Annotated in this window: 49 protein-coding genes and 1 pseudogene (2 of these 50 only partly in view); 20 read left to right on the top strand and 30 right to left on the bottom strand. The window is 53.5% G+C overall.

Annotation, left to right across the window (positions count from 1 at the left end; translation table 11 throughout):
• Positions 1-397: the 3' portion of an inclusion body family protein gene (locus OGV52_RS22185; protein WP_233630046.1), read on the top strand. 164 nt of this gene lie to the left of the window's left edge; only the last 397 of its 561 coding nucleotides appear in the window; its start codon lies off the left edge, out of view; its stop codon occupies positions 395-397.
• Positions 398-913: 516 nt separating this feature from the next.
• Here the strand turns inward: OGV52_RS22185 and OGV52_RS22180 are convergent.
• Positions 914-1,222, bottom strand: a pseudogene (locus OGV52_RS22180) (transposase); the annotation flags it as partial.
• Positions 1,216-1,464 carry an SMODS domain-containing nucleotidyltransferase gene (locus OGV52_RS22175; RefSeq protein WP_233630047.1) on the bottom strand — a complete coding sequence of 83 codons (249 nt, stop codon included), beginning with the start codon at positions 1,462-1,464 and terminating at the stop codon, positions 1,216-1,218. The gene OGV52_RS22175 and the pseudogene OGV52_RS22180, both read right to left, overlap by 7 nt.
• A gap of 546 nt (positions 1,465-2,010) precedes the next feature.
• On the opposite strand from OGV52_RS22175, the gene narP reads away from it, so the two are divergent.
• On the top strand, positions 2,011-2,658 hold the full coding sequence (gene narP / locus OGV52_RS22170; RefSeq protein ID WP_016153764.1) for a nitrate/nitrite response regulator protein NarP: 648 nt from the start codon (positions 2,011-2,013) through the stop codon (positions 2,656-2,658).
• Positions 2,659-2,717: 59 nt separating this feature from the next.
• Here narP and OGV52_RS22165 read toward each other — a convergent pair whose 3' ends face one another.
• The 15 genes from OGV52_RS22165 to napF all read right to left on the bottom strand — a co-directional run bounded on the left by OGV52_RS22165 (position 2,718) and on the right by napF (position 14,903).
• Positions 2,718-3,767 carry a cytochrome c-type biogenesis protein CcmH gene (locus OGV52_RS22165; protein WP_049281462.1) on the bottom strand — a complete coding sequence of 350 codons (1,050 nt, stop codon included), beginning with the start codon at positions 3,765-3,767 and terminating at the stop codon, positions 2,718-2,720.
• Positions 3,764-4,321 (bottom strand): thiol:disulfide interchange protein DsbE, encoded by a 558-nt coding sequence (gene dsbE / locus OGV52_RS22160; RefSeq protein WP_003834613.1) that lies wholly within the window; start codon positions 4,319-4,321, stop codon positions 3,764-3,766. The genes OGV52_RS22165 and dsbE overlap by 4 nt, the downstream gene beginning before the upstream one ends.
• Complete coding sequence (locus OGV52_RS22155; protein ID WP_287109159.1) at positions 4,318-6,273, bottom strand: heme lyase CcmF/NrfE family subunit; 1,956 nt, start codon at positions 6,271-6,273, stop codon at positions 4,318-4,320. Before OGV52_RS22155 ends, dsbE begins: the two co-directional genes overlap by 4 nt.
• A complete protein-coding gene (ccmE, locus tag OGV52_RS22150) occupies positions 6,270-6,749 on the bottom strand; it encodes a cytochrome c maturation protein CcmE (RefSeq protein WP_287109157.1) in 480 nt (159 codons plus the stop codon). Before ccmE ends, OGV52_RS22155 begins: the two co-directional genes overlap by 4 nt.
• Entirely contained in the window at positions 6,746-6,958 is a 213-nt protein-coding gene (gene ccmD / locus OGV52_RS22145; protein ID WP_016157004.1) for a heme exporter protein CcmD, read from the bottom strand. The genes ccmE and ccmD overlap by 4 nt, the downstream gene beginning before the upstream one ends.
• The gene (locus tag OGV52_RS22140) at positions 6,955-7,692 is read right to left on the bottom strand and encodes a heme ABC transporter permease (protein ID WP_016153769.1); all 738 of its coding nucleotides are present in this window, start codon (positions 7,690-7,692) and stop codon (positions 6,955-6,957) included. Before OGV52_RS22140 ends, ccmD begins: the two co-directional genes overlap by 4 nt.
• Before the next feature lie 76 nt (positions 7,693-7,768).
• Positions 7,769-8,428 (bottom strand): heme exporter protein CcmB, encoded by a 660-nt coding sequence (ccmB, locus tag OGV52_RS22135; protein ID WP_003027542.1) that lies wholly within the window; start codon positions 8,426-8,428, stop codon positions 7,769-7,771.
• Positions 8,425-9,045 (bottom strand): cytochrome c biogenesis heme-transporting ATPase CcmA, encoded by a 621-nt coding sequence (ccmA, locus tag OGV52_RS22130; protein WP_016153771.1) that lies wholly within the window; start codon positions 9,043-9,045, stop codon positions 8,425-8,427. The genes ccmB and ccmA overlap by 4 nt, the downstream gene beginning before the upstream one ends.
• 20 nt (positions 9,046-9,065) lie before the next feature.
• Positions 9,066-9,668 carry a cytochrome c-type protein NapC gene (gene napC / locus OGV52_RS22125; protein ID WP_003027548.1) on the bottom strand — a complete coding sequence of 201 codons (603 nt, stop codon included), beginning with the start codon at positions 9,666-9,668 and terminating at the stop codon, positions 9,066-9,068.
• 9 nt (positions 9,669-9,677) lie between these two features.
• Positions 9,678-10,127 (bottom strand): nitrate reductase cytochrome c-type subunit, encoded by a 450-nt coding sequence (gene napB, locus OGV52_RS22120; protein WP_016153772.1) that lies wholly within the window; start codon positions 10,125-10,127, stop codon positions 9,678-9,680.
• On the bottom strand, positions 10,124-10,987 hold the full coding sequence (gene napH / locus OGV52_RS22115; RefSeq protein WP_049281464.1) for a quinol dehydrogenase ferredoxin subunit NapH: 864 nt from the start codon (positions 10,985-10,987) through the stop codon (positions 10,124-10,126). Before napH ends, napB begins: the two co-directional genes overlap by 4 nt.
• Complete coding sequence (gene napG / locus OGV52_RS22110; RefSeq protein ID WP_016153774.1) at positions 10,974-11,669, bottom strand: ferredoxin-type protein NapG; 696 nt, start codon at positions 11,667-11,669, stop codon at positions 10,974-10,976. The genes napH and napG overlap by 14 nt, the downstream gene beginning before the upstream one ends.
• A 6-nt stretch (positions 11,670-11,675) precedes the next feature.
• The gene (gene napA / locus OGV52_RS22105; RefSeq protein ID WP_016153775.1) at positions 11,676-14,162 is read right to left on the bottom strand and encodes a nitrate reductase catalytic subunit NapA; all 2,487 of its coding nucleotides are present in this window, start codon (positions 14,160-14,162) and stop codon (positions 11,676-11,678) included.
• Positions 14,159-14,422: a chaperone NapD gene (napD, locus tag OGV52_RS22100; protein ID WP_016153776.1), complete on the bottom strand. Its 264-nt coding sequence runs from the start codon at positions 14,420-14,422 to the stop codon at positions 14,159-14,161. The genes napA and napD overlap by 4 nt, the downstream gene beginning before the upstream one ends.
• On the bottom strand, positions 14,412-14,903 hold the full coding sequence (gene napF, locus OGV52_RS22095) for a ferredoxin-type protein NapF (protein WP_287109156.1): 492 nt from the start codon (positions 14,901-14,903) through the stop codon (positions 14,412-14,414). Before napF ends, napD begins: the two co-directional genes overlap by 11 nt.
• A gap of 413 nt (positions 14,904-15,316) precedes the next feature.
• Between napF and eco the strand changes: the two genes are divergently transcribed.
• On the top strand, positions 15,317-15,814 hold the full coding sequence (gene eco, locus OGV52_RS22090) for a serine protease inhibitor ecotin (RefSeq protein WP_029139607.1): 498 nt from the start codon (positions 15,317-15,319) through the stop codon (positions 15,812-15,814).
• A 47-nt stretch (positions 15,815-15,861) separates the two neighbouring features.
• Here eco and mqo read toward each other — a convergent pair whose 3' ends face one another.
• Positions 15,862-17,523, bottom strand: a complete 1,662-nt coding sequence (gene mqo, locus OGV52_RS22085; RefSeq protein ID WP_016153779.1) for a malate dehydrogenase (quinone) — start codon at positions 17,521-17,523, stop codon at positions 15,862-15,864.
• Positions 17,524-17,801: 278 nt separating this feature from the next.
• On the opposite strand from mqo, the gene OGV52_RS22080 reads away from it, so the two are divergent.
• Positions 17,802-19,049 (top strand): SulP family inorganic anion transporter, encoded by a 1,248-nt coding sequence (locus tag OGV52_RS22080; protein WP_287109155.1) that lies wholly within the window; start codon positions 17,802-17,804, stop codon positions 19,047-19,049.
• Here OGV52_RS22080 and mgtE read toward each other — a convergent pair.
• The 6 genes from mgtE to OGV52_RS22050 form a co-directional block, all read right to left on the bottom strand.
• Positions 19,012-20,448, bottom strand: a complete 1,437-nt coding sequence (mgtE, locus tag OGV52_RS22075; protein WP_016153782.1) for a magnesium transporter — start codon at positions 20,446-20,448, stop codon at positions 19,012-19,014. The genes OGV52_RS22080 and mgtE overlap by 38 nt on opposite strands.
• A gap of 105 nt (positions 20,449-20,553) precedes the next feature.
• Entirely contained in the window at positions 20,554-22,197 is a 1,644-nt protein-coding gene (locus tag OGV52_RS22070) for a multidrug ABC transporter permease/ATP-binding protein (protein ID WP_016157011.1), read from the bottom strand.
• A 75-nt stretch (positions 22,198-22,272) separates the two neighbouring features.
• Positions 22,273-22,923 (bottom strand): DNA oxidative demethylase AlkB, encoded by a 651-nt coding sequence (gene alkB / locus OGV52_RS22065; RefSeq protein ID WP_137367500.1) that lies wholly within the window; start codon positions 22,921-22,923, stop codon positions 22,273-22,275.
• A complete protein-coding gene (gene ada, locus OGV52_RS22060) occupies positions 22,923-23,987 on the bottom strand; it encodes a bifunctional DNA-binding transcriptional regulator/O6-methylguanine-DNA methyltransferase Ada (RefSeq protein ID WP_016153785.1) in 1,065 nt (354 codons plus the stop codon). Before ada ends, alkB begins: the two co-directional genes overlap by 1 nt.
• 79 nt (positions 23,988-24,066) lie before the next feature.
• Entirely contained in the window at positions 24,067-25,119 is a 1,053-nt protein-coding gene (gene apbE, locus OGV52_RS22055; RefSeq protein ID WP_287109154.1) for an FAD:protein FMN transferase ApbE, read from the bottom strand.
• A 115-nt stretch (positions 25,120-25,234) separates the two neighbouring features.
• A complete protein-coding gene (locus tag OGV52_RS22050; RefSeq protein ID WP_016153787.1) occupies positions 25,235-26,335 on the bottom strand; it encodes a porin OmpC in 1,101 nt (366 codons plus the stop codon).
• 738 nt (positions 26,336-27,073) lie between these two features.
• Between OGV52_RS22050 and rcsD the strand changes: the two genes are divergently transcribed.
• Both rcsD and rcsB read left to right on the top strand, forming a co-directional pair.
• Positions 27,074-29,743 (top strand): phosphotransferase RcsD, encoded by a 2,670-nt coding sequence (gene rcsD / locus OGV52_RS22045; RefSeq protein WP_016157016.1) that lies wholly within the window; start codon positions 27,074-27,076, stop codon positions 29,741-29,743.
• A 16-nt stretch (positions 29,744-29,759) separates the two neighbouring features.
• Positions 29,760-30,410 carry a response regulator transcription factor RcsB gene (rcsB, locus tag OGV52_RS22040; protein ID WP_003027592.1) on the top strand — a complete coding sequence of 217 codons (651 nt, stop codon included), beginning with the start codon at positions 29,760-29,762 and terminating at the stop codon, positions 30,408-30,410.
• Between the two features lie 112 nt (positions 30,411-30,522).
• On the opposite strand, the gene rcsC is transcribed toward rcsB, so the two are convergent.
• A complete protein-coding gene (gene rcsC, locus OGV52_RS22035) occupies positions 30,523-33,369 on the bottom strand; it encodes a two-component system sensor histidine kinase RcsC (RefSeq protein ID WP_019077260.1) in 2,847 nt (948 codons plus the stop codon).
• Between the two features lie 168 nt (positions 33,370-33,537).
• On the opposite strand from rcsC, the gene atoS reads away from it, so the two are divergent.
• The 6 genes from atoS to OGV52_RS22005 all read left to right on the top strand — a co-directional run bounded on the left by atoS (position 33,538) and on the right by OGV52_RS22005 (position 40,804).
• A complete protein-coding gene (gene atoS / locus OGV52_RS22030; RefSeq protein WP_287109152.1) occupies positions 33,538-35,376 on the top strand; it encodes a two-component system sensor histidine kinase AtoS in 1,839 nt (612 codons plus the stop codon).
• Positions 35,373-36,758, top strand: a complete 1,386-nt coding sequence (gene atoC / locus OGV52_RS22025) for an acetoacetate metabolism transcriptional regulator AtoC (protein WP_049268993.1) — start codon at positions 35,373-35,375, stop codon at positions 36,756-36,758. Before atoS ends, atoC begins: the two co-directional genes overlap by 4 nt.
• Positions 36,759-36,957: 199 nt before the next feature.
• Positions 36,958-37,617 (top strand): acetate CoA-transferase subunit alpha, encoded by a 660-nt coding sequence (gene atoD / locus OGV52_RS22020; RefSeq protein ID WP_016157020.1) that lies wholly within the window; start codon positions 36,958-36,960, stop codon positions 37,615-37,617.
• A gap of 2 nt (positions 37,618-37,619) precedes the next feature.
• Positions 37,620-38,270 (top strand): 3-oxoacid CoA-transferase subunit B, encoded by a 651-nt coding sequence (locus OGV52_RS22015; protein WP_016153793.1) that lies wholly within the window; start codon positions 37,620-37,622, stop codon positions 38,268-38,270.
• Entirely contained in the window at positions 38,267-39,589 is a 1,323-nt protein-coding gene (locus OGV52_RS22010; RefSeq protein ID WP_016153794.1) for a TIGR00366 family protein, read from the top strand. Before OGV52_RS22015 ends, OGV52_RS22010 begins: the two co-directional genes overlap by 4 nt.
• Before the next feature lie 30 nt (positions 39,590-39,619).
• Complete coding sequence (locus OGV52_RS22005; RefSeq protein ID WP_137351860.1) at positions 39,620-40,804, top strand: acetyl-CoA C-acetyltransferase; 1,185 nt, start codon at positions 39,620-39,622, stop codon at positions 40,802-40,804.
• Between the two features lie 43 nt (positions 40,805-40,847).
• Here OGV52_RS22005 and gyrA read toward each other — a convergent pair whose 3' ends face one another.
• Positions 40,848-43,484: a DNA topoisomerase (ATP-hydrolyzing) subunit A gene (gene gyrA, locus OGV52_RS22000; RefSeq protein WP_016153796.1), complete on the bottom strand. Its 2,637-nt coding sequence runs from the start codon at positions 43,482-43,484 to the stop codon at positions 40,848-40,850.
• A 158-nt stretch (positions 43,485-43,642) separates the two neighbouring features.
• On the opposite strand from gyrA, the gene ubiG reads away from it, so the two are divergent.
• The 4 genes from ubiG (at position 43,643) to yfaE (ending at position 48,597) form a co-directional block, all read left to right on the top strand.
• The gene (gene ubiG, locus OGV52_RS21995; protein ID WP_016157023.1) at positions 43,643-44,371 is read left to right on the top strand and encodes a bifunctional 2-polyprenyl-6-hydroxyphenol methylase/3-demethylubiquinol 3-O-methyltransferase UbiG; all 729 of its coding nucleotides are present in this window, start codon (positions 43,643-43,645) and stop codon (positions 44,369-44,371) included.
• Between the two features lie 443 nt (positions 44,372-44,814).
• A complete protein-coding gene (gene nrdA / locus OGV52_RS21990) occupies positions 44,815-47,100 on the top strand; it encodes a class 1a ribonucleoside-diphosphate reductase subunit alpha (protein WP_016153798.1) in 2,286 nt (761 codons plus the stop codon).
• Positions 47,101-47,212: 112 nt separating this feature from the next.
• On the top strand, positions 47,213-48,343 hold the full coding sequence (gene nrdB, locus OGV52_RS21985; RefSeq protein ID WP_016153799.1) for a class Ia ribonucleoside-diphosphate reductase subunit beta: 1,131 nt from the start codon (positions 47,213-47,215) through the stop codon (positions 48,341-48,343).
• Positions 48,343-48,597: a ferredoxin-like diferric-tyrosyl radical cofactor maintenance protein YfaE gene (yfaE, locus tag OGV52_RS21980; protein ID WP_016153800.1), complete on the top strand. Its 255-nt coding sequence runs from the start codon at positions 48,343-48,345 to the stop codon at positions 48,595-48,597. Before nrdB ends, yfaE begins: the two co-directional genes overlap by 1 nt.
• Before the next feature lie 172 nt (positions 48,598-48,769).
• Here the strand turns inward: yfaE and glpQ are convergent, their stop codons facing one another.
• A complete protein-coding gene (glpQ, locus tag OGV52_RS21975; protein ID WP_049281472.1) occupies positions 48,770-49,837 on the bottom strand; it encodes a glycerophosphodiester phosphodiesterase in 1,068 nt (355 codons plus the stop codon).
• A gap of 3 nt (positions 49,838-49,840) precedes the next feature.
• The gene (gene glpT / locus OGV52_RS21970; RefSeq protein WP_016153802.1) at positions 49,841-51,199 is read right to left on the bottom strand and encodes a glycerol-3-phosphate transporter; all 1,359 of its coding nucleotides are present in this window, start codon (positions 51,197-51,199) and stop codon (positions 49,841-49,843) included.
• 270 nt (positions 51,200-51,469) lie between these two features.
• Here glpT and glpA point away from each other — a divergent pair, with 270 nt between their 5' ends.
• From glpA to OGV52_RS21950, 4 genes are all read left to right on the top strand, one after another.
• Positions 51,470-53,098 (top strand): anaerobic glycerol-3-phosphate dehydrogenase subunit A, encoded by a 1,629-nt coding sequence (gene glpA, locus OGV52_RS21965; protein WP_016157025.1) that lies wholly within the window; start codon positions 51,470-51,472, stop codon positions 53,096-53,098.
• A complete protein-coding gene (gene glpB / locus OGV52_RS21960; protein WP_287109150.1) occupies positions 53,088-54,347 on the top strand; it encodes a glycerol-3-phosphate dehydrogenase subunit GlpB in 1,260 nt (419 codons plus the stop codon). Before glpA ends, glpB begins: the two co-directional genes overlap by 11 nt.
• On the top strand, positions 54,344-55,534 hold the full coding sequence (gene glpC, locus OGV52_RS21955) for an anaerobic glycerol-3-phosphate dehydrogenase subunit GlpC (RefSeq protein WP_016153805.1): 1,191 nt from the start codon (positions 54,344-54,346) through the stop codon (positions 55,532-55,534). Before glpB ends, glpC begins: the two co-directional genes overlap by 4 nt.
• 182 nt (positions 55,535-55,716) lie before the next feature.
• The gene (locus OGV52_RS21950; protein WP_287109149.1) at positions 55,717-56,631 is read left to right on the top strand and encodes an Rpn family recombination-promoting nuclease/putative transposase; all 915 of its coding nucleotides are present in this window, start codon (positions 55,717-55,719) and stop codon (positions 56,629-56,631) included.
• Positions 56,632-56,674: 43 nt separating this feature from the next.
• Here OGV52_RS21950 and yfaU read toward each other — a convergent pair whose 3' ends face one another.
• Together yfaU and OGV52_RS21940 are read right to left on the bottom strand one after the other, a co-directional pair.
• Positions 56,675-57,478 carry a 2-keto-3-deoxy-L-rhamnonate aldolase gene (yfaU, locus tag OGV52_RS21945; protein ID WP_016153807.1) on the bottom strand — a complete coding sequence of 268 codons (804 nt, stop codon included), beginning with the start codon at positions 57,476-57,478 and terminating at the stop codon, positions 56,675-56,677.
• Between the two features lie 25 nt (positions 57,479-57,503).
• Positions 57,504-57,671 carry the end of an MFS transporter gene (locus tag OGV52_RS21940; RefSeq protein ID WP_047359210.1) on the bottom strand. 1,122 nt of this gene lie beyond the right edge of the window, so the window shows 168 of its 1,290 coding nt (coding positions 1,123-1,290); its start codon lies beyond the right edge, outside the window; the stop codon is at positions 57,504-57,506.

The raw sequence follows: 57,671 nt of genomic DNA, 5'->3' as shown, positions 1-57,671 counted from the left end.
GGCATGCTCAGACCACACACTCTCCGGTGCGGGAACAGGTTCGTTGCATATTAAAGCAAATGTTGGAGATGTTATTCGCTGGAATGGTATATCAGAGAGTGCTAACTTCGATTCAAGTATTCTTATTTACACTTTAAAGCGACTAAGCGGACAAGAGGTTTTTGTTACGCCAGATTTTTATGCTTTCAATAAGCGAAGCATGAAGCCAACGCAAAAAAACGTATTCCCCGTTATTTTAAATAATCCTCAGGATTATTGGTTTAATCAGGCTCCAATAGTCGGCGTAGGAACTGAGTCTTATACACTTCATTTTGCTTTATATCATCGTCCTAATGGCGGTGATCCTGTTTTGTATGGATATTTCAAATATGATCCACAGATTACTGTTGCATCTTGAAATCAATTTTTCTAAATGTAAGTTATTTTAGGATATTTATGTTTGCTAGGTTTCTTTCATGCTTGAAGTAAGCTAGCGTAGGGGATTCGGTTATATCTTCCCTGATCCAAGCCTTGGCACTCGCCGAGGCTTTTTCAGTTTGATAATCAACAACGGTGTCATGGATATCTCGCGCGGATGAAACGACGGTTTTTAATGTCCCGCAGCAGTGATAACCGCATCTGATATTTTTCAGAAGCCCCATTCGCAGTCGTCAGGATAGCGTTAATGCGTTAAATTAAATCTAGTGGGCGCGCGACCAGCCAAAAGCAGGAACACCAGCTTCGACGCTGGTGCATGTCCTGTCAGATGCAGCGTTAGGATGGTTTTATTCGTTTGAACAATTCATAAATTTCGATACAGATGATAGCAATCGCATAAAAGGGCCATAAAAAAGAAGTAGTCAGCGTGTCTGCTAGGTCGAATTCAATTTCATGCACTCTATCCCCATGGGCTAAATAGCTGCGCCTAATACCGCTACACTTTTGCCAGGCCATGTTTTCCCCCAGGGAATGGGCTGACGGTTTTCATAAAATGGCGAACTTTTTTCAGCAACTGCCACATTGAACGACACTGATGATTGCGTGTTATCGTGTCGTGAAGTGTTTGCCATAGCCGCTCAACGTGGTTCACCCATGGCGAGTAAACCGGTTGATAAATTATCCTGAACTTCGGATTCTGTTTCAGCCAGCGCTGGGTTTCCCGGCTTTTATGGATAATGTAGTTGTCCACGATTAGCGTGATAGTTTTCGCCCGCCGGGACGTGGCTTTGAGGTGTTTTAGTAGCTATTGTATTTTTGATACTCGGAATATGGTAGCTGAAAAATCATATCCAGATCGCTCAAGCCTTGCGTGGCTGTGTTTCGACCATATGACCCAACGTAGAGACTATGAGAAGTATCAGAACTGCTATTCCAAAAATCCGTATTTAAACGCTTCGTAATATTCTTATATCGAGTTGAAATTGTTCCACCATCTTTTACAGTAAGGTTGGAGCAAAATCCGCAAAACCACTCAGCTACACCCATGCTCAATTCCTTTTTTAAAAGCTAATGAAAAATTCAAGGACGCATGTTTCATGCATCATTGATAACTTTTTCAGTAAGCTGAAGCACATAATTGATGCTAACTAGCTGTTTCTTCAAGTGAGCAACCTACTTTAGCATCAAGGTATTATACCTACCAAGCATGGGGAGAAACCACCACCTAAACCATTGAAGTATATAGAGCAGATGTTGCTAAAAAAGCACTGTTTGTTTATACATGCGAATAGTACCTACCACCAGCAACGGTGCGGCTTCCAGCGTTTTATAGTCGGTGTCATGGGGTGTCGGGGGTCGGAGGTTCAAATCCTCTCGTGCCGACCAAAAATCCCAGAAAAACCAACCTTCATGGTTGGTTTTTTTATGCCCGCGATTCCACGTTCCTTCTTATGACTCCGGCCTTAAGCACAGGTTTTACTACTTACCCATGCACAAATTGGGGTAAAATTTACCCTCTCATCAGCGCGATGAAACTAGACGAGTGATGCGCTGAAAACAATAATGATACTAATAAAAACTCAGGAGAATAGTATGCCTGAAGCAACGCCTTTTCGGGTGCTGATTGTCGACGACCACCCACTAATGCGGCGAGGAATTAGTCAATTATTGCAACTGGATCCCGCATTTAACGTAGTCGCTGAAGCAGGTGACGGCGCCAGCGCTATCGATCTGGCTAACCGTCTGGACCTGGATGTGATCCTGCTGGATCTCAATATGAAAGGCATGAGCGGACTGGACACCCTGAATGCGCTGCGCCGGGATGGCGTCACCGCGCAAATTATTATTCTTACCGTCTCGGATGCCGCCAGCGATGTGTACGCCTTAATTGATGCCGGCGCGGATGGTTATTTACTCAAAGACAGCGATCCTGAAGTCCTGCTGGAGGCCATTCGCAGCGGCGCCAAAGGCGGTAAAGCTTTTAGCACACGCGTCAGCGAATATCTGCGCGAACGCGATCTGTTCGGCGCACAAGAAGATCCCTTCAGCATTCTCACCGAACGTGAACTGGATGTATTGCATGAACTGGCTCAGGGGCTGTCGAACAAACAGATTGCGTCAGTGCTGAATATTTCCGAACAGACCGTGAAAGTGCATATTCGCAACCTGCTGCGCAAACTCAATGTGCGCTCTCGCGTTGCTGCCACCATCCTGTTTTTACAAACGCGCGGAATGCAGTAATCCATGAAGAGGCCGGATAGCCCCGATATGCTAAGCGCTATCGGGGCTATTCTGGATACTTATTTCTCCTGCGGCGTTAGCTGCTCCATCGCCTGCTTAATGCTCCGTTCTATTACCGCCCGACGGGTATCGTTGGCAGGTAATAGTTTCAGCATCATCTCCCACGCCGCAACCGCCTCGCCGAAGCGCTGCTGTTCAAAGGCGTTGAAAGCGTACATGCTGAGAACCCGCACATTGGCATGTTCGCCACGCACCAGTTGGCGTAACAGCTCCCCTCCCCGACGGTTATCATCAGGATCGGAAGAACGGGTCAGCGCTTCCGCATAGCCCAGCGCCGCATCGCTGTTTTTAGGATCCAGTCGATAGGCATTGGCATAGGCTTCAGTGGCCGTACTGGCGTTACCGAGAACCATGCCAATGCGTCCAAGCATGATCCAGCCTTCAACATTTGCGGGATCGGCTTGTAAACGCGTGCGCAGCCCCAGCGCCAGACGCGCCATATCTTCTTCATTGAGCGGTTCCGCTTTCGGATCCAACGCCCGCTCCAGCAGCGCCGGAGCCTGAGCAGTGGCCTGCTGCCAGACCTGAACCTGCTTATAGCTGCCGATTTGGTAATAGCTTACTGCGCCAACCACCAGCGCCACCACGATACCAGGCACAAACAACCCGAATCCACCGCGCTTGCCATTCGGAATAACATCGTCAGGAAACGCTTCCTGTTTCACCCGAACGCGTCGGCGAGTACGGGCGAAAATAATCCAGCCCCCCAGACCAATCGCTACCACCGGCATCACCCACAGCAGCACGGTGAGCGGCGTTAACGGCGGATCGTACGTGACGAAGTTGCCGTAGCGCGCCACCATGTAATCGACAATTTCTTTCTGGCTTTTTCCTTCCTGCATCAGTTCGTACACTTTCTGACGCAGGTCGGTGGCAATCATCGAGTTAGAATCGGCAATGCTGTTGTTCTGGCATTTAGGACAACGCAGTTGTTCAGTAAGCTGGCGGAACTGCTGCTCCTGCGCTTCGTCCTTAAACTGCATCACGTCGATAGTCGCAAGCGCGGATCCCGAGATAACCAGCATTAGCAGGCCCAGTAAAAATCTCATTGCGCAGCCTCCTTACTGTACTTGTCCCATAACGGTTTGATCTCGCTCTCCCACACCCGGGCGTTCAGATCGCCGGCATGGCGATAGCGAATAATGCCTTTGCCGTCGATCAGGAACGTCTCCGGAGCACCGTACACGCCAAGATCCAGACCGAGCATACCGTCGCCGTCAAACAGACTTAATGAGTAAGGATTACCCAGCTCTTTCAGCCAGACAATGGCTTTCTGACGATCATCTTTATAGTTCAGACCCACTACCCGCACGCCTTGCGCAGACAGCTGATTCAGATACTGATGCTCGGCGCGACAGGTTGGGCACCAGGTCGCCCAGACGTTCAGCAATACCGGTTTGCCCTGCGTCAGCACATCGGCCTGATAGTGCTGACCCGGATTTTCCAGTGACTCCAGGCGGAATGTCGGAACAGGTTTGCCGATCAGCGCCGATTCCAGATTAGTGGGATCGTCCCCCTGAGCGTTACGCGCGAGCTGCCACAACAGCGCCGCCGCAATGATGAGAAAAATAATAAACGGAATTAACAGTGCGTTGCGCTTCATACAGCCTCCGACGCATTTTTTTGCACCGCGGCGCGAGGACGCGTCCGCTGGCGATAGCGTGGATCAAACAGGCAGAACAACCCGCCCAGCGCCATCAGCAATCCTCCGGCCCAAATCCAGCGAATAAACGGTTTGTAGTACAGGCGTACAGCCCATGCGCCATTATCCAGTTCTTCACCCAGCGCAGCGTACAGATCGCGCGTGAATCCGCCGTCAATTGCCGCTTCGGTCATCATCGAACTGGTGCTGTTATAGAAGCGTTTTTCCGCATGCAGCGTGGCTTCCGGCTTACCATCTCGGGTAACGCCAATAATGGCAACGCCGCCCCGGTAGTTTGGCCCGGTAATATCTTTCACTTCGCGGAAAGTGAACTGATAGTTATGGATACTAACGCTATCACCCGCTTTCATGCGCACATCGCGTTCAACGCTGTAGTTCTGGCTAAAGGCAATACCAACAATGGTAATCGCCAGCCCGACGTGACCCGATACCATGCCCCAATAGCTTGGCGTTAGCTTTGTCCCACGGGAAATACGCAGGAACGCTTCGGACATCGCCAGTACGAATATCCAGCACGCCATCGCCAGCCCCACCACTGTCATGGCGGCAATGCGATCCTCAAGCAGCCACGGCAGCAGCAGCGACAGAACAAGGGTGGTGACAAACGCGATAAGCAATAGCGTTTTCAGTTTACGCGGTCGGTCACGGCCCCAGCGCACTAATGGCCCAATCCCCAGCAGCAGTGCGAACGGTGCCATCAGCCAGGTGAACATGGTGTTGAAAAACGGCTCGCCAATCGAAATGCTGCCCAGCCCCAGCTGTTTGTGCACCAGCGGCAGCAGCGTGCCCAGTAGCACCACCAGCATGGCGGCAATCAGCAGGACGTTATTCCCCAGCAGCATTGATTCACGCGACCACAGCGCGTTGTTCACCCGTGAGCGAACCTTGTGACCGCGCACCGCAAACAGCAGCAGGGAGCCGCCAATTACCAGCACCATAAAGGCCAGAATAAACATCCCGCGCGACGGATCGGAGGCGAAAGCATGCACCGACACCAGTACGCCGGAGCGCACCAGGAAAGTACCTAACAGACAAAGTGAGAATGCGCAGATTGACAGCAGCAGCGTCCAGGCTTTAAAGCTGGCGCGCTGTTCGGTTACCGACAACGAGTGCATCAGCGCCGTTCCCACCAGCCATGGCATAAACGAGGCGTTTTCAACCGGATCCCAGAACCACCAGCCGCCCCAGCCCAGCTCGTAATAGGCCCAGGCCGAACCGAGCACAATGCCCAGCGTCAGAAACACCCACGCCGCCAGCGTCCACGGACGCGAAAAACGGGCGAATGTGCTGTCCAGTCGTCCGCTCATCAGCGCAGCAATCGCAAACGCAAAGGCGACCGAGAAGCCGACATACCCCATGTACAGCAGCGGCGGATGGAAAATCAGCCCCGGATCCTGCAACAGCGGGTTCAGGTCACGTCCTTCAATCGGGAAGTTCGGCAACGTGCGGGCAAACGGGTTGGAGGTAAACAGAATAAACAGCAGGAAACCGACGCTGACCATTCCCATGACCGCAAGCACGCGGGCGACGATATCCAGCGGCATGCGCTGGCTGAACGCCGCAACGGCGAACGTCCAGCCGCTCATCAGCAGCACCCACAGCAGCAGCGAGCCTTCATGCGCCCCCCACGTCGCCGCCACCCGATACCAGACCGGAAGCTGGGTATTGGAGTTGCTGGCGACGTAGGTCACGGTAAAGTCATTAACCACGAAGGCGTTGACCAGAATCAGGAACGCCCCCATCACACAGATAAACAGTACCCAGGCAAAGGGACGCGCGGAGGCCATCATCCGCACGTCGCCGCGCGCTACGCCCCACAGCGGATAGACCGACAGCAGTAATGCAACGCCAAGCGCAAGGCACAACAGCGCATTGCCAATTTCAGGCATCATGACGTTTTATCCTTATAAACACTTTCCGGGCGACGGTGGTTTTCCTGCATCGCTTTTTCGACTTCCGGCGGGGTGTAATTTTCATCATGTTTAGCAAGCACTTCTTTGGCCTGCACATGATTTCCCCCGTCCAGTTCGCCCTGAACGACGACGCCCTGCCCTTCGCGGAACAGATCCGGCAGAATGCCTTCATAGGTGACATCCACCACACCTTCGGCGTCATAGATGCTGAAATTCACCTTCAGCGACTGCGGATCGCGCTTTACGCTGCCAGGCATAACCATACCGCCCACGCGCAGGCGCTGGCCGACTTCAGGCATTTGCTGCGTTTCGCGCTTCCCGTAGAGTATCTCTCCCGGCGTATAGAACAGATCGATATTGGAACGCAGCGCGTAGAGCACCAGCGAAATGGTCAAAGCCAGACCTGTCAGGACCGCGCAGGCTATCCATAACCGATTTTTACGTCGAATATTCACGCCGCCTCCCGTTGCACTTGCGCCGCGCGCATGCGCGCTTCTCTCGCCCGCTGCTGCGCGACACCGCGTAAGATTGCACGATGCTGTAACGCAGAATGCAGCACCAGCGCCACCAGCGGGATAACGCTCATCGCCACAGCCAGCCAGACATACAAGGCGTAACCGCCCATCGCGAAAAAATCACTCCATGATGCAAATGCAGGGGTCATTGGCGGCCTCTTTTTAAGATCAGTTCGCTCACCCACGGGCGGCGTTTTTCCATCATCAAAATCAGGTTACGCATGCGCATCAGCGCCAGCGTGACAAACAGTAACAGGTAGCCGACGATCGCCAGACGCAGCGGCGCGCGCATTGCCGGATCGATACTCTGCTGCATACGGGTCGACCCCTGATGCAGCGTATTCCACCACTCGACCGAGTAGTGAATAATCGGCAAGTTGACCACGCCAATCAGCACCAGAATGCCGGCAGCGCGACCAGCCAGACGGCGGTCGTCAAAGGCATGCCACAGCGCTATGGCGCCAACGTAGAGAAACAGCAGCACCAGTTCAGAGGTGAGTCGGGCATCCCAGACCCACCAGGTGCCCCACATCGGTTTGCCCCATGCAGAGCCCGTCACCAGCGCAATAAAGGTAAACACGGCACCAATGGGCGCCATCGCGGCCAGCGCCAGATTGGCCATTTTCATCTGCCAGACCAGGCCAATAAACGCGGCAACGGCCATCGATGCATAAATACCCATCGACCAGATTGCTGCCGGAACGTGCAGATAAATAATGCGATAGCTCTGCCCCTGCTGATAATCCGCAGGCGCGAAGCCAAAGCCCCAGATCAATCCGGTTATCAGTACCACCGCGCTGGCAATCGCCAGCCACGGGATAAACCAGCCACAGATCTGATAGAGCCGAGGAGGCATCGCCAATTGATGAAGTGTTTTCCACATAGTTCAGTCACCAGACTCCGTAAATTAATATCCATTGTGCCGGAGCGCCTTGCCCGGCCTGCATATCTCAACTGCGCTACTGCACGCTTATCCGTAACGCCGCAGCTGTGGCAAACGGGCTTAGCGTGGCGCTGCCGACCAGCAACGCGCCCAGAATCGCCATGTACCCTTCAACCGGTAAGTGCATGGAAGCCGCATCCATCGCCGCGGTCGCAAAAATCAGTAAGGGTATGGTGAGCGGGAGTACCAGCACGCTTAACAGCACGCCGCCGCGCTTTAAGCCCACCGTCAACCCCACGCCCGGCGCGCCGAGGAAGCCCAGCGTCGGCGTCCCGAGTAACAAGGTCAGCGCCATAATTTTCCAGCCGTACATGTCCATGCCGAGCAGCAACGCCACCAGCGGCGAGAGGATCAGCAGCGGCAGGCCGGTCACGACCCAGTGCGCCATCACTTTCGCCAGCACCACTGCCGGCAGCGGCAGCGGCAACAGCATCAGTTGCTCAAGGCTGCCGTCCTGCAGATCATCACGAAACAGGCGCTCCAGCGCCAGCAACGACGCCAGCAGCGCCGCAACCCAGATGATGCCCGGTGCAATACGCGCCAGCAGTTGCGGCTCCGGCCCAATGCTCAGCGGGAACAGCGTAATAACAATCAGGAAGAACCATAAAGGATTGGCGATTTCCGCACTATGACGAAACGCAACTCGTAGTTCTAAACGGAAGATTCGCCACATCATTGCGTTGCCCTCTCGCTGGTCAGCGCAATACGTCGCACTTTATCGGTCTCGACATTGAGCGGTTGGTGGGTGGTGAGAATAACAATACCGCCCTGCTCCGTATGCTGCGCCATACGCTGAGTCAGTCGCTCAACGCCGTTCACATCAATGGCGGTAAAGGGTTCGTCGAGGATCCACAGCCGGGCGCGGGTCAGCCACAAACGGGCCAGCGCCACGCGCCGCTGTTGTCCGGCGGAGAGTTGATTCACCGGGATATCTTCATATCCGGCAAGCCCCGCCTGCGCCAGCGCAGCCAGACACTGTGCGACGTCGCCGTCATGGTGAAAGAAACGCAGGTTTTCCAACGCCGAAAGCCGGGTTTTTATCCCCGGCTGATGTCCGATCCACAGCAGTTGTTGATGGTAGCTGTCCCGCACGTGATGCAGCGGTTGCTCTTGCCAGCAAACCTCCCCTGCGTCGGGACGCGCCAGCCCGGTAAGTAACCGCAGCAAAGTGGTTTTCCCTGCGCCGTTGCTGCCGGTAATTTGTACCCATTCCCCTGCGTTGACGCGAAATGACAAATCGCTGAACAGTATTCTGTCATCCCGCTCGCAAAGTAATTCTCTGGCTTCAAGCATACCTGGTTATCTACATCCTGTTAAAATCCCGGTTTGACTTCGCGCATATCAGGCAGTTTGTGCGCTATCCCTTTATGACAGTCAATACAGGTTTGCCCGTCTTTCACGGCCTGGTCGTGCATTTTGGCCGCAACGCCTTTCTGGGCGGTTAAATCCATAAACTCGAAGTTGTGACAGTTTCGACACTCTTGCGAATTGTTATCTTTCATACGCCGCCACTCATTTTGCGCCATCGTTAAACGATGGTCTTCAAATTTCTGCGGTGTATCTATCAGCCCCAGTGCTTTCGCGTACAGCTCTTTACTGGCCTTGATCTTACGAATCATTTTCGGACCCCACTCATGGGGGACGTGGCAATCAGGGCAAGTCGCTCGCACACCACTACGGTTGTTGTAGTGTACGGTTTCCATGTATTCCTGGTACACCGTATTGCGCATTTCGTGACAGCTAATGCAGAACTCTTCTGTATTGGCCTTTTCCATACCGGTGTTAAAGCCGCCCCAGAAAATAATGCCGCCCACAAAGCCGATTAACAACAGCGTGCCGAGCGCCAGACGGCTGGGGCGACGCCACCATTGCCAGACGCGCTTAATCCAGCCTGGTTTACGGTTAGAATTTTCCATAATGACCTCTTATTTCCCGTAACCTTTCGAGGGGGTGAAGGTATTTTCAACAATCGGCGCGGCGTCAGCCTGCGGCACGTGACATTGCAGGCAGAAATAACGACGCGGCGCGACTTCAGCCAATACCTTACCGTCGCTGTCCATAAAGTGCGTCGGACTGATGCGCGGCGCACCGGTGGTGCGATAGCTTTCCACACCGTGACATTGCAGGCAGCGGTTAGTGTTAGTCGTCACCTGATACCCTTCAACGCTGTGCGGAACCATCGGCGGCTGATTCACATAGTTCAGCGGCATACGCACTTGCTCTTTCGGCATGCGAATCGCCCCTTCTTGTGTCCCTGAGACTTCCGGTGACTGACTCAGATCCACTCCGTTTGCAGCCCAAACGGCCCCACTGACTACCAGGGCCAGCGCAGCCGTCCATTGACTCAGCGCTTTAATCAGGTCATGGCTTTTCATGATTTCGCTCCCGAACTCCATCGTGTTGTTATTGTAAAAACATCCTCAGAACAGACATCCACACAGCGACCGCAGGCCATGCAATCGCGGCTGGTTACCTGCACCGGACTTTGCTCATCCAGCACCGGCGCACGTAGCACATGCGGTTCCGGGCAAACATGAAAACAATCCATACAGCGGTTACATCTGTTACGTTCTTTTGCCGAAACGGTTAATGCACCTTTACTCCCCACCACGCTATACAGCGCACCCAGTGGGCAAAGATGCCCGCACCAGCCATGCTCAACGACCAGTAGATCAAATAAAAACAGCGCGAGGATCAGCAGCGCCCCGCTGCCAAATCCCATGACCAGGCTCCGTCCGAGCAGAGAGACTGGGTTTATCCACTCCCACAGCAGCGTACCGGTCACGGCGGAACCGACCAGGATAACCACCAGCAGGACGTACCGTATATGGCGCGGCAGGGTTGCAGACTGATTCAGGTCAAACCTTCTGCGCAACCAACTGGCTAAATCGGTGACAGGGTTCATGGGACAAACCCAACTGCAAAACAGTCGCTTACCCGCCAGGGCATACAGCACCGTGATGATGACCGCCCCCATTAACGCAACCGTCGCCGGCAGGTGTCCGCTGGCCAGGCTTTGCAGGGTAATCAGCGGATCGGTGAACGGGATGGAGTCCAGCAACAGGCTGCTACTGTAATTGCCATGCAGGATCCAGACGCCAAGCCACGGGCCGCTAAGGAACATCGCCAGTATCAGAAACTGGCTCAGACGACGCAGCACCAGCCAGCGATGACTCTTCCACCATCCTTTTTTTGCCTGCGCTTCACGCCCGGCGTCACGTTTACGATTTGCCATTGTTCCCCTCCAGCCAACCGAAGCGGTAATGGTGTCCTAACTCCCCTTTCGCCAGCGACAGGGGTAGCACTTTTATTGCTGGCTGCTCCAGGACGCAGACTTTTTCGCATTTCCCGCAGCCGGTACAGGCATCGCTGTGTACGGTCGGAATAAACCGCGCATGCTTGCCGGTACGCATGTTGCGGTCCAGCTCCAGGGTGATAGCCTCATCGATTTTCGGGCATTCGCGATAGCAAACGTCGCAGCGTAATCCCTGATAGTTGAGGCAGTTTTCGTGATCCAGCAGTACCGCCAGCCCCATGCGTGAATCGTCAATAGATTCAATGTCCCTGTCCAACGCGCCGCTGGGGCAAACTTTGGCGCACGGAATGTCTTCACACATTTCGCAGGGAATATCACGCGCGACAAAATACGGCGTACCGGCAGCCAACCCTGAGGCCAGCGTCGCCAGCTTCAGCGTGTCATACGGGCAGGCCTGAACGCACTGACCACAGCGCACGCAGGCACTGGCGAATGCCTCCTCGCTCAGTGCGCCTGGCGGGCGCAGCCGCACGCCGGTTGCACGTGCGGTTTGCTGTTGCAACCCCAGCGCCACGCCAACGACGGCCAGTCCGCCCGCTGCGCGAACCATATCGCGCAGAAAGCGGCGGCGGCCATTTTGGGGTTTTGCTGACCGGGACATAACGCGTTACACCTTCGCCAGTTTCACAGCGCACTTCTTGAAATCCGTCTCTTTGGAGAGCGGATCCGTCGCATCCAGCGTCAGGTTGTTCACCAGCTGTGCGGCGTCGAAGAACGGCATGTAGACCAGCCCCTGCGGTGGACGGTTACGCCCGCGCGTTTCAACTATCGAGATAACTTCACCACGACGGGAAACCACTTTGACTTTGTCGCCACGGCGCAGATCGCGTGCTTTTGCATCCAGCGGATGGATAAACAGCACAGCTTCCGGGAAAGCACGGTGCAGCTCAGGTACGCGACGCGTCATACTGCCGGTATGCCAGTGCTCCAGCACACGTCCGGTAGACAGCCACAGGTCGTACTCTTTATCCGGCGCTTCTGCGGCAGGTTCAAATGGCAGCGCGAAGATGACCGCTTTGCCGTCCGGCTTACCGTAGAACTTGTAGCTTTCACCCGCTTTCACGTAAGGGTCGTTGCCTTCGCTGTAGCGCCACTGGGTCTCTTTGCCCTCAACGACCGGCCAGCGTAAACCGCGCGCTTTGTGGTAATCGTCAAATGGCGCAAGGTCATGCCCGTGACCGCGACCAAACCAGGCGTACTCTTCGAACAGTCCTTTTTGCAGATAGAAGCCCAGCTCGCGGGATTCATCGTTCAGCTGATCTTCAGCCAGTTCAGCCACCGGGAATTTCGTCACTGCAGGCGTGGCAAACAGTACGTCATACAGCGTTTTGCCGCGCAGTTCCGGTTTCTGTGCCAACAGCGCTTCCGGCCACACTTCTTCTGTTTTGAAGCGACGAGAGAACTGCACCAGTTGCCACAGATCCGATTTCGATTCACCCGGCGCTTTAATCTGCTGACGCCAGAACTGTGTACGGCGTTCCGCGTTACCGTAAGCACCTTCTTTCTCTACCCACATCGCGGTCGGCAGGATCAGGTCGGCCGACAGAGCGCTGACCGTCGGGTACGGATCGGAGACGATGATGAAGTTGCGCGGATCGCGCCAGCCCGGCATACGCTCTTCGTTGATGTTCGGACCTGCCTGCATGTTGTTGGTACACATCGCCCAGTAGACATTGAGCTTGCCATCTTTCAGCGCACGGTCTTGCGCCACGGCATGCAGACCGATTTTTGCCGGAATGGTCCCCGCCGGAATATTCCAGTGCTTCTCACAGATATCGCGGTGTTTTTCGTTCGTAACCACCATGTCCGCAGGCAGACGGTGGGAGAACGTACCGACTTCACGCGCGGTACCGCAGGCGGAAGGCTGACCGGTCAAAGAGAACGGACCGCAGCCTGGCTGGGAGATTTTACCGGTCAACAGGTGCAGGTTATAGACCAGGTTGTTGGCCCACACGCCGCGGGTATGCTGGTTGAAGCCCATCGTCCAGTAGGAGATGACTTTTTTCTTCGGATCGGCATACAGCTGCGCCAGCTGTTCCAGCTGATCTTTCGGTACGCCGGTCATTTCGGCGGTTTTATCCAGCGTGTACTCGGCAACAAAGGCTTTGTAATCCTCAAAGCTCATCGGCTCAGAGGCATCGGATCCCGGGTTTTTCGCCGCTTTTTCCAGCGGATGGGTTGGACGCAGACCGTAGCCAATGTCCGTCACGCCTTTACGCAGATTAACGTGCTTGCTAAAGAAATCCTGGTTGATCGCATTGTTTTGAATGATGTAGTTAGCGATGTAGTTGAGGATCACCAGATCGGTTTGCGGCGTGAAGACCATGCCGTTATCCGCCAGCTCAAAGCTGCGGTGCTGGAAGGTGGAGAGCACCGCGACATTAACATTGGGATCGGACAGACGACGGTTGGTGATGCGCGACCACAGGATCGGGTGCATCTCCGCCATATTCGCGCCCCACAGGACGAAAGCATCTGCATGCTCGATATCGTCATAGCAGCCCATCGGTTCATCCATACCGAAGGTACGCATAAAGCCGACTACCGCTGACGCCATGCAGTGACGCGCGTTCGGGTCGATGTTATTCGAACGGAAACCCGCTTTAAACAATTTGGCAGCGGCATAACCTTCCCAAATCGTCCACTGACCCGAGCCGAACATACCGATAGACTCCGGGCCTTTCTCTTTCAGGGACGTTTTGAATTTCTCTTCCATCACGTCAAAGGCCTGGTCCCAGCTAATCGGGGTGAACTCGCCTTCTTTGTGATACTTACCGTCCTTCATGCGCAGCATCGGCTGCGTTAAACGGTCTTTTCCGTACATGATTTTCGGCAGGAAGTAACCTTTGATGCAGTTAAGCCCACGGTTAACCGGCGCATCCGGATCGCCCTGGCATGCCACAACACGCCCTTGCTGCGTCCCGACCAATACGCCACAGCCCGTCCCGCAAAAACGGCACGGGGCTTTGTCCCATTTGATGGCTTCTTGCTGACCGACTACCGCACGGGCTACGCCCGGCACGCTTAACCCGGCAGCCGCCGCAGCGGCCGCAACGGCGTTAGCTTTCATAAAGCTACGACGACTGAGTTTCATGGTGTTTCCTCACCTTGCTCATCCTGCTGGTGATAAACCAGCGACACCGCCAGCACGCCCGCAACGTTGCGCACTGACTCAATAGTTTTCATTAACGTTTCGCTGTGCTCAGCTTCCACCACCACGATCAGTTGACCGCTTTCCACATCGCTGAGTGCAACTTCGCAACCTGGGAATGAACGCAACTGCGTGGCGATATCATTGATATGCTGACTTTTGGCCTGAACGACCAGGCTGCAGACCTGCCAGTTATTGTCCATGGTTGTACTCCGCGTTAATGGCTGATACCGGGCAGATAGCGACACATGCGCCACATCCGTTACAGTCCTGATTGTCAAGCTGCGGCTGATAAATGCCGGACAGCGTGGGACGAAAGGTTATAGCCATGGGTTCACAGCTATCCTGACAGCGATGACATTCAACGGACTGATGTGCGAGACAGTTTTCCCCAATCGTAAAATTCAGATCCCATGCCCTGGTGTGGCGCGGAAGAAAAAGGGATTCAGAACAGGCCTCTGCGCAGGCATAGCAAAAGCTACACTCGCCGTGTTTGAAATTTACGCTAGGGTAACCGCCCTGGCCTCGCTGCAAGATGTCGGTTTCACACGCCTGGATGCAGGCGTCACAACGAAGGCAATGGGCCAGAAAGTGAGAGTTTTCCTTGCTCCAGGGCGGACGGATCCCTGAGTTGGCGTTTCGCCAACTGCCTGTCAACATGCCTCGACGGGATAAATCAACCATGACATTGTCCTTCCATAATGACGCCCTCCCCTGGTGGGTTGAACGACATAAAAAACTGCACTATTTATGAGTAGTTATTTTTAGTCGTAAGATATTTCAGGATGTGTTAGAGGTGCATACCCCAATCGGGGTAAATGCTGTTGCCGGATCAAAGGAGTGTTGAGTTGGCGGGAAAAAATGCGCTTTTGCTCACATTTCAATGAGTTATATAACACTGTATATAACGAACCACTCAAAAAGAGAATGATTTTATAATTAAGATTATTCTTAGAATATATCGCTAGTCTGAAAGCAGACCTCTACCAAATACACTAAAAATATAAGTAAATCCAGATTAATCGATTATGTAAATATGTTAACCTGCCCCAGACTCGTTCATAAGATAGAAGAAAGGAAACACTGTGAACAATAAGATGAAAACAATTGTCCCTGCCGTACTTTTCGCCGCCTTTGCCAGCGCCTCTGCATGGGCTGCCAGTAACGATGCCGGCGCTCAGCCGCTGGAAAAAGTCGCCCCTTATCCTAAGGCGGAAAAGGGTATGAAGCGCCAGGTTATCCAGCTTACTCCTGAGAAAGATGAATCTACTCTGAAAGTAGAACTGCTGATCGGACAAACGCTGGAAGTTGACTGCAACCAACACCGCCTGGGCGGAGAACTGGATAGCAAAACGCTGGAAGGTTGGGGATATGACTACTATGTCTTCGACAAAGTGACGTCTCCGGTTTCAACCATGATGGCCTGCCCGGACGGTAAGAAAGAGAAGAAATTTATTACCGCGTATCTGGGTGATGACGGCATGCTGCGCTACAACAGCAAGTTACCGATTGTGGTCTATACGCCGGAGAACGTGGAAGTGAAATACCGTATCTGGAAAGCGGAAGAGAAGATTCAGGACGCAGTCGCGCGATAAGTAAGAATGTGCCGGAGGGCGGCGTACCGCCTTATCCGGCATTTTATTTACAGTGCGATATCCGCTACAGCTTTCTGCTCAGGCTGCGGTTGCGCCTGAGGTTTCAGCTGAGGTTTCGGCGCTTCATCAGCAGCCTGCGGCTTGTCATATTTCAGCCCCAGAACATCACTGGTGTATTGCAGCTCTTGTTCCGTAGCTTCAACGTTACCGTTCAGCTTGGTACCATAAGACGGAATAATGGTTTTCAGTTTCGCCTGCCACTCAGGGCTGGCCACTTTATCTTTAAACACTTTTTCCATCAGATGCAGCATAATCGGCGCCGCGGTTGATGCACCCGGAGAAGCGCCCAGCAGCGCGGCAATGGTGCCCTCTTTATCGCTGACGACTTCGGTACCCAGACGCAGCACACCGCCCTTCTCCGCATCACTTTTAATGATCTGCACACGCTGGCCCGCCTGCCATAAACGCCAGTCTTCTTTTTTCGCCTGCGGATAGTACTCTTGCAGCGCGGCAAAACGGTCGTCATCGCTGAGCATCACCTGGCTTACCAGATATTTCACCAGATCGAAGTTATCCAGACCCACGTTGACCATCGGCATAAAGTTCGAGGTGGTGGTCGAGCTGAGCAGATCCCACAATGAACCGTTTTTCAGGAACTTGGTGGAGAATGTCGCGAATGGCCCAAACAGCACGACGCGCTTGCCATCAAGGATACGGGTATCGATGTGCGGCACGGACATCGGCGGCGCGCCAACGGAGGCCTGACCGTACACTTTCGCCAGGTGGCGATTCACCACGTCCGGATTATCCGCAACCAGGAACTGCCCGCCAACCGGGAATCCGGCATAACCTTTCGCTTCCGGAATGTCGGTTTCCTGCAACAGCTTCAGCGCAGCGCCACCGGCACCGATAAAGACAAACTTCGCCTTGATATCGTGTTCCGCTTCGTTATTTTTCAGATCGGCGACCGTGACGGTCCAGCTATTGTCGGCATTGCGTTTAAAGCCACGCACTTCGGTACTCAGTTGCAGCGCAAAGTTGGGCTTTTTCTGCAACGAGGCAATCAGCTGGCGCGTGATTTCGCCGTAGTTTACGTCAGTACCAATCTCGGTACGCGTTGCCGCGACTTTCTGCTTCGGATCGCGGCCTTCCATGACCAGCGGCGCCCACTCTTTAATCTGCGCGTGATCTTCGGAATAACGCATGCCACGGAATAACGTGCTCTGCTGCAGTGCGGTGTAACGGGCACGCAGGAAGTTCACGTTCTCGTCACCCCAGACAAAACTCATGTGCGGAACGGTGGTGATAAATGAGCGTGGTTCATGCATTACGCCATTATTGACCTGATAGGCCCAAAACTGGCGGGAGATCTGGAAGGCTTCGTTGATTTCGACTGCCTTTTCAATGCTGATGCTACCGTCGGCCTTTTTAGGCGTGTAGTTCAGCTCCATCAGTGCGGAGTGGCCTGTTCCGGCGTTATTCCAGCCGTTTGAGCTTTCCTGCGCTACACCATCCAGTCGCTCAACCATGGTCATTGACCATTGCGGTTCCAGCTCCTGTAAATAGGTTCCCAACGTGGCGCTCATGATGCCGCCGCCAATCAACAGTACATCCGTTTCCTGCTCTTCCGCCGCTTTCGCTTTTGCCGCCATCGAGACAACATTCAGCCCAACGGCCATGGTGAAGAGCATGGCAGTCACTTTTTTCATAATGTTAATGCCTTACTTTTAGTATCGCTTTTTTGCTTTTAATGCAGGTGAAAATCGAGCGGCATCAACGGTAACACTTAAGTAAAAATATTTAAATATTGTTTATAAATTATATTTAATTTTTAAAAATGTTATTAATACGTTGATAGTTTATACGGTTATTGACAATCATTTCTGGAAACCGGTCCGTCAGACAGGTACTATGCTGCGCTTTGCTATTCACCGCACGGATGCCTGTCGGTCTGCTGTATCGGGCCATTTTTGACCTAAGAGTAACGATGTCTGCCACTCAACCCTCCTCTGTCGCAGTAGCGGAGCACGCGACGCGCGCAGTGCTGCGCCAACCCCGTTTACTGGTTCGCGAAACGCTGGCCGGTGTGGTAACCGCCCTGGCGCTGATCCCGGAAGTGATCTCTTTTTCCGTTATCGCCGGCGTCGATCCTAAAGTCAGCCTGATAGCCTCAGTCGTACTGTGCCTGGCAATGTCATTTTTAGGTGGCCGTCCGGCAATGGTTACCGCAGCGGCAGGATCGGTCGCGCTGGTGATTGGCCCGATGGTGCATCAACACGGCGTCCAGTACATCCTGCCTGCGGTGGTGCTGGCCGGGATTATTCAGATCCTGTTTGGCATATTGGGGATGGCACGTCTGATGCGATTCATTCCTACAGCCGTCATGACCGGTTTTGTGAACGCGCTGGGTATTTTGATTTTCTTTGCCCAAGTCCCGCATTTCTGGGGTAAAAGCCCGCTAATCTGGGGGCTGTTTGTCCTGACCCTGTTGATTGTGCTGTGGGTTCCGCGGTTTATTAAAGCGATCCCCGCGCCGCTTATCGCCATTGTGCTGCTGACGGTGTTCACTGTCACCAACGGACAACTATTACCGACCGTCGGTGACGAAGGTTCAATGCGCGGCGGCCTGCCGGGATTCACGCAGTTATTGGTACCGCTCAACCTGCAAACGCTGGCGATTATCTGGCCCTGCGCGCTGAGCATCGCTTTTGTCGGATTAATGGAGTCGCTGTTAACCGCCCGTCTGGTGGATGACCTGACGGTTACGCCGTCGAATAAGAATCGCGAGAGCGCCGGGCTGGGGATAGCCAATATTCTGGCCGGTTTTTATGGCGGCATCGCTGGGTGTGCGATGATTGGTCAAACCATCGTTAACGTCGAGATGGGCAAAGGACGCAGCCGCATCTCGACGGTCGCCGCCGGGCTGGTGCTGTTGTTGCTGGTCACCGCCTTAAGCGAAGTAATGGCGAAAATCCCCATGTCGGTGCTGGCGGGAATTATGGTGATTGTGGCGGTGAAAACCTTCAGTTGGCACAGCATCCAGCCCGCTACGCTGCGGCAACTCCCCGTTACTGAAACGCTGGTGATGCTGATGACCGTCGCGGCAACGGTGTCAACCGGCAACCTGGCGCTTGGCGTGGTTGCCGGGGTGATGACGATGCTCATTCTGCCGCGTATCGTCAGAGGCAAACGTGCGGCTACATCAGAAACAGCGTTGCCAGACCGAGAAAAATAAAGAAACCACCGGTATCGGTGATTGCCGTAATCATGACGCTCGAGCCGACCGCCGGGTCGCGCCCGAGCTTCACCATCGTCATCGGAATAATAACGCCCATCAACGCCGCCATCAGCAAATTGAGCATCATCGCCAGGGTCATTACGCCGCCGAGCGCCATGTCATCGTACAGCCACCAGGTAATGCCGCCCATAATTCCGCCCCACACGAGGCCATTAATCAACGCCACGCCCATTTCGCGCAGGATCAAAAACGTCAGGTTTCCCGGCTGAATATTTTGTAGCGCCAGCGCGCGAACAATCATGGTGATGGTTTGATTCCCGGTGTTGCCGCCGATCCCCGCCACAATCGGCATCAGCGAGGCCAGCGCGACCAGTTGCGAAATTGTATGTTCAAAGCCGTCGATCACTCGCGAAGCGATAAAGGCGGTACAAAGGTTAACGGCCAACCACGCCCAGCGGGTTTTTACCGCTTTCGTGACGGGGGCAAACACATCCTCTCCGGCGCTTAAGCCGCCCATTCGACGCAGATCGGTATCAGTTTCTTCATAGACCACATCGACGATCTCATCGATGGTTAAACGGCCCATCAGTTTACCTGAAGAGTCAACAACCGCGGCACTGACCAGGTCGTCACGTTCAAAGGTTCGCGCGGCGTGTTCGGCGATATCTTCCGGAGAAAAGGTGAGCGGATCATCTTCCATCACCTCGCTGACTTTTCGCTGCACGTCATTGAGCAGAATACAGGTGAGCGTCAGTTCCCCGACCAGCACTTTATTGCGGTCGGTCACGAAGAGTTTATCGGTGTTCTCCGGCATTTTACCCAGCCGCCGCAGGTAGCGTTGTACCACTTCCAGCGTCACGTCCGGACGCACGGTGATAACTTCGAACTCCATAATCGCACCGACGCGATTCTTCTCGTAGTGCAGCACTTGGCGGACGCGCGCCCGCTCCTCGGCCGGTAACGTCGCCAGCAGTCGACCCGTGAGGTTACGAGGGAGGTGCTGAACCAGATAAATCTGTTCGTCGATATCAAGGTATTGCAACGCATCCAGCAGCTCACGGTCGCTCATCTCATCGATCAGGTCGTCCCAGACGTTTTCTGACGCCTCAAGCAGGACGTTACCGCGCTTTTCACTTTCGACCAGTCGCCACAGGGCGTGACGCTCTTCAGAAGGTAATGCTTCGAGGGTATCCGCCAAATCGGGCGGCGGCAGGTGGGCGACCAGCGCCCCTACCTCAGCAATATCGTCGGCTAACGTGCCGACGTCATATTGCTCAGCCAGGGTAAGCTTGCCCAATAGCGTTGAAACAACGGCTTTATCAGTGGTCAGCAGCCAGATAAGACGCGCACGCTCTTCATCACGCAGTCTGGCGCTGTTTTTGTTTGTTACAGGCATTAATCATAAATCCATGATATGAAATATCATTAATCATGATGCCGATTTATGTAAATAACAATAAACAGTGCCGCCGGGTGGATAAAAAACCGGCGGCATGTGGGATCATGCGGTGCGGGCCACCGCGTCACGCGAGGCGGCATCACGCTCATCGCCCAGCAGTTCACTCAACTGTCCGTTACGCATTTCCAGCAGACGATCGGCGTGAATAAAATAGTGATCGTCATGGCTAATGGCGAAGATAGTTTTACCCATTTCTTGCATCAGCGGTAACAGGACCTGATAGAACTCACGACGGAAATGGGGATCCTGATCGGCAGCCCATTCATCCAGCAGAATGATGTCGCGCTCCTCCGCCAGAGCCAGCAGCAGCGCCACGCGTTTCTTCTGCCCTTTCGACAGCTTAAGATTGAGGATGCGACCATCATTCATCTCCAGCTTGTGACCCATCTTCAGATGTTCCAGCCACTTCGCTACCAGCTGCGGATTGGCTTCTTTACCTTCCGGCCCCAGCAGTTTGTCGAACAGCCAGACGTCGGTAAACACAGCGGAGAACAGCTTGCGATAATCTTCCGGCTTTTCAACGGCCACGGCCTTACCATCAAGCAAAATTTCACCTGACTGCGGCTGGTATAGCCCGGTCAGTAACATCGCCAGCGTAGATTTCCCGCTGCCGTTGCCGCCAATCAGGAAGATCAGTTCACCGCGATGAATCGTCAGATTGACCGGCCCTACGGAAAAGGCATTATCCTGATAGTGGAAAACCACGTTACGCAGTTCCAGCGTTTGCCAGTTTGGAAAAGCGGTTGGGCGCGGGAATTCGGCCTTAAAAGGTGCCAGTGCGAATTTATTCAGCTTGTTGAAAGCCACCTGCGCAGTGAGCAGGGTTGGTAGCGCGCCAACGGCAGAGAGCAGCGGTGTACGCAGGAATAACAGCGTCAGTGAGTAAGTCGCCGCCACGGCGGTATCCGCCCAGCCCAGACTATTCGCCATCCAGAACACCAGGCCAATGGCGCCCAGCATCATAATGTTTGACCAGTTGACCGCGCTCAGGTGGAAGGTATCGGCGCGAATAATATGGTGACGGTACTCTTTGGCATCCGGGACGTACATCTGATTAAAGATATGCTCGGCGCGCTCGCGGTTGAGCGTCAGCTCTTTGCGCCCTTCCAGCACCGTCTGATAATCGTTGTACAACTTGTCTTCGGTTTCGCGCAGGGTAGCCATGTGCTTATACACCCGCGCCACCAGCACAAATCCCCCCCAGATGGTGATTGCCATCCAGATAGCCGTCACCAGCAGCATTTTGGTCGACAGCATCGCCAGATACGCCGCCGATCCGATGGTCAGGATAATCCCCTGCACCAGCTCAGGCAGACGAACAAAGGCGATGGTGATATTGCGAATATCGCTGGTTAAACCGGCCAGCAACGAGGCGCTGCCAAGCTGTTCAATACGCTCGACGTGGGTATCCAGAATACGTTTGATAAATTCGCTACGCAGGCGGTAGACAAAGTGGTGGCCGAGCGTGGTCAACGCCAGCTGAGAGCCGAGAGTGACAACCATCAATAGCAGCAACAGGCCAAGAAACTCCGGCAGCACCATCAGCGTGGTGTCGACCGTTTCAATCAGACGCTGGTTGATAAACGCAATCAGCCCAATCCCCAACGCAGCGCTGGCGAGGCTGAGCGCCATGACGCTGATAAATGGCCAGCGATACTGCCGCCAGACAAGAAGTAAAAGTTCCATGCGAACAACCCGGACAAGTAATAACAGCCCGCAGTTTAAACATCTCTTCGCTGACAGCAAAAATAATTCTTATTTTTATTCTTTTTTACCCGCCTGACGAAACGTCAGATTGTAGCGACAGTCTCCGGTCAACGGATGATACCCCGTCTTAAGCGGCTGGATCCCATGATAAAACAGCCGCGAATTACCGCCCCACACCACCACATCGCCATGTTCCAGCAGCAAACGCTTTAAGGGGTCATTACGGCGCAAGCCGCCAAATTGAAAGATGGCCGGCAATCCTAGCGACACCGAGACAATCGGCGCCCGCAGGTCGGGTTCGTCTTTATCCTGATGTAAGGACAGTTTTGCCCCTGGCGTGTAGCGGTTAATCAGACAGGCATCGGGTTGAAAATCAGCATAGCCCGCCGCCGTCGCTGCCTGTTGGCACAGGTCAGCGAATGCATCCGGCAGCGGCGGCCAGTGCGCGCCGGTTAGCGGATCAAAAGGAGAATAAAGGTAACCATGTTGATCCGTCGTCCAACCCAGACGACCGCAGTTGGTCATTGCCACCGACATCGTGTAGCCGCCGGGCGTCACCATCTGGCGAAACGGCGACTGTCTGGCGATAGCGGCTATCGCCTGCAGCAGAGACGGTGCGCAGTCAAAAGCGAAGCGTCGCAGAATAACCGCGCCTGACGCCAGCGGCTCCTGCCAGGGTTTCGCATCCGCAAAGAGATCGAGCATTATGTTTCCTCGCCAGTCGTTTCACGTTGCAGTAACTGTGCTTTGCGCGCAATGCCCCACCGGTAGCCCGAAAGCGCGCCATCGCCGCGGATCACCCGGTGACACGGGATGACGATTGCCAGTTTATTCGCCCCACAGGCACTGGCCACCGCACGCACCGCCTTCGGTTTGCCGATGGCGCTGGCCAGTTGCTGGTAGCTCATCGTTTCGCCGCACGGAATTGCGCGCAACGCCTGCCACACCTGCTGCTGAAATGCGGTTCCCCGGATATCCAGCGGCAGCGATAACGGCGCGTCACGCGCATTGATTGCGGCGATCACTTCGCGCACGCGCTGCTGAAAATCGGCATCTGCTGGCACATCCTGAGCGGCGGGAAACAGCTCATGCAGATCCGCAACCAACGTAGCGTCATCATCACCTAGTAAGATCGCGCAGATACCACGTTCGCTTTCCGCCACCAGACAGCGACCCAGAGAGCAATCTGCCAGGGTATAGCGTACAGAAACGTTGTCACCACCTTTACGAAATTGCTTTGCGGTCATGCCTAACGTCTGATCCGCTTTTCGGTAGTAGCTGCTGCTGTCGGGAAATCCGGCGTTGAGAATTGCCTGCGTTACCGGAACGCCTTTCGCCAGCGCATCGCGCAGACGGCGGGCGCGCCAGGACTGCTGCCACGCTTTGGGGGTCATGCCCGTAGTGGCTTTGAACAGGCGATGTAAGTGATACGGGCTCATCGCCACCTGCTGCGCCAGCTCGTCCAACGTGAGGGGTGATTCCTGCTCCAGCAACTGGCAGGCGTGGGCTATTTTCTCCAGCCGATGCTGGTGGGCGCTGTCTTTATCCGGCTGACAACGTTTACAGGGACGAAAACCGGCGGCCAGCGCTTGCCGGGCATCGGCAAAGAAACTGACATTTTTGCGCAGCGCATGTTTCGCCCGACAGGACGGACGGCAGAAAATGCCGGTGGTCTGCACGGCGAAAACAAACTGACCGTCAGCGTCGGCGTCACGATCCACAACGGACTGCCAGCGGTCATCATCAGTTATGTGTAAACGATTTTTCATTATGGACTCCTTTGTTAAGCATAGCGCTTAGCCTCAGTGTGTCCCCATAGCCGGATACGAAAACCCGCAATCTTGCTTTTTAATTTTTTTCGCTGAGAAGGAAGCTTTTAAACTGCGGCGACATCCAGGTTTTAAACCCCTCGCCCTCTTTTATAATCATATAGACCGCGAGTCCTTCACGACGCACCACCTCTTTGGCCTTTTCCGGACCGAGAACCATCAATCCGGTATCCCAGCCATCAGCCTCCAGCGCCGTTGGTGAGATTACCGTTACAGACACCAGGTTGTGTTCAATCGGACGACCGGTTTGCGGATCAATAACATGGGAAAGGCGCTTACCGTCCAGCTCATAATAGTTACGGTAGCTGCCGGAGGTGCTAATGCCATGCCCGTTAATGTCGACGATCGCCTGCACCGCGTTTTCGCGATCGGTCGGTTTCTGAATCGCGACTCGCCACGAAAGCCCGTCTGCATTCATACCGCGGCTGTTCAATGCTCCACCAACGGATACCAGATAACGGGCGATCCCTTCCTGCTCCATTAATCGTGCCAGATGATCGGCGGCATAACCTTCGCCAACGGTCGAGAGATCCACGTACAGCTCGGGCAAATCTTTTTGCAGGTAGTTCCGATGCGCCTCATTAACAACCTTCAGATGTGAAAGCCCGGTTTGCGCTTTTGCGACGTCAATTTGCGCCTGCGTAGGAATATGCACCGGTTGCTGATCCGGGCCAAAGCCCCACAGATTGACCAACGGACCCACGGTAATATCCATGGCCCCACCGGTTTTTGCGCCAATGCGTAGCGCCGAAGTCACGATATCGGCCATAGCATCATTAACCGGCCATGGCGACAGGCTTTTCGACAGGTTAAAGCGCATTAACGCAGAATCATTTTTATAGGTAGAGAGAAGCTGATCGTCGGCATCCAGCTGAGCCTGGATCTTCGCCTGCAGTTCCCCGGCGCGTTTGGCATCTACGCCCACCGCACTGACCCGCCAGAAAGTGCCCATGGTTTTACCTTCCAGAACGGTGGCAGGTTGTGTGGTCTGGGCAGGTTTCGGGGCTTCATCGCACCCGACAAAAAAGATCGTCACAGCCAGTAGTGCTGCGCGATAGAAATTCACTTCCATACGTAATTATCCTCATGCGAACGGGCGCAAGAGTACACCAAAAATCGTTGTTTGTACGACGAAAAAACGGCATTAAAAAAGGCCCCGCAGGGCCTTTTAACGACATGAGCGCAGATTAGAACTGGTAAACCAGACCCAGCGCTACGATATCATCGGTAGAGATGCGAGCATCACGGGTGAACTGGTTGTCATCCAGCAGGTTGATTTTGTAATCAACATAGGTAGACATGTTTTTGTTGAAGTAGTAGGTCGCGCCAACATCAACATATTTCAGGATATCCTGGTCGCCGTAACCATTGTTCAGGTCTTTACCTTTGGACTGCAGGTAAGCCACGGACGGACGCAGACCGAAGTCGAACTGGTACTGCGCAACAGCTTCAAAGTTCTGTGCTTTGTTAGCCCAGCCCAGGTTGCCCGCACGCGTTGCGTTGTAGGTCTGGGTGTACTGTGCTGCCAAGTAAACGTTATTCGCGTCGTATTTCAGACCGCCAGTGTAGGTTTCAGCACGGTCACCGGTACCGAAGTTCAGACGGTTCTGCTCGTCAGTACGTTTGGAGCTGGTGACTGCAGTACCCAGCGCGAAGCCTTCACCGATATCATAAGTGATAGATCCGCCAACGCCGTCGCCGTTCTGACTCAGCGCATCACGACCGTTGCCGGTCACACCAGTCATGCCTTCGCCTTCCGGGCTACCGTTTTTACCCTGGTACTGCAGGGCAAAGTTCAGGCCATCAACCAGACCGAAGAAGTCGGTGTTACGATAGGTCGCGAAGCCGTTACCACGCTGCTGCATGAAGTTGTCAGAACCGTAGGTGTCGCCGCCGAATTCCGGCAGAACGTCGGTCCAGGACGTTACGTCGTAAACTACGCCATAGTTACGACCGTAGTCGAAAGATCCTACGTCAGCGAATTTCAGACCAGCAAACGCCACACGGGTCCAGGAGTTGTTTTCGTTTTCAGAGGAGTTACCCTGAATCTGGTATTCCCACTGGCCGTAACCGGTCAGTTGGTCGTTAACCTGGGTTTCGCCTTTGAAGCCGATACGCATATAGGTCTGATCGCCATCTTTAGTGGAGTCATCAGAGAAATAGTGCAGACCGTCTACTTTACCGTACAGGTCTAATTTGTTGCCGTCTTTGTTATAAATTTCAGCCGCATTTGCTGCGCCTGCTACCAGCAGTGCTGGTACCAGGAGGGACAGTACTTTAACTTTCATGTTATTAACCCTCTGTTATATGCCTTTATTGCTTTTTTATGCCACTGCATACTGATTAAGCTCATTAACCAGTCGGCAACTTCATTCTCCGCAAAAACACAGAATAATCCAACACGAATATGATACTAAAACTTTTAAGGTGTTTCATTTATCTGCATAGATGTTTCAAAATATTAATACGAGGGAACTTTTTTAAAATCAAAAAACAGGCAAAATAAGCACAAATAATCAAGAACCATTTTAATTAAATTTAAAATCAATAGGTTACATCGAAAATAGTTATAGCACTGAATGACAAAACAAAATCTTCACTCGCAACTAAAATAGACCCGCTATCATCATTAACTTTATTTATTACCGTCATTCATTCATGAATGTCTGTTTACCCCTATTTCAACCGAATGCTTCGCGTTCGGTTTTTTTTTACCCTTCTTTACACAAAACTTACCGTTCTGTGCTACCGATGCAAAACTATAACAACTATTAACTATCTCATGGCGTCGTATTCAGATATAAATCTGATTAATAATTTCTTGTTATTTAATGCTAAATGTATACATTCCGTACAAATATTTGTACCCGCCTTTATCCACTGTACACCTTTGCATTGTCATAGCTGCAACAGAATGGAGCGTAAAAAATGCGGGCCATCCGGCGTGGTGTAAGTGTGGCAATTCATATATTACCCTTTATACTGCCCCATCATCTTTCGCGTCGTTTAACAGGTCATAAACACGAATGAGTCAGTCTGACACAACGGCTTCTACCCGATTCTCCCTGCTACCGGGAAGTATTACCCGTTTCTTCTTATTACTGATCGTTGTGCTGTTGGTGATGATGGGCGTTATGGTCCAGAGCGCCGTCAACACCTGGTTAAAGGATAAGAGCTATCAGATTGTCGATATCACCCATGCCATTCATAAAAGGGTCGATACCTGGCGATACGTGACCTGGCAAATCTATGACAATATTGCCGCCACGGCCAGTTCACCTGGTGCAGAAGGACTGCAGGAAACGCGTCTGAAACAAGACGTCTATTATCTTGAGAAACCGCGCAGAAAGACCGAGGCGTTGATTTTCGGTTCCCATGACAGTTCTACGCTGGAGATGACCCAACGCATCTCAACCTATCTTGATACGCTGTGGGGCGCGGAAAATGTTCCGTGGTCTATGTATTACCTGAATGGTCAGGACAATAGCCTGATCCTTATCTCAACGTTGCCGCTAAAAGATCTGACTTCCGGTTTTAAAGAGTCGACGATTGGTAATATTGTCGATTCACGGCGCGCGGAAATGTTACAACAGGCCAATGCGCTGGATGAACGTGAAAGCTTCTCTTCACTGCGCCGTCTGGCGTGGCAGAACGGGCATTACTTCACGCTACGCACGACCTTTAATCAGCCTGGACATCTGGCAACGGTTGTCGCCTTTGACCTGCCGATTAATGACTTGATCCCACCCGGCATGCCGCTGGACAGCTTCCATCTGGTTCCAGATGCCACGTCAACAACCGAGCATCTGAATGAAAAAGAGTCGCCTGACAGCGTCAGCATTAATTTCAACAACAGTAAAATTGAGATCTCTTCGGCGCTAAACTCAACGGATATGCGGCTGGTGTGGCAGGTTCCGTTTGGCTCATTGCTGCTCGACACCTTACAAAGCATTCTGCTGCCGCTGTTACTCAACATTGCTTTGTTGGCCCTGGCGCTGTTTGGCTATACCACCTTTCGCCACCTCCCTGCCCGTTCCACCGAAGTGGCACCAAACCTTGCGGCAAATAATGAACTGCGTGTTCTGCGCGCCATCAATGAAGAGATAGTGTCTTTGCTGCCTCTGGGCTTGCTGGTGCACGATCAAGAAGCAAACCGCACGGTTATCAGCAATAAAATTGCCGACCACCTGCTACCGCATTTAAATTTGCAAAACATTACCAGTATGGCGGAGCAGCATCAGGGGGTGATTCAGGCCACCATCAATAATGAGCTGTATGAGATCCGGCTGTTCCGTAGCCAGATCTCATCGAGAACGCAGATCTTTATTATTCGTGACCAGGACCGCGAAGTGCTGGTTAATAAGAAGCTGAAGCAAGCGCAGCGACTGTATGAGAAAAACCAGCAGGCCCGGGCGGCCTTTATGCAGAATATCGGCAGCGCACTGAAAGACCCGGCGAAAACACTTGCCGCTAATGCTGCCGCACTGAATAGCCCGGACAGCCAGAAACTGGCCAATCAGGCAGACGTTCTGGTGCGTATGGTAGATGAAATCCAGTTGGCCAACCTGCTGGAAAGCGACGCCTGGAAAAGTGAATCGACGCTGTTTTCCGTGCAGTCGTTAATTGATGACGTGGTTCCGGAGGTTCTGCCAGCCATTAAACGTAAAGGGCTGCAGCTACTGATTAAAAATCACCTTAGCGCCCATGATGAACGCCGCGGCGACCGCGATGCCCTGCGCCGTATTTTGCTGTTGCTGATCCAATATGCGGTAACCACCACGCAAATTGGCAAAATCACGCTGGAAGTCGACCAGGATGAGTCGGAGACTGAACGCCTGACCTTCCGCATTCTGGATACCGGGCAAGGTGTCACGTTGAATGAAGTTGATAACCTGCACTTCCCGTTCATCAATGACACCCAGGGCGATCGGTATAGCAAGGCCAACCCGCTGACGTTCTGGTTATGCGATCAGCTCGCCCGCAAGCTAGGTGGACACCTGAACATTAAAGCGCGGGAAGAACTTGGAACACGTTATATAGTCCATGTTAAAATGCCGCTGCACGATCAACATGCTGAAAGTGAAGAGCGTTTGTTAGATGACGTCTGCATAATGGTTGATGTCACCTCTAATGACGTACGCAGCATCGTATTACGCCAACTGGAGAACTGGGGAGCAACCTGCATCACGCCTGATGAGCGGTTGAATAGTCAAGAATATGATCTCTTTTTAACAGATAATCCGTCTAATCTTACTGCCTCAGGCCTTCTTTTAAGCGATGATGAGTCTGGCGTGCGGAAAATTGGCCCTGGTCAGCTGCGCGTCAACTTTAATATGAGCAATGCTATGCAGGAAGCTGTCCTCGAGCTGATAGAAGAGCAGCTGGCACAAGAAGAGATCCAGGAACTCCCCCTCGGCGGAGATGAAAACGCCGAACTTCATGCCAGTGGTTACTATGCACTCTTTGTAGACACAGTACCGGATGATGTTAAGAGGTTGTATACTGAGGCAGCAACCAGCGATTTCGCTGCGTTAGCCCAAACGGCCCATCGCCTGAAAGGCGTGTTTGCCATGCTTAATCTGGTACCCGGCAAGCAGTTATGTGAAGCGCTGGAACATCTTATTCAAGAGAAAGATGCTCCAGGTATAGAAAAATACATCAGCGACATTGACGATTACGTCAAGAGCTTGCTGTAGCAAGGTAGCCCAATACATGAACACTATGAACGTAATTATTGCCGATGACCACCCGATTGTACTGTTCGGTATTCGTAAATCACTTGAGCAAATCGAGTGGGTAAACGTTGTCGGCGAATTTGAAGACTCCACTGCACTGATCAACAATTTGCCTAAGTTAGATGCTCATGTGTTGATTACCGACCTCTCCATGCCAGGAGATAAATACGGTGACGGGATCACGTTAATTAAGTATATCAAGCGCCATTTCCCGAGCCTGTCGATTATTGTTCTCACCATGAACAACAACCCGGCAATCCTGAGCGCGGTGCTGGATCTCGATATTGAAGGAATTGTCCTGAAGCAAGGCGCGCCAACAGATCTGCCGAAAGCGCTTGCCGCGCTGCAGAAGGGTAAGAAATTCACCCCAGAAAGCGTTTCTCGTCTGCTGGAAAAAATCAGCGCCAGCGGTTACGGCGACAAACGTCTGTCACCGAAAGAGAGCGAAGTTCTGCGCCTGTTTGCCGAAGGTTTCCTGGTTACTGAAATCGCGAAAAAACTCAACCGCAGTATTAAAACCATCAGCAGCCAGAAAAAGTCGGCAATGATGAAACTCGGTGTGGAAAACGATATCGCCCTGTTGAATTACCTTTCTTCCGTCACGCTGAGTCCGTCAGACAAAGAGTAATTCTTTTAACATCGACGTGCCTGATGGCACGGCGTTTATCAGGCCTACGAATGACACGATGTTGTGCGTGTTCCGTAGGCCGGATAAGGCAAATGCCCCCATCCGGCCTCTTTTATTCCCGCGCCTTTCTCACCCTTTCCGCATAGACCGTCAGCGTTTGCTTCAATACATCTAACGTCACCGGCTTAGACAGACAGCTATCCATACCTGACTCCAGACAACGCTGCTTCTCTTCAGCCAGCGCGTTGGCCGTCACGCCGACAACCGGCAGGGTTAATCCTAACTGGCGAATACGCTGGGTCAGGCGATAACCATCCATGTTCGGCATGTTAACGTCGCTCAGCACGATGTCGATATGGTTTTTACTCAGTACATTGAGTGCGTCCACGCCGTCATTCGCGGTTTTACACTGATACCCCAACGATCCCAACTGATCGGCCAGTAAACGCCTGTTGATAGGATGATCGTCGACCACCAGAATCATCATGTCATCGTTAGTTGCAGCAACTTTATCCGGGGCTGGCAACGCCGTTGAAAGCTCTTCACTGCTCAGCTCAAGGCTGTAGATATGCGCCAACAGCGCGGGCAATTCGTGAGGCGATGCCACGCTGTGCACCCACTCCCCAGGCCCCCTTTCCAGCGGAATACCGATATGACGACGGCAGAAAATCACCGCGGCGCGTCCCTGCCACGCCTGCTCCAGCACATCGTCGGCAATCAGCAGGTCATCCGCATCCGGTTGCTGTCCCTCATAGCACTGCACCGTCATCCCGTTACGCGCCAGACTGGATTCAATAAACTGGTACAGCGACGCGTTACGCACCGCCAGCCAGCAACGTTTGCCGACAAGCCCTTCGATACCTTTTTTCAGCGGGTACTGCGCGCCATAAAGCGGAATACGCAGCATAAACTGGCTACCCATTCCCGGTTCAGAATCGACGGAAATATCCCCATCCATCATGCTGATCAGTTTTTCACAGATAGCCAAACCAAGCCCGGTTCCCTGGAAATTACGCTGTACGCCGGTTCCCACCTGGAAGAAAGGATCGAACAAGCGGACGACCTCTTTAGCTGGGATCCCAACCCCGGTATCACGCACGCGAATACTGAGATAGTCTTCGTTACACTGCACGTGCAGCACAATGCAGCCGGTATCGGTAAACTTGATAGCATTACTCAGCAGATTGGAAATCACCTGCTGCAAACGCATAGGATCACCATTGAGCGCCACCGGTACATTCGGGTCGATAAAGCAGTACAACCCCAGCTGTTTGCGAACCACCAGCGGCAAATAGTTAGCCGTAATATGATTCATTACTTCACGCGGTGAAAACTCGCGCGGTTCAATCTTCAGCTGTTCAGATTCAATTTTCGAGAAATCGAGAATATCGCTGATAATCTTCAACAGCAGGCTGGAAGAGTTGTTCATCGCCGTCACCAGGCGATCCACTCCGTTGGGTAACTCTTTGGTTTGCAACAAATCAAGGTTACCGATAATGCCATACAGCGGCGTACGCAGCTCGTGGCTTACCGTCGCAAGGAACATCGATTTGGACTGGCTCGCCTGCTCCGCCGCCTGCGCCATCTCCTGCAACGACTCTTCCATTTTAACGCGCGCGCTGATGTCAACCAGCACACAAATTGCCACGTTTTCATTACGATAGCGCGAGTGCACAAAGCTGATTTGCAGATTGGTATTGTTGCTGGTCAGCACATCAACAAAATTGACCTGCTGGCCGCAGATAATTTGCGTTAACCGTTGCCGGTCTTCATGCGTTAGCATGTTGAGATAGGTGTGCGCCAGCTCATTACTCAGGATGTTAATGCCATCTATCGTACGCAGAATACAAATCCCAACCGGCGCGGAAGCCACGATTTTACGGTTAAACTGCTCGTGCTCTTCCAGACGCTGGGCATCGCTTTCCGCAGGAATAAAAATGCGCCGCTCATACATGCGCGTGAGCATAAATAACGCCGCGCCAACCAGCACATTCAGCAGAATAGCGTTCAGGATCATCATGCGGATCCGCTCCAGTACCAGGTCAACCGGTACGGAGTACACAATGCTTAGCGATGACGGTGGCAGGTTTTTCTTCAGCACCAGTTCGTGAAAACCCGACGTATAGCCAAACCAGGAGCGCTCCTGCATCCAGCGAGGTTCAGCCTTAATATTCCCCTCAGGGCCGGTGAGCGAAATCAGCGCATGACCATTTTCATCAAGGATGGTCACTCCCATCGGCAAACTGCCCGGCGTGAAAAAGTTCTCCATGCGGATAGGCTGTTCCACACCCAACAGCGCCTGCAGGCGATTAGCGAGATAAACCGGCGTCAGCGCATAGAAATAGCCTATCCCCGGCCGCGGCCCCTGGCTAATCCAGAACAGGTTATTACCATTTTCGTCCTGCGGTGCATTGCGATACTTAATAATGCGCTCATGCAGCGCCTTCAACGCCCCGTCACGTTCGACAGGCATATCACGCAGACCGAAATTGGCCATGCAAAGGTTGTCGCTGCCGATCAGGAACACACGATTCAAATCATAGGCCGCGGAAAAGTTATCCCGCCAGTAGCGCATAAACCACGCCAGCGATTCCAGCGAACCTCGCCAGGCGTTGCCCATCACCGAGCAGTCGGAGTCGGCAAACAGCGGCTCGAAGTTTGGCACGGCGGTTTTATCATCCCGCGCGCGCAACGACATCACGCCGTTTTCCGCCGTTAAGCGATTCTCCGCGATATATTTCAGCTCTTTAATCACATCAGAGGTGCGCTGAATGTAACGTTGGGCCTGATCGGAACTGAGGTTAAGCTCTTGGTGAATCTCGGACTCTCTCTGGTGCAGCGCATTCACGATGTAGAAAACGGAGGCAAATGCGATTAGCCCCCAGATCAGGAGCGCCAACGCCCTGAACAGATAGCGTGAGACTTTTAGCGTTGAATGAACGGAAGCAAGGTATTTCAAAGGGGCGAAGCTCCGCCTCAGGGCATTAATAGAGTGTGGTTAAGGTAGCGGTAAATGTCCGGCGTCGCAATGCCCTCTCTTTACGGGAATATGATACACCGCTCTGAAACCATTGTCTTAACCCGTGATAATCGTCGTTTGCCTGAAAAACACTGCACGGATGTCAGAATGCGCGACCTGAGATGGCTGGCTCGTCGGTTATACCCACGACGATTACGCAACCAAATGATCATGATGGCCATCCTGATGGTCATCATTCCGACGATATCTATAGGTTATATCGTAGAAACTGAAGGCCGTTCAGCAGTCTTATCTGAAAAAGAGAAAAAACTGTCATCGGTGATAACCCTGCTAAACGATGCGCTGGGCGACCGCTTTAGTCACTACCAAAATTTGCCGCGTGAAGCACGCATTCGCGCGCTTAATCAAGAGTTGGCCCCCATCACCGAGCGCATTACGCAAGCGTTTCCCGGCATTGGCGCCGGGTATTATCACAAAGCGCTGGATGCCATTATCACCTACGCCCCCTCCGCGCTTTACCAAGGCAACGTAGGTATCACCATCACCGAGGATCATCCCGGACGCGAAGTGATGAGTAGCAACGCGCCTGTGGTCTATTCCGGGCGACAGGTTCGCGGCGACATACTCAACTCGATGATCCCAATAGCGCGCCAGGGAGAGGTTATTGGGTATATCTGGGCCAATGAGCTCACAGAAGATATCCGCCAGCAGGCCTGGAGAATGGACGTCAGGATTATTGCCGTACTGGTTGCCGGGCTCATCTGTAGTCTGCTGCTCATCGTGCACTTCTCACGCCGACTCAGTGCGAATATCGACATCATCACCGATGGGCTTTCCACGCTGGCACAAAAAACCCCTACCCGATTGCCTGAACTCCCCGGCGAGTTAGGACAAATCAGCCGTAGCGTCAATGCGCTGGCACAAACGCTACGGGAAACCAAAACCCTTAACGATCTGATCATTGAAAATGCCGCAGATGGCGTGATCGCCATCGACAGGCAAGGTGACGTTACCACCATGAACCCGGCGGCAGAGCAGATAACAGGCTACACGCTGCATGAGCTGGTCGGACAGCCCTATGCGACGCTCTTTGCCAATACGCAGTTTTATAGCCCGGTACTGGACACCCTGGAGCACGGTACTGAACATGTGGCCCAGGAGATTAGCTTTCCAGGACGAGAACGCACCATTGAGATCAGTGTAACCACCAGTCGGATCCATAACGCACACGGCGAGCTGATTGGCGCGCTGGTTATTTTCTCCGATTTAACCGCCCGTAAAGAGACCCAGCGTCGGCTGGCGCAAACCGAAAGGCTTGCCACCCTGGGTGAGCTGATGGCCGGCGTCGCGCATGAAGTGCGAAACCCGCTGACCGCAATTCGTGGCTACGTCCAGATCATCCGCCAGCAAACCTCGCTGCCGGAACATCAGGAATATTTATCTGTTGTGCTGAATGAAATTGATTCCATCAATAAAGTTATTCAACAACTGTTAGATTTCTCTCGCCCACGACAAAGCCAGTGGCACCAGATTCGGCTCAATGCACTCATTGAAGAGACGCTAATCCTGGTGCAAACCGCTGGCCTGCAGGCACGGATCGCCTTTACAACGGAATTAGATCCCAGCCTGCCGCCGATCGTCGCCGATCGCGAGCTTCTCAAACAGGTGATCCTCAATATTTTAATCAATGCGGTACAGGCGATCGCTGCGCGAGGCGAAATTCGCATCCGTACCTGGCAATACTCGGCCTCGCAACAGGCCGTGATGATTGAAGATAATGGCAACGGTATCGATCTCGCCATACAGAAGAAAATATTCGATCCCTTTTTTACGACAAAAGCATCAGGCACCGGTCTTGGACTGGCGCTGAGCCAGCGCATCATCAACGCGCATCAGGGGGATATCCACGTAACCAGCCAGCCTGGCTGCGGGGCGATATTCACTCTGATTTTACCTCTTAACCCGCAGGGAAATCCGTCAGAATGAAAACGACCTATCGTATTCTCATCGTTGATGATGAAGAAAATGTTCGCCGTATGCTTGCCACCGCATTTTCCCTGCAAGGGCATGAGACACATTGTGCCAGCGACGGGAAAGCCGCGCTGAGCCTGTTTAGCGAAACGCAGCCAGACGTGGTGCTGATGGACATTCGCATGCCGGAGATGGACGGTATCGACGCGCTGAAAGTTATGCGCACGCAGCAACCACGGATCCCCGTCATTCTGATGACCGCTTACGCTGAAGTAGAAACCGCAGTAGAAGCTTTACGTAGCGGCGCATTCGACTACGTGATTAAGCCCTTTGATCTCGACGAGCTAAGCATGGTGATTCAACGCGCATTGCAACTGCAGGAGATGAAACAGGAAATCCGCAATCTGCATAAAGCGTTGACCACCAGCTGGCAGTGGGGACATATTCTGACCACCAGCCCGCGTATGATGGATATCTGTAAAGACACGGCGAAAATCGCCCTCTCCCAGGCAAACGTGTTGATTAGCGGTGAAAGCGGCACAGGAAAGGAACTGATCGCCCGCGCCATTCACTACAACAGCAAACGCGCCAATGGCCCCTTTATCAAAATTAACTGCGCGGCCCTGCCGGAGTCGTTGTTGGAAAGCGAGCTATTTGGTCACGAAAAAGGCGCGTTTACCGGGGCACAGACATTACGCCAGGGATTGTTCGAACGCGCTCATCAGGGAACTTTATTGCTTGATGAAATTGGCGAGATGCCGCTGGTGCTGCAGGCCAAGCTGCTGCGCATTTTGCAGGAGAGGGAGTTTGAACGCATCGGCGGGCACCAGACCATTCGCGTTGACATTCGAATCGTCGCCGCCACCAACCGCTGTCTGCAAACGATGGTGAAGGAAGGAACGTTTCGCGAAGACCTGTTTTACCGGCTCAACGTTATCCATCTGACTTTGCCGCCCTTACGCGAGCGTCGTGAAGATATTGCCTTATTAGCAAACCACTTTTTACAAAAATTCAGCTCTGAAAATCAGCGGGATATTATCGAGATCGACCCGACGGCGATGTCGATCCTCACCGCCTGGCCCTGGCCCGGTAACATTCGCGAACTGTCAAACGTCATCGAACGTGCAGTCGTTATGAATACCGGCGCGGTGATCTTTGCCGACGATCTCCCCGATCCGTTGCGCAACCCGGTGAGCGCCACAACAGAGGCAAAACCGACTTACTCCGGGGAACGCAATCTGAAAGAAGAGATTAAGCGTGAGGAAAAACGAATTATCCTCGAAGTCCTCGACAATCAGGACGGCAATCGCACCCGCACGGCGCTGATGCTGGGAATTAGCCGTCGCGCTTTAATGTATAAATTACAAGAGTACGGCATCGACCCATCGGGTTCCTGATACGCAAATTTGCTATGCAGAATTTTGCACACTGCGCAAAATTCTGCATAACCCCTCGTGGTCTCCTTTCACCAAGACCACAAAAATAAACCAATAAATTCAATAAACTAAACATTAATACGTTTCTTTAGTCATTCTGGCACCTTGCTTGCAATTCCCTGAGCGTACCCAAAATGGAGTATGCAAAAAGGGAAACATAATGAAAACAAAACTGATTACCTTACAAGACGCTGCGGGCTTCTTTCGTGACGGCATGACCATCATGGTCGGTGGTTTTATGGGCGTTGGCACACCACCTCGTCTGGTTGAAGCCCTGCTGGAGTCCGGCGTCAGGGATCTGACGCTAATTGCTAACGATACCGCCTTTGTCGATACCGGTATCGGCCCCCTGATCGTCAATGGGCGGGTGAGCAAAGTGATTGCCTCGCACATTGGTACAAACCCGGAAACCGGTCGTCGCATGATTGCCGGCGAGATGGATGTACAGCTGGTTCCGCAAGGTACCCTGATCGAGCAGATTCGCTGCGGCGGCGCGGGTCTTGGCGGCTTTCTGACCCCCACTGGCGTTGGCACCATCGTGGAAGAAGGCAAGCAAACCATGACGCTTGAGGGTAAAACCTGGCTGCTTGAACGCCCATTACGCGCCGATTTAGCGCTTATTCGCGCCCACCGTTCTGACATGCTTGGCAACCTCACCTACCAGCTCAGCGCCCGTAACTTTAACCCTCTGATTGCCCTCGCCGCTGATATCACGCTGGTCGAACCGGACGAAATGGTTGAAACAGGGGAGCTACAGCCTGACCAGATTGTGACCCCCGGCGCCGTTATCGACCATATCGTCATTCCACAGGAGAGCTAATCATGGATGCTAAACAACGTATTGCGCGCCGGGTGGCGCAAGAACTTCGCGATGGCGATATCGTCAACTTAGGTATCGGCCTGCCAACGATGGTAGCCAACTACTTACCTGCTGATATTCACATTACGCTGCAATCTGAGAACGGTTTTCTGGGGCTGGGCCCAGTCACCACCGCCCATCCTGACCTGGTGAACGCGGGCGGCCAACCGTGCGGTATTTTGCCGGGCGCGGCGATGTTTGATAGCGCCATGTCGTTCGCGTTGATTCGCGGCGGTCATGTTGATGCCTGTGTGCTTGGCGGGTTGCAGGTCGATGAGCAGGCAAACCTCGCCAACTGGGTGGTTCCCGGCAAGATGGTGCCCGGCATGGGTGGCGCAATGGATCTGGTGACCGGTGCGCGTAAAGTCATTATCGCCATGGAGCATTGCGCAAAAGACGGCTCCGCAAAAATCCTGCGTCAATGCACCATGCCGCTCACCGCACAGCATGCTGTGCATATGCTGGTCACCGAGCTGGCTGTATTCCGCTTTATAGATGGCAAGATGTGGCTGACTGAAATCATCGAAGGATGCGACATCGCCACGCTATGTGAAAAAACCGAAGCACAGTTTGAAATTGCCGACGATCTGCGCATCCTGCGAGGTGACGCATGATTGGCCGCATCGCTCGCTTTATGACACGGGTAGTCAGCCGCTGGCTGCCCGACCCACTGATTTTCGCCATGTTATTAACGTTGCTGACCTTTGGCATCGCGCTGTGGTTAACGCCGCAGACCCCCATCAGCATGGTGAAATTCTGGGGTGACGGTTTCTGGAACCTGCTGGCGTTTGGTATGCAAATGGCGCTGATCATCGTAACCGGCCATGCGTTAGCCAGTTCCGGGCCGGTGAAAAGCCTGCTGCGTACGGCGGCATCCGCCGCCAAAACCCCCGCTCAGGGCGTCATGCTGGTGACTTTTTTTGGTTCAGTTGCCTGCGTTATTAACTGGGGATTTGGTCTGGTGGTCGGGGCGATGTTCGCCCGCGAAGTTGCTCGTCGGGTACCGGGTTCCGATTATCCGTTACTGATTGCCTGCGCCTACATCGGGTTCCTGACCTGGGGCGGCGGCTTCTCCGGCTCAATGCCTTTGCTGGCGGCAACGCCTGGCAACCCGGTCGAGCACGTAGCGGGCCTCATTCCTGTCGCGGATACCCTGTTCACCGGCTTCAATATTTTCATCACGCTCGGCCTGATTGTGGTGATGCCGTTTATCACCCGGATGATGACGCCAAAACCTTCAGATGTGGTGAGCATCGATCCGAAACTGTTACTGGAAGAAGCTGATTTTCAGAAGAAACTGCCGCCAGATGCGCCGCCATCTGAAAAACTGGAAGAGAGCCGCATTCTGGCGCTGATCATCGGTGCATTAGGGATTGCCTATCTGGGTATCTACTTTGCCGAGAAAGGTTTCAACATCACCATCAATACCGTCAACCTGATGTTTATGATTGCCGGTTTGCTGCTGCACAAAACGCCGATGGCCTATATGCGTGCCGTTAGTGCTGCCGCACGGAGTACCGCCGGGATTCTGGTGCAATTCCCCTTCTATGCCGGCATTCAGTTGATGATGGAGCACTCCGGCCTCGGTGGGCTCATTACTGAATTTTTCATCAACGTTGCCAACAAAGATACCTTCCCACTGATGACTTTCTTCAGTTCAGCGCTGATTAACTTTGCCGTGCCATCCGGCGGTGGCCATTGGGTTATTCAGGGACCGTTCGTCATGCCTGCCGCTCAGGCGCTGGGTGCCGATCTTGGCAAATCAGTCATGGCCATCGCCTACGGTGAGCAGTGGATGAACATGGCACAACCGTTCTGGGCGCTACCCGCGCTGGCCATCGCCGGTCTCGGAGTACGCGACATTATGGGCTACTGCATCACCGCCCTGCTCTTCTCCGGCGTCATTTTTGTTATTGGATTGACCTTGTTCTGACGGCAACAACTTAATTAAAGGAACTGAAAAATGAAAAACTGTGTCATCGTCAGCGCGGCACGTACCGCAATCGGCAGTTTTAACGGCGCACTGGCAACTACGGGTGCCGTCGAGCTTGGATCAATCGTCATTAGAGCCGCTCTTGAACGCGCGCACCTTGACCCACAGCGCGTGGACGAGGTGATTATGGGCAACGTGCTGCAGTCAGGACTCGGGCAAAACCCAGCGCGTCAGGCATTATTAAAAAGCGGCCTGTCCGACACCGTTTGCGGCTTTACCGTCAACAAAGTGTGCGGCTCTGGCCTGAAAAGCGTGGCGCTTGCCGCCCTCGCTATCAAGGCCGGACAAGCCCAGGCGATCGTCGCGGGTGGGATGGAAAACATGAGCCTGGCCCCCTACCTGTTAGACGCAAAAGCCCGCTGGGGCTATCGCCTCGGTGACGGGCAATTGTCCGACGTGATTCTGCGCGATGGCCTGATCTGCGCCGAGCATGGTTACCACATGGGGATCACTGCAGAAAATGTTGCCAAAGAGTATGGCATCAGCCGCGAAATGCAGGATGAACTGGCTCTGCAGTCGCAGCGTAAAGCCGTTGCCGCAATCGAGTCTGGCGCATTTGAGGCTGAAATCGTGCCCGTCAGCGTGTCATCACGGAAAAAAACCATCATCGTTGAGCGTGACGAATTCCCCAAAGCTGACTCGACGGCAGCAGGCCTCGCCGCATTGCGTCCAGCCTTCGATAAAGCAGGAACCGTCACCGCAGGTAACGCCTCGGGGATCAACGACGGTGCAGCGGCATTAGTGATAATGGAAGAGTCCGCAGCACTGGAGGCTGGGCTGAAGCCACTGGCGCGGATCAAAGCCTGGGCCAGTGGCGGCGTAGCACCGGCGATGATGGGGATGGGGCCGGTTCCCGCCACGCTGAAGGCACTGCAACTGAGCGGCTTACAGCTTTCTGATATCGATCTGATCGAAGCCAACGAAGCATTTGCTGCTCAGTTTCTTGCCGTCGGTAAAACGCTGGGATTTGATCCGCAAAAGGTTAACGTCAACGGTGGGGCAATTGCTCTGGGACACCCTATCGGCGCCAGCGGCGCGCGAATACTGGTGACGCTGCTGCATGCGCTACAGGCACGGGATCAAACGCTTGGACTGGCCACGCTGTGCATCGGCGGCGGTCAGGGCATTGCGATGATAGTGGAGCGAATGAATTAAAAAAAAGGGCCGGATATTTCCGGCCCTTTTTATCACGTCTTAATTACTCTTCAGCGTCGTCCGCTGCATCGTCATCGCTTTCCGCTTCAGGCGCGATATCCTCGTCCCCTTCAGCAGCGCTACCGTCGATGGAGTCGAGCTCTTCATCATCAACCGGTTCAGCAACGCGTTGCAGACCCACAACGTTTTCATCTTCCGCAGTACGGATGAGGATAACGCCCTGGGTGTTACGTCCTACCACGCTGATTTCCGACACGCGAGTACGCACCAGCGTACCTGCATCGGTGATCATCATGATCTGGTCGGTATCTTCAACCTGCACTGCGCCGACAACGGAACCGTTGCGCTCGGTGACTTTGATGGAGATAACGCCCTGGGTCGCACGAGACTTGGTCGGATACTCTTCCGCCGCCGTACGCTTACCGTAGCCGTTCTGGGTAACGGTGAGGATAGCACCTTCACCGCGCGGAACGATAAGCGATACCACGCTGTCGCTTTCCGCCAGTTTGATACCGCGTACGCCGGTCGCGGTACGTCCCATCGGACGAACAGCCCCCTCTTTGAAGCGCACCACTTTACCGGCAGCAGAGAACAGCATAACTTCGTCACTACCAGACGTCAGGTCAACGCCAATCAGCTCATCGCCTTCGTTCAGGTTAACCGCAATGATACCGGCTGAACGCGGACGGCTGAACTCGGTCAGCGCTGTTTTCTTCACGGTACCGCTGGCGGTTGCCATGAAGACGTTGACGCCTTCTTCGTACTCACGTACTGGCAGAATTGCGGTGATACGTTCGTTAGCTTCCAGTGGCAGCAGGTTGACGATAGGACGTCCACGCGCACCACGGCTTGCTTCCGGCAACTGATAAACCTTCATCCAGTACAAACGACCGCGGCTGGAGAAGCAGAGGATCGTGTCATGGGTGTTAGCCACCAGCAGGCGGTCGATAAAGTCTTCTTCTTTAATTCGTGCTGCAGATTTGCCTTTACCGCCACGACGCTGCGCTTCGTAATCGGTTAACGGCTGATATTTCACGTAGCCCTGATGAGACAAGGTCACGACAACATCTTCCTGGCTAATCAGATCTTCGATGTTGATGTCAGCGCTGTTCGCGGTGATTTCGGTCCGACGTGCGTCGCCGAACTGTTCGCGAATCAGCTCCATCTCTTCACGGATGACTTCCATCAGACGATCGGCGCTGCCCAGAATGTGCAGCAGTTCAGCGATCTGCTCCAGCAGCTCTTTGTATTCGTCGAGCAGTTTTTCGTGCTCAAGGCCGGTCAGTTTCTGCAAACGCAGATCCAGAATGGCCTGGGCCTGCTGTTCAGTCAGGTAGTACTGACCGTCACGCACGCCAAATTCCGGTTCCAGCCATTCAGGACGCGCGGCATCATCGCCGGCACGTTCCAACATGGCAGAAACGTTACCCAGCTCCCACGAACGCGCGACCAGCGCTGCTTTCGCTTCTGCCGGGGTTGGCGCACGGCGGATCAGTTCGATGATCGGATCGATGTTCGCCAGCGCAATCGCCAGCGCTTCAAGGATGTGCGCACGGTCGCGGGCTTTACGCAGTTCAAAGATAGTACGGCGGGTTACGACTTCACGGCGGTGACGTACAAACGCAGCAATAATATCTTTCAGGTTCATGATTTTCGGCTGTCCATGGTGCAACGCAACCATGTTGATACCGAAAGAAACCTGCAGTTGGGTCTGGGAGTAGAGGTTATTCAGAACCACTTCCCCGACTGCGTCGCGTTTCACTTCAATCACGATGCGCATACCGTCTTTGTCAGACTCGTCACGCAGCGCGCTGATACCTTCAACGCGTTTGTCTTTTACCAGCTCGGCGATTTTCTCGATCAGGCGCGCTTTGTTCACCTGATACGGAATTTCATGGACGATGATGGTTTCACGGCCAGTTTTGGCATCCGCTTCGACTTCCGCGCGCGCGCGGATGTACACTTTGCCACGGCCGGTACGGTAGGCTTCTTCAATACCACGACGACCGTTGATGATCGCGGCGGTCGGGAAGTCCGGACCCGGAATATGTTCCATCAGCCCTTCAATGCTGATGTCTTCATCGTCAATGTATGCCAGGCAGCCGTTGATCACTTCCGTCAGGTTGTGCGGCGGAATGTTGGTCGCCATACCTACCGCGATACCGGACGAGCCGTTCACCAGCAGGTTAGGAATTTTGGTTGGCATGACGTCAGGAATTTGTTCGGTGCCGTCGTAGTTATCGACGAAATCCACCGTTTCTTTTTCCAGGTCAGCCATCAGCTCATGGGCGATTTTCGACATACGGATTTCCGTATAACGCATCGCCGCTGCGGAGTCGCCATCGACAGAACCAAAGTTACCCTGACCATCTACCAGCATGTAACGCAAGGAGAATGGCTGCGCCATACGAACAATGGTGTCGTAAACGGCGGTATCACCATGAGGGTGGTATTTACCGATTACGTCACCAACGACACGGGCAGATTTTTTATAGGCTTTATTCCAGTCGTTGCCCAATACGTTCATGGCGTAAAGTACGCGACGGTGAACCGGCTTCAGGCCATCTCGGACGTCCGGCAGCGCACGGCCAACAATGACCGACATCGCATAATCCAGATAGGAGCTCTTCAGCTCTTCCTCAATGTTGACCGGTGTAATTTCTCTCGCAAGGTCGCTCATCTAACCGCTATCCCTCTACTGTATCCCGGATTCAAAGGTCGCAAATTATAACACATCCGTGCAGATTCAGGTAAATGGATTCCCCCTGACAGAGGCTTTATTCATCCCGTCAGGCTGATATACTCATTTGCATCGCAAATTTAGGAGTAGAAGCCCCAATGAATGCCGAAAAACCTCCGGTAACTCACAACGTTGATCAGGAAGAAATTGCCAAGTTTGAAGCAGTCGCGTCACGCTGGTGGGATCTTGAGGGTGAATTTAAGCCACTGCACCGTATTAACCCACTGCGCCTGGGCTATATCACGGAGCGCTCAGGCGGCCTGTTTGGTAAAAAGGTACTCGACGTCGGCTGCGGCGGCGGCATTCTGGCGGAAAGCATGGCGCGCGAGGGCGCAACCGTCACCGGGCTGGACATGGGCTTTGAACCGTTACAGGTAGCAAAACTGCATGCGCTGGAGAGTGGCATCCAGGTGGAATACGTTCAAGAAACGGTTGAAGAACATGCGGAAAAACATGCGCATCAGTATGACGTTGTGACCTGCATGGAAATGCTGGAGCACGTACCGGACCCGCAGTCGGTGGTCAGGGCCTGCGCCAGACTGGTCAAACCGGGCGGCGAAGTGTTTTTCTCCACGCTTAATCGCAACGGCAAATCCTGGCTAATGGCGGTGGTCGGCGCGGAATATATTTTGCGTATGGTGCCAAAAGGCACGCATGATGTGAAAAAATTCATTAAGCCGGCTGAACTGTTAGAGTGGGTTGACCAGACCGTGCTGAAAGAGCGTCATATGACCGGCCTGCACTACAACCCGATCACCAACAGTTTTAAACTCGGCCCCGGCGTTGATGTGAACTATATGCTACACACTACCGCGCAAGCAGATTAACCTCCTCCACCCGGCCGGATAAGGCGTGCAACGCCGCAATCCGGCACAGTGCCTGATAGTGCGCAGCTTTCGGGCCTGCGCATCGCCTACCAATCCTGAGTAGGATCGTCAGGGCAATTTTTGCGCCAGGTCATAAGAACTTACCTTGCCTTAGATGAAGAAATCAGCACTCGATCAAATTTTCTATTTTTTTTCTCAATTATTGACATCCTCGCCAGGCCTTATAAGACGCGCACTTAGCGATTATTACCCTTTTGCAACCTCAATTTAACCTCAAAATCAACTCTTGTACTGAAAAGAATCCCTACTAGAATACTCACCATATAGCGTCTACTTTATCAAACAACCCCTACATATAGTATTTATCCACAGACTTAGTCACAACATGACTTTGTGGATAATATGGGGGATATTTTTTCTTTCACGGACAGGTAAAAAACCACATGAATCAGAGTCTGCTGGTGACAAAGCGTGATGGTAGTACAGAGCGCATCAATCTCGACAAAATCCACCGAGTTCTGGATTGGGCGGCAGAAGGACTGAATAACGTATCGATTTCTCAGGTCGAGTTGCGCTCCCACATTCAGTTTTATGACGGTATCAAGACATCCGATATCCATGAAACAATCATCAAAGCTGCCGCCGACCTGATCTCCCGCGAGGCACCGGATTATCAGTACCTGGCTGCTCGCCTGGCGATTTTCCATCTGCGCAAAAAAGCCTACGGCGAGTTTGAACCGCCGAAACTGTTCGACCATGTCGTGAAAATGGTTGAAATGGGCAAATACGACAATCATCTGCTGGAAGACTACACGGAAGAAGAGTTCAAGCAGATGGACTCGTTCATCGTACACGACCGTGATATGACCTTCTCCTACGCTGCGGTGAAGCAGTTAGAAGGTAAATACCTGGTACAAAACCGTGTTACCGGTGAGATTTATGAAAGCGCGCAGTTCCTCTACATTCTGGTAGCGGCCTGCCTGTTCTCTAACTATCCGCGTGAAACGCGTCTGCAATACGTAAAACGTTTCTACGACGCCGTTTCTACGTTTAAAATTTCGCTGCCGACGCCGATTATGTCCGGCGTGCGCACCCCTACCCGTCAGTTCAGCTCCTGCGTACTGATCGAGTGCGGCGACAGCCTGGACTCCATCAACGCCACCTCCAGCGCGATTGTGAAATACGTTTCCCAGCGCGCCGGCATCGGTATCAACGCCGGTCGCATCCGTGCGCTGGGTAGCCCGATCCGCGGCGGAGAAGCGTTCCACACCGGTTGTATTCCGTTCTACAAGCACTTCCAGACCGCGGTAAAATCCTGCTCCCAGGGCGGCGTACGCGGCGGTGCTGCAACGCTGTTCTACCCAATGTGGCACCTGGAAGTTGAAAGCCTGCTGGTCCTGAAAAACAACCGTGGCGTCGAAGGCAACCGCGTGCGTCACATGGACTACGGCGTACAGATCAACAAACTGATGTACACCCGTCTGCTGAAGGGCGGCGACATCACGCTGTTCAGCCCGTCCGACGTCCCGGGCCTGTATGATGCGTTCTTCGCTGACCAGGACGAATTCGAACGTCTGTACACCAAATATGAAAACGACGACAGTATCCGCAAGCAACGCGTGAAAGCCGTTGAACTGTTCTCTCTGATGATGCAGGAACGTGCCTCTACCGGGCGTATCTATATTCAGAACGTTGACCACTGCAACACCCATAGCCCGTTTGATCCAATTGTCGCTCCGGTGCGCCAGTCTAACCTGTGCCTGGAAATCGCCCTGCCGACCAAACCGCTGACCGACGTTAACGACGAAAACGGCGAAATTGCGCTGTGTACGCTGTCCGCATTTAACCTCGGTGCTATCAACAGCCTGGACGAGTTGGAAGAGCTGGCCGAATTGGCGGTGCGCGCGCTGGATGCGCTGCTCGATTATCAGGATTATCCAATTCCTGCCGCCAAACGCGGCGCGATGGGTCGCCGTACGCTGGGTATTGGCGTGATCAACTACGCCTACTGGCTGGCGAAAAACGGTAAGCGTTATTCTGACGGCAGCGCGAACAACCTGACTCACAAAACCTTTGAAGCCATTCAGTATTACCTGATGAAAGCTTCTAACGAGCTGGCGAAAGAGCAAGGCGCGTGCCCGTGGTTTAACGAAACGACCTACTCCAAAGGTATTCTGCCGATCGATACCTATAAAAAAGATCTCGATGCTATTGTCAACGAGCCGCTGCATCTGGACTGGGAACAACTGCGCGAATCCATCAAAACGCACGGTCTGCGTAACTCCACGCTGTCAGCCCTGATGCCATCGGAGACCTCTTCGCAGATCTCTAACGCCACCAACGGTATTGAACCACCGCGCGGCTATGTGAGTATCAAAGCGTCGAAAGACGGTATTCTGCGCCAGGTCGTGCCGGACTACGAACACCTGCACGACGCGTACGAACTGCTGTGGGAAATGCCGAACAACGATGGATATTTGCAGCTGGTAGGTATCATGCAGAAATTTATCGATCAGTCGATTTCCGCCAACACCAACTATGATCCGTCGCGCTTCCCATCCGGAAAAGTACCGATGCAGCAGTTGCTGAAAGACCTGCTCACCGCCTACAAATTTGGTGTCAAAACGCTGTATTATCAAAACACCCGTGACGGTGCGGAAGATTCTCAGGACGATCTGGTGCCGTCCATTCAGGACGACGGCTGCGAAAGCGGCGCATGTAAGATCTGATGAACGATGCCGGGTGGCACCAGGCTCACCCGGCCTACAGTAGCTTGGTTTGTAGGCCGGAAAGGGTGCTTGTAACGCCATCCGGCACTCATCCCACAAAGGATTCACATCAATGGCATACACCACTTTTTCACAGACGAAAAATAACCAACTTCTGGAACCGATGTTCTTCGGCCAGCCGGTGAACGTCGCCCGCTACGATCAGCAAAAATATGACATCTTCGAAAAACTGATCGAAAAGCAGCTCTCTTTCTTCTGGCGTCCGGAAGAAGTTGATGTTTCTCGCGATCGCATCGACTTCCAGGCGCTGCCGGAACATGAAAAGCATATCTTCATCAGCAACCTGAAGTATCAAACTCTGCTGGACTCCATTCAGGGACGTAGCCCGAACGTGGCGCTGCTGCCGTTAATCTCGATCCCTGAGCTGGAAACCTGGGTGGAAACATGGGCGTTTTCAGAAACGATCCACTCCCGTTCCTACACCCACATCATTCGTAACATCGTGAACGATCCGGCGGTGGTGTTTGATGACATCGTCACCAACGAGCAGATCCAGAAACGCGCGGAAGGCATTTCCAGCTATTACGACGAATTGATTGAGATGACCAGCTACTGGCATTTGCTGGGCGAAGGCACGCATACTGTTAACGGTAAAACGGTTGTCGTAAGCCTGCGTGAACTGAAGAAGAAGCTGTATCTGTGCCTGATGAGCGTGAACGCGCTGGAAGCGATCCGCTTCTACGTCAGCTTCGCCTGCTCCTTCGCCTTCGCCGAACGTGAACTGATGGAAGGCAACGCGAAAATTATTCGCCTGATCGCCCGCGATGAAGCCCTGCATTTGACCGGGACCCAGCATATGCTGAATCTACTGCGCAGCGGTGTGGACGATCCGGAAATGGCGGAAATCGCCGAAGAGTGTAAACAAGAATGTTACGACCTGTTCGTACAGGCCGCGCTGCAGGAAAAAGAGTGGGCGGATTATCTGTTCCGTGACGGCTCAATGATTGGCCTGAACAAAGATATTCTGTGCCAGTACGTTGAGTACATCACCAACATCCGTATGCAGGCTGTCGGACTCGACTTGCCGTTCCAGACCCGCTCTAACCCAATCCCGTGGATCAACACCTGGCTGGTGTCTGATAACGTGCAGGTTGCGCCGCAGGAAGTGGAAGTCAGCTCTTACCTGGTCGGCCAGATCGATTCGGAAGTCGATACCGACGACCTGAGTAACTTCCAGCTCTGATGGGCCGCGTTACTCTGCGCATCTCTGGCACACAACTGCTGTGCCAGGATGAACACCCTTCCCTGCTTGCCGCGCTCGAATCGCACAATGTTGAAGTTGAATACCAGTGCCGCGCAGGTTATTGCGGCTCCTGCCGTACCCGTCTGGTAGCGGGACAGGTCGACTGGATTGCCGAACCTCTGGCCTTCATTCAGCCAGGTGAAATTTTGCCCTGCTGCTGTCGGGCCAAAGGCGATATTGAAATAGAGCTGTAACGCGTGGCGGGATAAAAATTACGACTAAAAAAGAGCCGCCGATGGACGGCAGCTCTTTATTTCTCCTGGAGGCAGGTATGGCCACGTTGACGGCAGACGGCCTTATCTAGCCGTTAATAACGTTTGATCCAACCAGGCCTGTGACCGGAGGTGCATCACAGACCTTGTGCCATTACTCTTTATTCAGGAATGTCACTGCTTTGTCGGGGAAGTCGGTGAACAGCCCGTCAACGCCCGCCTTGTTATACAGAATGTCATACAGCTGGTTTACGTCAGTGGTGTAATCCGGCAGCTGATCGGCACGAACGGTATAAGGATGCACCACCATCTTATTCTGATGCGCGTCCTGTACCATACCCGTTAACGAGATATTGCCTTTCTTCGACTTCTCATCAATCAGCATGTGATAGTCCGGCCCAATGCCGTCCGCATACTGCGCAACCTGCTTCATGGCACCCGGTTTAAACATCCAGTCGTAGTTGTAATTAACCCAACTACCGTCCGGCTTTTTCTCCTGAGTTTCATTCCAGTCAGTGTACGCAATCAACTGTACCAGATTGAGATCCATCCCCATCTTCGGTTCCAGTTCATTCTTAATGCGCTTTAACTCTGCGACATCAAAACACTGTAGATAAACCTTGTCATTCTTGTCGGTGTACCCGTACTTTTTCAGCACTTCCAGCGTTTTAGCCGCAATGTCCTTCCCTTCCTGATGATGGAACCACGGCGCTTTCATTTCCGGGTAAATGCCAATGTTTTTACCGGTTGAATGATTTAATCCCTGAACGAACTCAATCTCTTCTTCGAAAGTGTGCACACGGAAATCAGATTTACCCATCGGGAAACGCCCCGCCCAGGTCTGGACCTTTTTGCCATTTTCGATATCAAAGCCTTCGGTAAATTTCAGCGATTTAATCTCATCCAGCGTAAAGTCGATAGCGTAGTAGCGCCCATCTTTACGCGCACGATCCGGGAAACGCTCGGCAACATCGGTGACGCGGTCAAGGTAGTGGTCATGCAGGACAACCAGATGGTCGTCCTTGGTCATCACCAAATCCTGTTCCAGGTAATCAGCCCCCTGAGCATAAGCCATCGCTTTTGCTGGCAGCGTATGCTCCGGTAGATAACCGCTGGCGCCACGGTGCGCAATCACGATTTTTTCTGCGGCAACCGCCGCGCTGCTCACCACAATACCTGTCAGCATTAGCGCCACGCTGAGACTTTTCAATGTGGTTTTCATCTATTAGCCCCCGTTACGCTTCAGTGCGATCTCTTCGTGATGGCGTTTTTCGCCAATCATGACGACCACCAGCAGAATAACTGCCAGCACGCTACCGCCAATCATCACCATAAAGCCGCCGTCCCAACCGAAGAAGTCAACGGTATAGCCAACAATAGCGCTCGCCGCTACGGAACCGCCGAGATAACCGAACAGACCGGTAAAGCCAGCCGCCGTACCCGCCGCTTTTTTCGGTGCCAGTTCCAGCGCATGCAGACCAATCAACATTACCGGACCGTAGATCAGGAAGCCGATGATGATCATACAAGCCATATCCACGTTCGGGTTGCCTGCCGGGTTCATCCAGTAGACGATAGTCGCGATAGTCACCAGCGTCATAAAGAACACGCCGGTCGCACCACGGTTGCCACGGAAGACTTTATCCGACATCCAGCCGCACAGCAGCGTGCCCGGAATACCCGCATACTCATACAGGAAGTAGGCCCAGGATGATTTATCCAGCGCGAAATGTTTCACTTCTTTCAGATAGGTCGGGGACCAGTCCAGGATGCCGTAGCGCAGCAGATAAACAAACACGTTGGCGATAGCGATGTACCACAACAGTTTGTTCGGCAGTACGTATTGCATGAAGATCTGCTTCGCAGTCAGCTCTTCTTCCGCTTTCTCGTTGTAATCGTCCGGGTAGTCGTTCTTGTACTCTTCGATAGGCGGCAGGCCACAAGACTGCGGCGTATCACGCATCAGAGCAAAAGCAAACAGCGCGACGACGATCGCACCGAAAGCAGGCATGTACAGCGCCGCTTTCCAGTCATTGAACCAGGCCATACCCAGCAGGAACAACAGAGGAGGCAGACCACCGCCCACGTTGTGCGCACAGTTCCAGACGGAGACAATGCCCCCACGCTCTTTCTGCGACCACCAGTGCACCATGGTACGACCACACGGCGGCCACCCCATTCCCTGGAACCATCCGCAGAGGAACAGCAGCACAAACATAACCGCAATGCTCGAAGTCGCCCACGGCACAAAGCCCATGAACAACATGACAGCGGCGGCCAGAATCAGACCCGCTGGCAGGAAAACGCGCGGATTCGAGCGATCCGAAACGGACCCCATGATGAATTTCGAAAATCCGTAAGCAATGGAGATACCGGATAACGCAAAACCCAGATCGCCACGCGAGAAACCTTGCTCAACCAGGTACGGCATCGCAAGGGCAAAGTTCTTACGTACCAGATAGTACGCGGCATAGCCAAAGAAAATCCCCAGAAAGATCTGCCAACGTAATCGACGATATGTCGGGTCGATCTCCGCTGCAGGCAAACGCGCCGTGTGTGACGCTGGTTTAAAAATGCTCAACATAGTGTAGCCTCCGTGGCCGTCTTTCATTCGAAGTAAACACTGCAGTTCGTCATTACTACCCTACCGCTCCCAGTGTGGCCGCGATGTTAAGGAAAGATACATAACAAAAATGTGAAACGCTGCACATATTGTTACAGATTTATGACAAATGTTCATAAAGGCGCACGAAATCACGTTTCATTTTCGAATAATGAGCGATTATGCGCGAAATCAAACAATCCATGTTTTTTATGTGGCTAAATGATAAAAAACGAACTGTGAGGAAAAACAATGAAAATTCGCGACTCGCAAACAAGTGACGTGATTATCATTGGTGGAGGAGCAACAGGTGCAGGGATCGCACGCGATTGTGCGCTGCGCGGGTTGCGCGTCATCTTAGTGGAACGCCACGATATCGCCACAGGGGCGACCGGACGTAACCACGGTCTGCTGCACAGCGGTGCACGCTACGCCGTCACCGACGCTGAATCTGCCCGGGAGTGCATCAGCGAAAACCAAATTCTCAAACGTATCGCCCGTCATTGCGTTGAGCCGACGGACGGTCTGTTTATTACCCTGCCGGAAGATGAACTCTCCTTCCAGGCAACCTTTATTCGCGCCTGTGAAGAGGCCGGTATTCGCGCAGAAGCAATTGACCCTAAGCAGGCGCGCATTATCGAACCTTCCGTCAACCCACAGCTGATTGGCGCGGTAAAAGTGCCGGACGGCACGGTTGATCCTTTCCGCTTAACCGCCGCCAACATGCTGGATGCGCGTGAGCATGGCGCAGTAATCTTAACGGCGCATGAAGTGACGGGACTGATTCGTGAAGGGGCAACGGTTTGCGGCGTGAACGTACGCAATCATCTGACGGGTGAGATGCAGTCTCTGCATGCACCGGTAGTCGTCAACGCCGCCGGGATCTGGGGCCAGCGCATTGCGGAATATGCCGATCTGAGCATCCGTATGTTCCCGGCCAAAGGTTCGCTGCTGATTATGGATCACCGCATTAACCAGCATGTCATCAACCGCTGTCGTAAGCCGTCTGACGCCGATATCCTGGTGCCCGGTGATACCATTTCGCTGATTGGCACCACCTCACAGCACATTGATTACGATGATATCGACAGCAACCGCGTCACCGCAGAAGAGGTCGATATACTGCTGCGTGAAGGCGAAAAACTGGCGCCGATTATGGCGAAAACGCGCATTTTACGCGCCTACTCCGGCGTGCGTCCTCTGGTAGCCAGCGACGACGATCCAAGTGGCCGTAACGTCAGCCGTGGGATTGTACTGTTCGATCATGCCCAGCGTGACGGACTGGACGGGTTTATCACCATTACCGGCGGCAAATTGATGACCTACCGCCTGATGGCAGAGTGGGCCACCGATGCCGTTTGCCGTAAGCTGGGCAATACCCAACCTTGCACAACGGCAGACACGGCGCTGCCTGGCTCACAAGAATCGACCGAGCATACGCTCAAACGCGTGATCTCGTTGCCCGCGCCACTGCGCGGCTCAGCGGTCTACCGTCACGGCGATCGCACCCCTGCGTGGCTTAGCGAAGGTCGTCAGCACCGCAGCCTGGTCTGTGAATGCGAAGCGGTCACTGCAGGTGAAGTGCAGTACGCCGTCGAGAATTTGACCGTCAACAGCCTGCTGGATTTGCGTCGCCGTACCCGTGTTGGAATGGGGACCTGCCAGGGCGAATTGTGTGCCTGCCGCGCCGCAGGTTTGCTGCAACGTTTTAATGTCACCACCGCCGCGCAATCTATCACTCAGCTTTCCGATTTCCTCAATGAACGCTGGAAAGGCGTGCAGCCTATCGCCTGGGGAGATGCGCTGCGCGAAAGCGAATTCACACGCTGGGTCTATCAGGGATTGTGTGGTCTGGAAAAGGAGCACCAGGATGAAATTTGATACCGTCATTATCGGCGGCGGCCTGGCCGGACTGCTGTGCGGCCTGCAACTGCAAAAAAGCGGTTTACGCTGCACGATTGTCACTCGCGGCCAAAGCGCCCTGCATTTCTCCTCCGGCTCACTGGATTTGCTCAGCAACTTACCCGATGGCCAACCGGTGACGGATATAGAAGCAGGCCTGAATGCGCTGCGCACTCAGGCACCCGCGCACCCGTACAGCACCATCGGAACGCACAACGTCCTGGAGCTGGCCCAGCAGGCGCAAAATCTTCTCGAAGAATGCGGAACGCATTTGCAAGGCAAGGTACATCAGTCACATCAACGCATCACCCCGCTGGGAACTCTGCGCTCAACCTGGTTAAGTTCCCCGGAAGTTCCGGTCTGGCCGCTGTCCGCGCAGCGTATCTGCGTTGTAGGTATTAGCGGTTTACTGGATTTTCAGGCACATCTCGCCGCGGCGTCGCTGCGTCAACGCAATCTCAGCGTCGAGACGGCAGAAATCGATCTGCCTGAGCTGGATGTCCTGCGTGATAACCCGACCGAGTTTCGCGCCGTCAATATTGCGCGCCTGCTGGATAACGAAGATAAATGGTCGCTGCTCTATGACGCTTTACTGCCAGCAGCAAAAACCTGCGACATGATAATTATGCCGGCCTGCTTCGGTCTGGCGGATGAACAGCTCTGGCAATGGCTTAACGAGCGTCTCCCCTGCTCGCTGACGCTGTTACCGACCCTACCGCCTTCGGTACTGGGTATGCGTTTGCATAACAAATTGCAGCGCCAGTTTGTGCGCCAGGGCGGCGTCTGGATGCCGGGTGATGAAGTGAAGAAAATCACCTGTCAGGACGGCGTGGTCAGCGAAATCTGGACCCGTAATCATGCCGATATTCCTTTGCGGCCACGTTTCGCCGTGCTCGCCAGCGGCAGCTTCTTCAGCAGCGGGCTGGTCGCCACGCGTGAGGCCATCTACGAACCTATCCTGGGGCTGGATGTACAGCAAACCGCCACCCGCGCCGAGTGGTATGAGCGTGACGTCTTCGACCCACAACCGTGGCAGCAGTTTGGCGTTACGACCGATGCCGGGCTGCGCCCGTCGCTGGCGGGACAAACGATAGAGAACATGTATGCCATCGGTTCCGTTCTCGGCGGATTCGACCCTATCGCCCAGGGTTGCGGAGGCGGCGTGTGCGCTGTTAGCGCCTTACACGCCGCACATCATATTGCGAAACGTGCAGGAGGCCAGCAATGAGCGACACACGTTTTGAAAGTTGTATCAAATGCACGGTGTGCACCACGGCCTGCCCGGTAAGTCGCGTCAATCCGAACTACCCTGGTCCTAAACAGGCCGGACCGGACGGTGAGCGTCTGCGCCTGAAAGATGGCGCGTTATATGACGATGCGCTGAAATACTGCATCAACTGTAAGCGTTGCGAAGTAGCCTGTCCGTCAGATGTGAAGATTGGCGATATCATCCAACGCGCGCGCGCCAAATACGACACAACGCGTCCGTCGCTGCGTAACTTTGTCTTAAGCCATACCGATTTGATGGGTAGCGTGTCCACACCGTTCGCCCCGATAGTGAATACCGCCACCTCACTCAAACCGGTGCGTCAGTTGCTGGATTACGCGCTAAAAATCGACCATCGCCGTACGCTGCCGAAGTACTCTTTCGGCACCTTCCGCCGCTGGTATCGCAGCGTTGCCGCACAGCAAGCGCAATATCAGGATCAGGTTGCCTTTTTCCACGGCTGTTTTGTGAATTACAACCATCCGCAGCTCGGCAAAGATCTGATCAAAGTATTGAATGCGATGGGAACCGGGGTGCAACTGCTGAGCAAAGAGAAATGCTGCGGCGTACCGCTGATTGCCAACGGCTTTACCGATAAAGCGCGTAAGCAGGCGGTGAGCAACGTGGCCTCGCTCAGAGAAGCAATTGACGGTAAAGGGATTCCGGTGATCGCCACCTCATCAACCTGCACCTTTGCGCTGCGTGATGAATATCCGGAGGTGCTGGACGTCGACAACTCAGGTCTACGCGAACACATTGAACTGGCAACCCGCTGGCTGTGGCGCAAGCTGGATGAAGGCAAAACGCTGCCGCTGAAAACGCTGCCGCTGAAAGTGGTCTACCACACGCCATGCCACATGGAGAAAATGGGCTGGACGCTCTACACGCTGGAACTGCTACGACAAATTCCAGGGCTGGAGCTAACGGTGCTGGACTCGCAATGTTGCGGGATTGCCGGGACATACGGCTTTAAAAAGGAAAACTACCCGACATCGCAGTCCATTGGCGCACCGCTGTTCCGCCAGATTGAAGACAGCGGCGCTGATATCGTCGTCACCGACTGCGAAACCTGTAAATGGCAGATTGAGATGTCGACAAGCAAACGCTGCGAACACCCCATCACCCTGCTTGCCAAAGCGTTAGGTTAATTCTGTTGCCCGGTGGCGTTGGCTACCGGGCATTTTGCGAATGCCGTTGCACATAACTGAATACGTTGCAACCGGACGTATTTATCTCTGACTCCTCCACGCAAAGAATCAATTCCACGAATGCAGCCCGCGTCATCCGTGGGTACCGTCACGCCATCTTCTTCCTCTGGTGACGGACTACCATGGCTAAATCAGCAACATCAACACCGCATGATGCGGTTTTTAAAAAGATAATTTCTTATCCTGAGATGGCTCGCGATTTTCTTGAAATTCACCTTCCAGTCGCATTACGCGAGATATGTGACCTGCAAACGCTGAAGCTGGAGCCTACCAGTTTTATCGAAAAGGATCTCCGTGCTTACTATTCCGACGTATTGTGGTCGTTAAAAACCCGCGAAGGTGAAGGCTACATCTACTGCGTTATCGAACATCAGAGTACAGCGGTACAACACATGGCATTTCGCCTGATGCGTTATGCCACTGCCGCCATGCAATATCACCTGGATGCCGGATACAGAACGCTACCTCTGGTTATCCCCATACTTTTTTATCACGGGCAACAGAGCCCGTATCCGTGGTCGCTCAACTGGCTGGACGAATTTGATTACCCACAACTGGCGCGCAAGCTTTACTCAGAAGCATTTCCGCTAGTGGACATCACTGTGGTATCTGACGACGAGATTATGCAGCATCGACGTATCGCTCTACTTGAACTGATGCAAAAACATATCCGCGATCGCGATTTGATGGGACTGGTGGACAGTCTGGTCGCGCTTTTAGTTACTCGTACCGTTAATGACAGCCAGTTGCAAACGCTGTTTAATTATCTGCTACAGCGCGGTGAGGCTTCTCATGTCAGCGAATTTATCCGTGAAATTGCCGGGCGCTCACCCCATAACAAGGAGAAATTGATGACGATCGCAGAGAAACTACGCCAGGAAGGCCATCACAATGGATTGCAGGAAGGCTGGCTAAAAGGAACACGAGAAGAAGCATTGCGTATTGCCCGCATGATGCTGGAGCGAGGCATCGATCATGAGACAGTCCTGACCATTACCGGATTTTCTGCTGACGACGTGACAGAACATCACCATTAGGAGCTATTTCAGGCCCGATGGCGCTACACCACCGGGCCCGATATTAATAACTGCTTTTCAACGTTTGCGTACTCTGGCCTGGCTTAAACATTGCCAGCCTGCGATCCAGCGCTTCGGTATAAAGCATGGTATCCACGCCTACCGCGACAAAATTTGCTCCCCATTGCAGACATTTCTGCGCCATTGCTGGGTCAACAGCGAGGAAACCGGCTGCTTTTCCGGCTGCGCGAATACGGCGAATGCTTTGCTCAATGATCCGCTGCACCTCCGGGTGTCCGGCATTATCCGGATAGCCCAACGACGCAGAAAGATCCGCCGGGCCAATAAAGACACCGTCAATACCGTCAACGTCCAGAATGGCATCCAGATTATCCAGTGCCGCTTTGCTTTCGACCTGTACCAGCAGGCAGAGTGATTCATTAGCCTGGGCCATATAATTGTCGATACGTCCCCAGCGCGCCGCCCGTGCCACGCTGGCGCCGACACCACGCTCGCCGAGCGGTGGATAACGAGTCGCGGAAACCACCTGAAGCGCCTGCTCTGCGCTGTCGACCATCGGGACAAGCAGCGTCTGCGCGCCGATATCCAGCACCTGCTTGATCAACGCTTTACTGCCTTCCACCGGGCGAACCACAGGCTGGCTGGCGTAAGGCGCAATCGCCTGCAACTGATGGTAAAGATCCTGCACCGTGTTCGGCGCGTGTTCTCCATCAATCAGCAGCCAGTCATAGCCCGACGTCGCGGCAATCTCCGCCATGTAAGAGGTGGTCGAACTGAGCCACAGGCCGACCTGGACTTCCCCTTTGCGTAATCCTTCTTTGAAGGGATTTGATAACAATGCGTTCATAACGATCCTTACAACGTAGATAAGATTAATGATGCGCAGCGCCTGCTTGTGAAACTGAACGGTTCACACTCAGCGTAAAGATGATTAGCGAGCCAATAATCGCGACGCCCGCGAGGACCAGCAGGCCCGCCGCATCGCTGGCAAACACCGTTTCGGCTTTGACGCGCAGAATGGGAGCAATAAAGCCGCCGAC

It is taken from the genome of Citrobacter sp. Cb041 (genome assembly GCF_030336655.1).
Taxonomy (GTDB): Bacteria; Pseudomonadota; Gammaproteobacteria; order Enterobacterales; family Enterobacteriaceae; genus Citrobacter; species Citrobacter braakii.
This window is presented reverse-complemented; position numbering and strand designations above follow the sequence as displayed.

Bases quoted from the DNA above. Each gene is read 5' to 3' on its own strand.
- OGV52_RS22175 (WP_233630047.1), bottom strand. From the start codon at position 1,464: ATGGGTGTAGCTGAGTGGTTTTGCGGATTTTGCTCCAACCTTACTGTA.
- narP (WP_016153764.1), top strand. From the start codon at position 2,011: ATGCCTGAAGCAACGCCTTTTCGGGTGCTGATTGTCGACGACCACCCA.
- OGV52_RS22165 (WP_049281462.1), bottom strand. From the start codon at position 3,767: ATGAGATTTTTACTGGGCCTGCTAATGCTGGTTATCTCGGGATCCGCG.
- dsbE (WP_003834613.1), bottom strand. From the start codon at position 4,321: ATGAAGCGCAACGCACTGTTAATTCCGTTTATTATTTTTCTCATCATT.
- OGV52_RS22155 (WP_287109159.1), bottom strand. From the start codon at position 6,273: ATGATGCCTGAAATTGGCAATGCGCTGTTGTGCCTTGCGCTTGGCGTT.
- ccmD (WP_016157004.1), bottom strand. From the start codon at position 6,958: ATGACCCCTGCATTTGCATCATGGAGTGATTTTTTCGCGATGGGCGGT.
- OGV52_RS22140 (WP_016153769.1), bottom strand. From the start codon at position 7,692: ATGTGGAAAACACTTCATCAATTGGCGATGCCTCCTCGGCTCTATCAG.
- ccmB (WP_003027542.1), bottom strand. From the start codon at position 8,428: ATGATGTGGCGAATCTTCCGTTTAGAACTACGAGTTGCGTTTCGTCAT.
- ccmA (WP_016153771.1), bottom strand. From the start codon at position 9,045: ATGCTTGAAGCCAGAGAATTACTTTGCGAGCGGGATGACAGAATACTG.
- napC (WP_003027548.1), bottom strand. From the start codon at position 9,668: ATGGAAAATTCTAACCGTAAACCAGGCTGGATTAAGCGCGTCTGGCAA.
- napB (WP_016153772.1), bottom strand. From the start codon at position 10,127: ATGAAAAGCCATGACCTGATTAAAGCGCTGAGTCAATGGACGGCTGCG.
- napH (WP_049281464.1), bottom strand. From the start codon at position 10,987: ATGGCAAATCGTAAACGTGACGCCGGGCGTGAAGCGCAGGCAAAAAAA.
- napG (WP_016153774.1), bottom strand. From the start codon at position 11,669: ATGTCCCGGTCAGCAAAACCCCAAAATGGCCGCCGCCGCTTTCTGCGC.
- napA (WP_016153775.1), bottom strand. From the start codon at position 14,162: ATGAAACTCAGTCGTCGTAGCTTTATGAAAGCTAACGCCGTTGCGGCC.
- napD (WP_016153776.1), bottom strand. From the start codon at position 14,422: ATGGACAATAACTGGCAGGTCTGCAGCCTGGTCGTTCAGGCCAAAAGT.
- napF (WP_287109156.1), bottom strand. From the start codon at position 14,903: ATGGTTGATTTATCCCGTCGAGGCATGTTGACAGGCAGTTGGCGAAAC.
- eco (WP_029139607.1), top strand. From the start codon at position 15,317: ATGAAAACAATTGTCCCTGCCGTACTTTTCGCCGCCTTTGCCAGCGCC.
- mqo (WP_016153779.1), bottom strand. From the start codon at position 17,523: ATGAAAAAAGTGACTGCCATGCTCTTCACCATGGCCGTTGGGCTGAAT.
- OGV52_RS22080 (WP_287109155.1), top strand. From the start codon at position 17,802: ATGTCTGCCACTCAACCCTCCTCTGTCGCAGTAGCGGAGCACGCGACG.
- mgtE (WP_016153782.1), bottom strand. From the start codon at position 20,448: ATGCCTGTAACAAACAAAAACAGCGCCAGACTGCGTGATGAAGAGCGT.
- OGV52_RS22070 (WP_016157011.1), bottom strand. From the start codon at position 22,197: ATGGAACTTTTACTTCTTGTCTGGCGGCAGTATCGCTGGCCATTTATC.
- alkB (WP_137367500.1), bottom strand. From the start codon at position 22,923: ATGCTCGATCTCTTTGCGGATGCGAAACCCTGGCAGGAGCCGCTGGCG.
- ada (WP_016153785.1), bottom strand. From the start codon at position 23,987: ATGAAAAATCGTTTACACATAACTGATGATGACCGCTGGCAGTCCGTT.
- apbE (WP_287109154.1), bottom strand. From the start codon at position 25,119: ATGGAAGTGAATTTCTATCGCGCAGCACTACTGGCTGTGACGATCTTT.
- OGV52_RS22050 (WP_016153787.1), bottom strand. From the start codon at position 26,335: ATGAAAGTTAAAGTACTGTCCCTCCTGGTACCAGCACTGCTGGTAGCA.
- rcsD (WP_016157016.1), top strand. From the start codon at position 27,074: ATGAGTCAGTCTGACACAACGGCTTCTACCCGATTCTCCCTGCTACCG.
- rcsB (WP_003027592.1), top strand. From the start codon at position 29,760: ATGAACACTATGAACGTAATTATTGCCGATGACCACCCGATTGTACTG.
- atoS (WP_287109152.1), top strand. From the start codon at position 33,538: ATGCGCGACCTGAGATGGCTGGCTCGTCGGTTATACCCACGACGATTA.
- atoC (WP_049268993.1), top strand. From the start codon at position 35,373: ATGAAAACGACCTATCGTATTCTCATCGTTGATGATGAAGAAAATGTT.
- atoD (WP_016157020.1), top strand. From the start codon at position 36,958: ATGAAAACAAAACTGATTACCTTACAAGACGCTGCGGGCTTCTTTCGT.
- OGV52_RS22015 (WP_016153793.1), top strand. From the start codon at position 37,620: ATGGATGCTAAACAACGTATTGCGCGCCGGGTGGCGCAAGAACTTCGC.
- OGV52_RS22010 (WP_016153794.1), top strand. From the start codon at position 38,267: ATGATTGGCCGCATCGCTCGCTTTATGACACGGGTAGTCAGCCGCTGG.
- OGV52_RS22005 (WP_137351860.1), top strand. From the start codon at position 39,620: ATGAAAAACTGTGTCATCGTCAGCGCGGCACGTACCGCAATCGGCAGT.
- gyrA (WP_016153796.1), bottom strand. From the start codon at position 43,484: ATGAGCGACCTTGCGAGAGAAATTACACCGGTCAACATTGAGGAAGAG.
- ubiG (WP_016157023.1), top strand. From the start codon at position 43,643: ATGAATGCCGAAAAACCTCCGGTAACTCACAACGTTGATCAGGAAGAA.
- nrdA (WP_016153798.1), top strand. From the start codon at position 44,815: ATGAATCAGAGTCTGCTGGTGACAAAGCGTGATGGTAGTACAGAGCGC.
- nrdB (WP_016153799.1), top strand. From the start codon at position 47,213: ATGGCATACACCACTTTTTCACAGACGAAAAATAACCAACTTCTGGAA.
- yfaE (WP_016153800.1), top strand. From the start codon at position 48,343: ATGGGCCGCGTTACTCTGCGCATCTCTGGCACACAACTGCTGTGCCAG.
- glpQ (WP_049281472.1), bottom strand. From the start codon at position 49,837: ATGAAAACCACATTGAAAAGTCTCAGCGTGGCGCTAATGCTGACAGGT.
- glpT (WP_016153802.1), bottom strand. From the start codon at position 51,199: ATGTTGAGCATTTTTAAACCAGCGTCACACACGGCGCGTTTGCCTGCA.
- glpA (WP_016157025.1), top strand. From the start codon at position 51,470: ATGAAAATTCGCGACTCGCAAACAAGTGACGTGATTATCATTGGTGGA.
- glpB (WP_287109150.1), top strand. From the start codon at position 53,088: ATGAAATTTGATACCGTCATTATCGGCGGCGGCCTGGCCGGACTGCTG.
- glpC (WP_016153805.1), top strand. From the start codon at position 54,344: ATGAGCGACACACGTTTTGAAAGTTGTATCAAATGCACGGTGTGCACC.
- OGV52_RS21950 (WP_287109149.1), top strand. From the start codon at position 55,717: ATGGCTAAATCAGCAACATCAACACCGCATGATGCGGTTTTTAAAAAG.
- yfaU (WP_016153807.1), bottom strand. From the start codon at position 57,478: ATGAACGCATTGTTATCAAATCCCTTCAAAGAAGGATTACGCAAAGGG.